Origin of the sequence: Neorhizobium huautlense, assembly GCF_002968575.1 — a bacterium.
Lineage (GTDB): Bacteria > Pseudomonadota > Alphaproteobacteria > Rhizobiales > Rhizobiaceae > Neorhizobium > Neorhizobium huautlense.
This window is the reverse complement of the sequence record NZ_PVBM01000033.1, coordinates 1-44,432: the sequence shown is the minus strand read 5'-3', so window position 1 is coordinate 44,432 and position 44,432 is coordinate 1. Positions and strand designations below refer to the sequence as shown.

The following is a 44,432-nucleotide window of genomic DNA, read 5'->3' as shown; positions in this document are numbered from 1 at the left end:
TCCGCCGGGTTCGGAGCATCCGGCGCGCGATCGCTCGCATAATTATTGCTGACCTCGTGATCGTCCCAGATGGTGAGCCAAGGGAAAGCGGCATGCGCTGCCTGCAATTGCGGGTCCGACTTGTATAGCGCGTAGCGATCACGGAATTCGTAGAGAAGTGAAGGTACGCCGGTTCCATGCTGGCGGACAAGCTCGTTACCGTAGCTGCGTTCGTAGATGTAGTCGCCGAGGTGCACGACGAGATCGAGGTCGCTCCTGGCCATCTCACCGTAGGCGCTGTAGAAACCCTGCTCATATTGCTGGCAGGAAGCGAAAGCGAAACGGAAAGCGTCTCCGCCTTCCGGCGCAGTTCGGGTGCGCCCGACCGGACTTGTCGCATTGCCGGAGCGGAAGCGGTAGAAATACCAACGGCCGGGCTCCAGGCCCTTTACTTCCACATGCACCGAATGCGCGAATTCCGGTACGGCGCGGAAAAGACCGGACTGGACCGTTTTCGAGAACGTCTCGTCCTCGGCGACCATCCACTCAATGTCCATAGGTTCCGCCACCCGCTTCGAAGCAGGGGCAAAAGGATCGGCGGAAGTGATCGCAGACGTATCTTTCAGAATCAGTCGCGTCCAGATGACGACACTGTTCGCCCGCGGCGAGCCGGAGGCGACGCCCAGAGAAAACGGATCAGCCTTAAAACTTGCCGCACGTGCCCGCCCGAGCGGTCGCCAGATGGCCGCAGCCGCAAGTCCGCATGCCAGGAGGCTTCGCCGATCAATGCGTGGCATCGAACAGTCCTTCTCGCACCCTGACGGCCAGGTCCGGTCGATCGGTGGTGATCTGGCGGATCGGCTGCTTCAGCCAAAACGACAGATCATCCGGCTCGTTCGGCACCCAGACGCCCAACTTTTCGGCCGGTATCAAGGCTGACAGCAGGTCCCATTCCTCGGAGAGCAGCGCCTTCTCGACGGCAAGCACGTCGGACACCTGCAGCATGAACTCGACCGACCGTCTCAGGCCTCGAACCTCGACGGACTTATGATTGAGCGAAGAAAGCCGGCGGATATGCGGTGCCACCTCACCGACTTTCTTCAGGACATCACCGTTGAAGCTCGTCAGGAACGCGCGGTGTGCTAGGTCGAAGCGGTCCAGCTCCGCAGTCACCTTGGCTTCAAGACCGTCGTAAGGCTTGCCGCCGGAATCGGCCTTCAGTTCGACGTGCAGTTCGAGGCCGGTGGGCGCGTAGGTTTCCAGCACCTCCTCAAGGGTCGGTATGCATTCATCGGTACCTTTGAGGATGACCGAGCGATATTCGCCGTCGGCAAGATCAGCCACACGGCCGGACCGGTCCGTCGTGCGGTCGAGCGTCGCGTCATGGATGACCAGAAGTTCGCCGGCAGCGCTGAGATGCACATCGAACTCCACGGATTCGACCTCAAGCCCGATGAGATTGCGGAAGCCCGAGAGACTGTTCTCTGCCCAGAGATTGCGGGCGCCGCGATGGCCGACGATGATCGGAGTGGTCATTGGAAATACCTCATTTGCTGGAATCCACCAGGCCCCTGGTGAACCACCGCTGCATCAGGAGAATGACGAGCGCAGGGGGCGCCATGACGAAGAAGGAGGCCGCCATTGCCAAGTGCCAGGCGGGCTGGGCATCAGCCACCGGGATCAGGTCCTTCAGTCCGATCATCGCAGTGTACATCTCCTTTTCGGTGGTGAAGAGCAGGGGCCACAAATACTGGTTCCAGCCATAGAGAAAGAGGATGATCGACAGCGCCGCGATATTGGAGCTGGACAGCGGCAGCAGCACGTCGCGGAAGAACTTCAACGGACCTGCGCCATCGAGCTTGGCCGCCTCGCAAAGCTCGTCCGGCACGGTCAGGAAGAACTGGCGAAACAAAAAGGTCGCGGAGGCCGACGCGATCAGGGGTAGTATGAGGCCGCCATAGCTGTTGATCATGTTCCACTGCAGGGCGGCATCGAGTTGATAGCCGGTGGTACTTGCGAGGAACCCGGTCAAGCCGATCGCTCCGAAGAAGGACCGAAGCGGCCCTCCGGCATCCGCCACAGCCTCATAGGTCGGGATGATACGCACTTCGACCGGCAGCATCAGCGAGATGAAGATCAGCCAGAAAGCCGTCATACGGAAGGGAAAGCGGAAATAGGTGACCGCAAAACCGGCAATGACCGAAACAGCAAGCTTGCCAACGACGATGCCAACCGTGACGATAATCGAATTGAGGTAGAGTCGCCCGAAATCGCCCTCCATCCACGCAGTAACCGTGTTTTCGACGAAATGATCGCCCGGTACCAGCGGGAACGGGACCTGCTGCACCTCACCGACTGTGAGCGAGCCGGCAACAAAGGCGAAGTAGAGCGGCAGGCAGACGGCCGCGGCGCCGATCAGAAGCACCACATGGCAGAACAGGGAAAGCCAGATATGCCGTTCGACCATGGTCACACCTGATAGTTGACTTTGCGCTCGACGGCGCGGAACTGCAAGACCGTGAAGAGGACGGCGATCGCCATCAGCACCACAGATTGGGCGGCGGAAGAGCCGAGATCGAGCTGGCGGAATCCGTCCTGGTAGACCTTGTAGACGAGCGTGTTGGTGCTGCCGGCCGGGCCGCCATGGGTGATGACGTCGATGATACCGAAGGTCTCGAAGAGGCCGTAAACGAAATTCATCACGATCAGGAAGAAGATCGTCGGTGCGGCCATCGGCAGCGTGATTGTCAGGAAACGCCGAACAGGCCCTGCGCCGTCAATCGCGCCGGCCTCGATGACGGAGGCGGGCACCGCGAGAAAGGCCGCGACGAGGAAGATGTAGTCGTAACAGACATGCTTCCAAATTGCCGCCACCGAAACCAGAAGAAGCGCATCGGACGGGCGGCGGTTCGGATCCCAGGCATATCCGAGCTCGTCCAAGATCTGCGCCAGCGGCCCGACGGTCGGGTTGAAGAGAAACGCCCAGAGCACCCCGGAAATCGCCGGTGCGATGGCATAGGGCAAGAGGATGACGCCTTTGTAGATCGCCCGGCCGCGCATCACCTGATCGGTGGCAAAGGCGAAAAGGCAGGCGACAAAGAGCGTCACGAAACATTGGACCGTCGTGAACCACAAGGTCAGCACCGCGCTGTCGCGGTATTCCGGGCTCGAAAACAGCGTGGTGAAATTATCAAGGCCGACGAAGATCATCGTCGCCCCGAAGGGATCCACCTGCACGAAAGCGAGTGACAACGCCTTCCAGGTGGGGATGAAGAAGAAAAAGAGCAGGATGAGAAGCTGCGGGGCCAGAAGGCCCGCTGCCAACCACGGGCGCCGGAAATGCGAGGCCTTCAACCCGGTTTCCGACGAACTGAGCAGCGAGCCCAGCTTGAGCCGCAGCGGGAAACGAAGGCGCGTCGCCGCGCCCTCGCTCAACCTCATGGCACTACTTGCCGGCATGGAGCTTCTCGTACTGGCGCAGGATTTCGTTGCCGCGCTTGACGGAGCTGTCGAGCGCTTCCTGCGGTGCCTTCTTGCCGGTCCATACGGCCTGCATTTCCTCAAGCAGGATCGCGGTCGACTGATTGTGGTTGCCGAAGCGGAAGCCACGGGAATTGTCGGTCGGTTCGCCGCGGGAGAGCTGCTCGATAGCAACCTCACGGGTCGGATGATCCTTGAAATAACCTTCCAGCTTCATCTTCGCATAGGCGGCGTTGGTGACCGGCACATAACCGGTCGCCTTGCTCCACCATTCCTGCACGTCGGGTTGAGCGACATAGTTGAAGAAAGCGGCAACGCCTGCCTGAACCTCTTCCGGCTTGCCCTTGATCGCCCAAAGCGCGGCGCCGCCGATCGTGCTGTTCTTCGGCTGGACGCCTTCCTCATGCGGCATGACCGCGGCGCTCCACTTGAACTTGGCATCTGCCTCGACGGCCGAATGGCTGGCCGTGGAATTGATGATCGATGCGCAGGTGCCCGAGGTATAGAGGCTGATCGGCGCCACGCCCTGACCGGCGATCTTCAGCACGCCGTCATCGATCCACTTCTTCAGCCGCGCGACCTGCCCGACGACGGAAGTCCTGTTGTAGACGAATTCGGTGTCGAGGCCGCCGTAGCCATTGGCCTTGGTTCCGAACGGCTGATCGTTGATGGCCGAATAATTCTCGATCAGGCTCCACTGGAAATCGCCCGGCAATGCCATGGGGCAGTCGGTGACCTTCTTTTCCTTCAGCGCATAGAGCTGCTTTTCAAGCCCCTGCCAAGTATCGGCGGGCGCGTCGAAGCCAGCAGCCTTGAAGGCATCGGCATTGTACCAGAGGATCGGCGTCGAGGAATTGAAAGGCAGCGCCGCCGGCTTGCCGTTGACGATGTAAAAACCTGCCACCGGCTTTACGAAATCGCTCCAGTCGATCTTATAGCCCTGCTTGGCCATCAATTCGTCCGCCGGGATAATGGCGCCAGATTTCAGCATGGTCATGAAACCGCGCTCCGCCGACTGAAGGATAGCCGGCTGCTGATTGACGCGGTAGGCGGCAACCATGGCCGCCATCGTCTCCTCGTAGTTGCCCTTGAACGTGCCGACGACCTCATACTTGTCCTGCGACTTGTTGAAGTCGGAGATCAGTTGCTGCACCGTTTCGCCAAGCTTGCCGGAGATGGCATACCACCATTCGATCTTCACGCGTTCCGCCGCGGAAGCACCGGCCGCGCCCATCAGCAACGCACCGGCGGCAAGCAGGCTGGCAACCGATTTCATATATGTCGAAGCCATGTCTCGGATCCTTCTATCGGGTCTTTTTTCATGACCCGCCTTGTTTCGGTTCTGGCCATCACCATCCGTCTGGGTTAGCCATGACATGCAGGTTTATGTTACATATGTTACATCGTTGTGACGTTTGTGCAAGCGGGTGGTGGGATATGGAACATCGTGAGTTGATGGTGCGGGCTGCATGGCTCTACCACGTAGAGGGACTTACCCAGCAGCAGATCGCCGAGCGGATGAACATCACCCGGCGGCGGGTAAACGAAATCCTGTCGGAAGCCCTGGAAACCGGCGTTGTAAGAATCAGTTTCGATTCCGCGCTCTCCGAAAGCGTCGAATTGGAGGTGAAGCTGCGCAAGCGTTTTGCGCTCAGGGACGCGGTCGTGGTTCCGACCCCGAATGAGACGGCTCTCCTGCATTCGGTGCTCGGACGGGGCGCCGCGGGCTTCCTCGGCCGACTGATCCAGACGCAGAAGCCGGCGTCCATCGGCATCGGCTGGGGCTCGACGCTCCGCGAGACGATCCAGCACATGCCGTCGCTCAACGAGCCGCAGATCAAGGTGCGCTCGATGATGGGCGGTCTTACCCACGGCTCCGAAATCAACACATTCGAGATCGTTCGCGGCTTCGCCCAGGCGATCAGCGCCCAATGCCGCTATTTCGCCGCGCCGATTTATGCGGAAAGCCCCGAATCCCGCGAGGCCATCATATCTCAGACGGTCTTTCAGAGGACTTTCAGGCAGATCTGCGACGTGGACGTGGCCTATTTGAGCGTCGGCGACGTATCGCAGCAATCGCTGCAGGTGCGCTATGGCCTGCCCGAAGGGATGAGCGAGGAAATTCTCCAGAAGGCCGGCGCGGTGGGCGATCTGATGGGCCGGTATCTCAACGCCTCGGGGCAGGAAATCGACCACCTGCTGAATCGGCAGGTGCTCTCACCGGAACTGGATGACTTCCGTCGCATCGGCTGCCGCATTGTCGCTTCCGGCGGCGCACATAAGCACAAGATTCTTCACGCGGTAGCGCAAAGCGGCCTTGCCAACATACTGATCACCGATGCCGACAGCGCCCGGGCGATCCTTGCCTAGATATTGCGCCGACATCGTCAATGCGCTGATCAGGCTTTCTGTACCCCGTAGACATCGTCGCTCGCAGCAAAGGAATGCGCAAGCTCGGTGAGGATGTCGTTGACCGCGAGCGCGGGCTCAGACAGCGGGAACTGGTCTGAAACGCAGAGCGATATCTTCACGTTCATCGACGGCTTAACGATCCTGAGTACGGCGACCTGTTCGTCGGAGTCGCGCACCGCATTCGCCGCAGACCACGGTAGAATCGTCGAGCCTATGCCGGCACTAATAGCGCGAGCCATCGTGGAGAGAGATTCGATTTCGGCAATCAGTTTAGGCGCGAGGCCCACCCGTCTAAACGTCGTATCGACGACCTTGCGGACCGTATGTATCGCGGTCGGAAGCATGAGGTCGAGCTCTGCGAGCTGCTCCACCGTGATTTCGTCCTTGCCGTCTATACGCTCGACATGGCTAGAGGGGGCCACTGCGAACAGGTTCTCGTTAAGCAACGGCTCGAAGGTCACACCGCGGATCGGGCCCGCATCGTAGATGAAGGCGACGTCGAGCTTTCCCGTCATGATCATCTCGCTGATGACGCCACCGAAATTCTCGTTGATGTGCAGGAGGATGTTCGGATAGCGGGCACGAACGGTCTGCAACAGGGGCAACGCCAGCACCGACGCCGTGCTGAAGGGTGCGAGGCCGACGGACACGCGTCCGGCGACCACATTACCCGAGGCGCTGATATCCGCCTGGGCCTGGTCTATCTGGCGTAGGATCATCTGGGCGTGACGGTAAAGCGCGCGCCCGGCCTCCGTCGGCACGACGCCCTGTTTCGAGCGGATCAGCAGCTTCTTCCCGAACTGGCTTTCCAGCGAGATGATCTGCTGGCTCAGTGCCGGCTGCGCAATATGCAGGATGGCGGAAGCCCGCGTCAGGCTGCCGATATCGACGATCTTTACGAATGCCTGTAGCCGGCGTGTATCCAACGGGCAGCTTCCTCCAAAACCTGCTTGCAGTGTAGCAATCAACGCTGTCGCCGCCTATGCCAAGCTTCTGTTTTGGCGGAACTATAACAAATGCCGATCACCCCATATGCAAGTGATCTTTTGCAGCGTCGGGAGACAGGGTTAGCGTGATCGTCAGCAACAGATGCGAAGGACGAACCACGGATGGCATTCTCGGATTATAACACCGCACTGGTAACCGGCGCGTCGACCGGTATGGGCGCCGTTATCGTGGAGCGCCTGCGGCGCGAGGGGCTGGAAGTCCATGCGCTGGCGCGCAATGCGCAGCGGCTGAATGCGCTGGCGGCGAAGTGCGGCTGCATTCCGCATGTGGTCGATGTTTCGGACACCAAGGCTCTGACATCGGCGGTCGGGGGCCTGAAGATTGACATCCTCGTCAACAATGCAGGTGTTTCGCGCACCGGCAACATCTTGACGGCAGATGAGTTCGCGATCGATGAACAGATCGAGGTCAACATCCAGGCGGTGCTGCACCTCGTGCGCCTGCTGATGCCGGGCATGGTCGAACGTGACCTCGGGCATATCGTCAACATCAGTTCGATCGCCGCGGTCTACAATTTTGGCGGCAACACCATCTATCACGCGACCAAGGCGGCCGTGCACCAATTGTCGCGGCAGCTTCGAGTCGATGCCTACGGCAAGCGCGTCAGGGTCACCGAGATCTGCCCCGGCCGGGTGGAAACGGAAATTTTCGGGCGTCTGCTCGGCGACATGGAGGAGGCGCAGCGTCAGTTCTACGACGGCTACGAATCCCTCAAGCCGGAAGACATTTCCGATGCCATCGCCTTTGCGATCGATGCTCCGCGGCATGTGAACATCGGCCATATCGAGATCCTGCCGACCTTCCAGGTCCCAGGTGGTCTAAACTTTGAAAGGCGGTCCGGCGACTGAACACCAGCCGGGAGGCAAACGACTTACAAAAAGGGGAAAGGAACATAAAAATGTCCGTCAGCAAACGTCAGTTCATTCGCTCGGTCGCAGCCGCGGCCCTGCTCCTATCGTCGGCCCTTCCATCCATGGCGGAGATGCAGATCAATCTCTCCGATGTGCTGCCGGAAGGCAATTTCATGGTGAAGAACGCGATCCGCTTCGCCGATGTTGTCAAGGAAGCCACCAAGGGTGAGATCGTCATTTCGGTGAAGCCGGGCGGTTCGCTCGGCTTCAAAGGGCCGGACCAGCTCACGGCCGTGCGGGATGGGCTCGTCGAGATGGCGGACATCAACATCTCCCAGCAGGTCGGCGTCAATCCGCTGTTCGGCGCTGAGGGAATTCCTTTTCTCGTCAGCTCAATGGAGGAGTTGAAGAAATATCACGCGATCATTCGCCCGGTTTTCGAGAAGATCGCCGAACAGAACAACCAGAAGATCCTCTACATGGTGCCGTCGCCGGCTCAGTACGTCTATCTGAAGGTCGCGGTCGACAATATCGAGGGGTTCAAGGGCATTCCGGTCCGCGGCGCCGACAAGAACACGGTCGATATCGTCAATGCACTCGGCATGGCCGGCGTGGCGATGCCCTGGGGTGAACTCATCCCGGCCCTGGCGTCCGGCCGCGTTGCGGGCGTCGCCACCTCCGCCACCTCGGGAGTCGACGGCAAGTTCTGGGAGTTCCTGGACTACATCTACCCGACGAACCACACCTGGGGTTCGAACATGGTGACGATCAACCTCGACATTTGGAACAAGATTCCGGACGACCAGCAGGCGGCGATCGAGAAGGCTGCCCGTGATCTGGAGCCGGAATTCTGGGGCATCTCCCGCCAGGGCGACCTTGACAGCATCAAGATCATGTCCGACCAGGGCATGAAGCTCGCCGATATTTCCCCGGAGATGCGCGCAACCATGGTCGAACGGGCCGAGGCTCTGCAGAAGGCATTCATCGAGCGAGTTCCGGATGCGGCTCCTCTCGTCGAGCAGTACAAGGCCTCGGTCAAGGCGAACTGAGATGGCACAGACGCCAGCTCCCGCAAGCGGGACGGGGCGCGAAAATGGACTGGTGGTCGCGCTTCAACGCGCGGCCGATCACCTCTCCGTTGCCGGCGCCCTGCTCGCGGCCGCATGCATCGTCGCCTTGACCTTCCTTGTCTTGGCTGAGATTGCAGTTGCCTTGCTGTCGAAGATCATTCCCACCATGCCAAATAGCATTCACGTGGGTTGGGAATACAGCGCCTATCTGATGGGCGCCTCCTTCCTACTGGGTGCCGGCATGACCCTTCGGGCCGGCCTGCAGATCAGGGTCGAGATGCTGATGCGTGCAGGCCATGGCCGATATGCCCGAGTGCTGGAAGGCATTTCCAGTGCGCTGGGCTCCGCCGTTTCAGCCTTCATGGCCTATACGCTGGTAGAATTCACGCTCAGGACCTACCGCTTCGGCGAGGTGTCGCAGGACAGCCTGACACCGCTTTGGATACCGCAGGCGGTTCTGGCGCTGGGCGCCATCATTCTTGCCGCGCAAATGGTCGCGCGGACGCTGACATGCCTGGCCGGCCATGCCGTCGACCGTCCGGATCTCGGTGCTGCCACCGCCATCGAAGGATAGGCCCCATGCCGCAGCCTTTCCAGGCGCGGCCAGATGGAGAATTTTGACATGACTGCTGTTATGGGAAGCCTGTTCGGATTTCTGTTCGGATTCCTGGCCATCGGCGGATGGATCGGTATCGCGCTCCTGGCGACGGCGCTCGGCCTCGGCTTTCTCTTCATGACGGCGCCGATGGGTCGGCTGTTGCCGCAATATGCATTCAACATCTTGACGACGCCAGATCTCGTCGCGCTCCCGCTCTTCGTCCTGATGGGCGAGTTCCTGTTCCGTACAAAGCTCTCCAAGGCATTGTTTGCCGGGCTCGCGCCCTGGGCCGGACTGCTGCCGGGCCGGCTCCTGCATGTGAATATCATCGGATGCTCGATTTTCGCCGCCATTTCGGGTTCGTCTGCGGCGACCACGCAGGTGGTCGGCCGCATGACGCTGACCGAATTGCTGCGTCGCGGCTACTCGCCGGATATCGCCATCGGCAGTCTGGCCGGGGCCGGCACGCTCGGATTTCTCATTCCACCCTCGACGGTTATGATCATTTACGGCGTGCTGGCGGAAGAATCTGTCCTGCGGCTGTTCACGGCGGGGTTCATTCCCGGTATCCTGCTGGCGGGGACGTTCGGTGCCTGGATCATGATCCACACGACCCTTCGCAAGGACATGGTGCCGGAAAGCGAGCGAGCCCTGCGTCATATGCCGCTTTCACAGCGAATCGGCGCGTTGAAGGAGCTGTGGCCGGCCCTGTTCCTGATCCTGTGTGTGCTAGGGTCAATGTATGGCGGGTTAGCCACGCCGACGGAGGCGGCGGCCCTCGGCGTGCTCGGTGCCTTCGCTCTCTCCTGGGCACAGGATGCGCTGTCTGCAAAAGTCCTGCGCGATATCGCGCTCGGCGCGGTGCAGACCTGTTCCGTGATGGGCATGATCATTCTCGGTGCGACGGTGCTCGGCAATGTCAGCGCCACGCTGGGCATCCCCGATGTGGTCGCGGCGACCGTCTCGGCCTGGGAATTGTCGCCCATCACCCTGATCATCGCGCTCATGGTGCTTTACCTGATCCTCGGCACGGCGCTCGAAGGCTTCTCGATGATCGCCACGACCCTGCCGGTCGTCCTGCCGATTGTCGAGCAGGCCGGTTTCGATAAGGTCTGGTTCGGCATCTTCATTGTGTTGGTGGTCGAGATGGCACAGATCACGCCTCCGGTGGCCTTCAATTTCGCGGTGATCCAGAACATAACCGGACGCGGAACGGGCTACATCGCCCGCGTGACCATGCCCTATCTGCTGATCATGATGGGTTTCGTGGTGTTCCTGGCGCTATTTCCCGAAGTTGTAACCTTCCTCCCGGACCTGATCCTGAATTAAAGTTGTCCACGCATTCGGCAAGCGGAAGGGGCAAGTCCATGACCCGCCCCTTATTCATTCCACAAGGTGGAAACGGTGAAGGTTCACTCGTCTGTGGTCAGGCCCTTGGCGGCGAGCACCCCGGCGAGATTGCTCACCTCGATCACGGTATTGCCGGCCTTGTAGGCGGCGATGTAGCCAGCTTCCGCTTCTTCGCGCTGCTGCGACTTGACTGCGACGGCGGCGGCATCTTCGCGACGGATGACGACGACGCCATCGGCATCGCCGCGCACCACATCGCCCGGACGAATCAACTCGTCACCGACGACGATATCGGCATTGATCTGGCCAAGCGTCTCCTTGACGGTTCCCTTGACGCAGACGCTGAGCGAAAACACCGGCAGGCCGAGCTTGATCAGGTCGGCAGTGTCGCGGACGCCCGTGTCGGTCACAACCGCCTCGATGCCTTTTGCCAGGCAGGCATTGGCAAGCACGTCGCCGAAGGACCCGGCCTCCTCATATTCCCCGGCCGACACCACGATCACGTCGCCGGCCTTGGCGTAGTGGATAGCGACCTGGAGCATGATGTTGTCACGTGGCGCGCATTTCACCGTGAAGGCGGTGCCACAGAAGGACATCGCGCGGTCGACAGGCTTTATGCGGGAGCTCAGTGCGCCGAGACGTCCCTGTGCCTCGTGGATGGTGGCGACGCTGTGCCGCGACAGGGCGGCGACGCTTTCCGGCGACGCGCGTTCGATTTTTGTCCGGACGTGGACCATGGCTTTCCTCCTTGTGAAAAGGGACCGGTCATCCGGTCCCCAAGATTGGTTCGATGTTCCGGCGGTCTCAGGACAGGGCTGCGCAGGCCTTGGCGATCAAGGCGCAGGCCTTTTCGATCTGCGCCTCCGACGTGGCGATCGACAGCCGGAAATAGGGTGAAAGGCCATAGGCGGCGCCCTGGATGGCCGCGACCCCGCAGTCGAGCAGGTAGAGCACGAAGTCGAGGTCGTTGGTGATCTTTCGCCCGTCGGGGGCGGTCTTGCCAATCAGGCCGGCGCAGTTGACGAAGAGATAGAATGCACCTTCCGGAGCCGTGCAGGAAATACCGTCGATCGCATTCAGGCGTTCGACCGCGATGTCCCGGCGGCGGCGATAGGCCGCGACGCTGTCGATAATGAAAGCCTGGTCGCCGTCGAGTGCGGCCGCGGCCGCTGCCTGGCTGATGGAGGACGGGCAGGACGAAATCTGCGACTGGAGCTTGTTGACCGCCGCTACCAGCGGGGCGGGGCCGGCTCCATAGCCGATGCGCCAGCCGGTCATGGCGTAGCTTTTCGATACGCCGTTCACTAGGAAGATGCGGTCAACAAGGCTGGGGGCGGCCTCGACCAGGCTGACGGCCTTGCCTTCGCCGAACCAGATCTCGTCATAGATTTCGTCGGTCAAAACCCAGACATGGGGATGGCGCTGAAGCACCGCGGCCAGCGCCTCAAGTTCCGCGCGGGAATAAGTGGCGCCGGTCGGATTGGAAGGCGCGTTGAGAATCAGCCACCGGGTTCTCGGAGTGATCGCTGCCTCGAGGGCTTCCGGTTTCAGCTTGAAGCCGTCCGCCTCGGGGCAGGTGACGATGACGGGCTTGCCTTCATTGGCCAGCACCATATCGGGATAGGAGACCCAGTAGGGCGCGGGAATGATGACCTCGGCCTGGTTGTCTACTGATGCCATCAGCGCCAGGAAGATGATCTGCTTGCCGCCGCCGCCGGCCGTGATTGCGTCGAGCGGATAGGCGTGGCCCGTATGGCGCTGCAGCCGGCCGGCGATCGCTCGGCGCAGAGCCAGCGTGCCGTTGACCGGCGTATACTTGGTGTCGCCGGCGCGGATGGCGACAATGCCCGCTTCCTTGATGGCGTCGGGGGTATCGAAATCCGGCTCGCCGACGGTCATGTCGACGATATCACGGCCTTCGGCTTTCAATTCCCTCGCTCGGGCTGCGGCTGCGGTGCTCGGAGAAGGCTTGATGCGCTCGACACGCGCTGCGGGCTGGAAGTCGGACATGGATCACCTGCTTGCCGGTTTTGCGGCTTCTGGCTGTGAAAAGAGCAGGGGAATCATAAGATGGGCGGGAAGGCAGGGCTAAGACGGAATCGGTCTGGCGTAATAGTCCCGGCCAATGGACAAGCGGCCGGACCCATCATTAAAAACCGGTCTGACCCCATCATCGAACCGTTATGATAGCGTTTTTGCCAGTCTTGCCTCGTCTCGCAGTGCCATCGAGCGCTGTCCGGCAGGCCCGGCAGAAGCGCAGGTTCCGATGGATATCGAAAGACTCAAGACCGTGATGCAGTGGATGGCGGCCTCGCCGCTCGCCGAGCTGGAATTCACCGACGGAGACCAACATATCCGGCTGGTCAAGGCTGGCTCCGGCATCGTTCAGCCGTCTCCCGCGCCGCAGGCCTCAGGCGACATGGTCCCAGCGGCTGCAGCGCCACCACGGGTCTCCCCGTCCAAGCAGACAGTCGACGCGCCGATCTTCGGGATCGTCCATCTCTCGCCGTCGCCCGACGAACCCGATTTCGTCGAACCCGGGCGTCCCGTGCAGGCTGGCGACACGCTGTGCCTGATAGAGGCGATGAAGGTCTTCACTACCGTGGAAGCGCCGCGCGACGGCGTTATCGCCGAAATCCTGGTCAAGGCCGGCGGCGAGGTAACAATGGGGCAGCCGATTTTCGTGATCGAGGCCAGCGCATCATGACACGTCCGCATGCCCTGCCTTTCTCCAGCGTCCTGATCGCCAATCGCGGCGAGATCGCGTTGCGCATCCAGCGCGCCTGCCGAACCCTTGGCCTGCGCTCTGTCTGCGCCTATTCAGAGTCCGACCGACACGCGCCCTATCTGCAGAGCGCAGATGCCGCCATCTGCATCGGCCCGGCACCCGCAGCCAAAAGCTATCTCAATATCGAGGCGATCCTCACGGCCGCGGAGTTGACGGGCGCGGAAGCGATCCACCCCGGCTACGGCTTCCTCTCTGAAAATGTCGATTTCGCCCAAGCGGTGCATGCGTCCGGGCGCGTCTTCATCGGACCGCCGGCCGAGGCGATCCGCGTCATGGGAAACAAGGTCGCCGCGAAGAGGGCGATGCTCGCCGCTGGCGTGCCCTGCGTGCCGGGCTCCGGCGGTGCCCTGGGGGAGGATGAGGCCGAGACCGCGCGAATCGCTGCCGATATCGGTTACCCCGTCATCCTGAAGGCGGCGGGCGGCGGCGGCGGGCGCGGCATGCGGATCGTTCGTTCGCAGGCGGAACTATTCAAGGCGGTGCAGGTCACGCGGGAAGAAGCACAGCGCTTCTTCGCCAATCCGGATATCTATATCGAGAAGTTCCTGGAACATCCGCGCCATGTCGAAATCCAGGTACTGTGTGACAGCCATGGCGAGGCCGTTTGGCTCAGCGACCGCGACTGCTCGCTGCAGCGCCGGCACCAGAAGGTGATTGAAGAAGCGCCGGCGCCTGATATTGACCGTTCCGCAATTGCCGCGATCGGGGAGCGCTGTGCTGAAGCGTGCCGGCGTATCGGCTATATCGGCGCTGGCACCTTCGAGTTCCTTTTCGAGGACGGGGCCTTCTATTTCATCGAGATGAACACCCGCGTCCAGGTCGAGCATCCGGTCACGGAAATGGTCACGGGCATCGACATCGTCGCGGCCCAGTTGCGCATTGCAGGCGGCGAGCCGCTGGGCCTCCGGCAGCGGGATATCGGCATCTCGGGCCATGCACTAGAATGCCGGATCAATGCGGAGGATCCTTTCACCTTCGCGCCGCGGCCGGGCCTTATTGAAGATCTGGTGCTGCCCGGCGGGCCTGGTGTGCGGGTCGATACCCATGTGACGCGCGGCTACGTCATCCCGTCGAGTTACGATTCCATGATCGCCAAGCTGATCGTGCATGGCGCGACGCGGGCAGAGGCCCTGGCGCGCATGCGGCTTGCCCTGTCGGAGCTTGTCATCGCCGGACCCGCCTGCAACGCGCCGCTGCATGCGGAACTGCTGTGCGATCCGGGCTTTGTCGCGGGGGGCGTCGACATTCACCATCTGGAAAAGCTGCTGGAGAAGAGGGGCATCGCATGAGCGCTTCCGCCGCCAGCCTGGAAGAGCCGCGTATCACACCGCTTGGGTCCAGCGCCATCCTATTCGAAGCGCCGGGCGCATTCGATATCCAGCATCAGAGGCGCATCTGGGCGCTGGCGGATGCCGCCGCAACCTGGGACATGGTCGTCGAGGCGGTGCCCGGCATGACCAACCTGATGCTGATCCTAGCCCGGCCGCCCCGAGATATCGGCGTCTTCGAAACGCTGCTCCGTGACGCCTGGGATATCGGCGACGAAAAGCATGTGGAGCCGACCGTGCTGGAATTGTCCATCGTCTACGGCGGCGAGGGGGGTCCCCATCTGCACGACGTGGCGGAAGGCGCGGGCTTGTCCGTCGCCGAGGTCGTACGCATCCACACCGAGCCAGATTACACCGTCTATGCCGTCGGCAGCCATGCCGGCTATTGCTATCTTGGCGGTCTCGATGCGCGTCTGTTCATGCCCCGTCGCAAGGTGCCGCTGGTTAGCATTCCCGGCGGCTCCCTCTCGCTTGCCGGCATGCAGACCGGCGTTTCGGCCTCCGCCGGACCGAGCGGCTGGCACACGATCGGCCGTGCCGAGATCAGCTTTTTCGACCCGAAACGGCTGCCGCCGGCCTTGATGAAGCCAGGCGATGTCGTCCGGTTCAAGGCGGAGCGCGTCATCGCATGATCGAGATCCTTTCCACGCCTTCGCTAGTCACTATCCAGGATCTCGGCCGCAGCGGCTTCTATCGCTATGGCGTCTGCCGGTCCGGGGCGATGGACAGGCTGGCGCTCGCCATTGGCAACCTGTTGCTGGGTAATGACCGTGGCGCCGCCGGGCTTGAGATCCCGATCCTGCCGCTGCGCCTGCGCTTCAATTCCGACCTGAATTTTTCACTGACGGGGGCGGATTGCGGCGCCATGCTCGGCGACCGGCCATTGCCGCCCTTTTGGGCCACCCGCGCAAAGGCGGAGGATGTGCTCACGCTCAATGCGCCTCGTTCCGGATGCCGCGTCTATCTCTGTGTTGCCGGTGGCATAGACGTACCGGAAGTGCTTGACTCGCGCAGCACGCAGTTGCGCGAGACCTTCGGGGGCATCGAGGGCCGGGCGCTGGCAAAGGGTGATCGCATAGCCGCCGTGGGTAATGACGTCAGGCTTCCTCATGCAGGGGTCGGGACGGTGCCGCCCGCTGTGGCGCTTGCGGCGGCAGGCGATAGCACAACTGCGGTGCGCGTCATCCCGGCGGCCGAGTACGCGGACTACGACGACGCCTCCCGTGCCGCCTTCTGGTCGGCAGACTGGAAGGTGACCGTGCAGAGCAACCGTGCCGGCTACCGGCTGGAAGGTCCCGAGCTAGCGCTGACGCGGCCGCGCGAACTCAGGTCGCATGGGGTAGTGCCCGGCGTCGTCCAGGTGCCGGCCGGCGGACAGCCGATCATCCAGCTGGCCGATGCCGCCACCATGGGTGGTTATCCGAAGATCGGGGTGGTCATCGATGCGGACCTTTGGCGGATTGCCCAGGCCCGGCCGGGTGATGCGCTGCGTTTCGTGGAATGCGACACGGCAGGCGCAGCCGATGCGCATGACGAGACGGAGACATATCTTGCCCAACTGGCAGCTGACGTAGGTCGCCAGCGCCGCCTGGCAACAGCATGGGGTGTCGCATGAGCCTGACGGTGGCCGACCTCGATGACCTCCTTGCCCGCATGATCGCTGCCGGCTTGTCGCATTTGTCCTATTCCGATGGCCGGGCGAGTATTTCGATGCGGCTCGACCCCGCCTCCGCCGTGCCCTTGAGCGCGGTCCCGGCGCCGGCTGTTGCTGAGCCAGAGACGATCTCGACCGCGTCCATGGGGCGCCTTGTCTTCACCCATCCCGGCCGGCCGGAAGATGTCGCGGCCGAAGGTCTCACCATGGGGGCAGGACAGGCCGTCGCTTATGTCGTCTCCGGCCAGGCCATCACCGCTGTCGTCGCGGAAAAACCGGGCTCGCTCGGCAGGAGGCTGCGGGAAGAAGGCGAAATCGTCGGTTACGGCACGCCTGTTTTCGAATTCGTAGCGCATGGCTGACAACAGGGGAGGTGCGGGAATGCGGATCGATATCAATGCGGACCTCGGCGAGGGTTTCGGGCCCTACACGATTGCCGACGACGCGGCGCTGATGCCGCTCATCACGTCGGCCAATGTCGCCTGCGGTTACCACGCCGGCGATCCCGTCATCATGGACCGCACAGTGCGGCTGGCGCTTGAGCATGGCGTCGACCTGGGCGCCCATGTCAGCTATCCCGACCGCATGGGTTTTGGGCGCCGTCCCATGGTCATGGATGCCCGGGAACTGGAAATGCACATCCTCTACCAGCTCGGAGCGTTGCATGCGATCGCCGGGGCCGCCGGACACCGCATCACCCATCTCAATCCCCATGGAGCGTTGGGCAACAAGGCATCGGCCGATCCCGCTATTGCCGAAATTCTGGTCAGGGCGACCTTTTCTTTCGATCCGGATATCCACTTTCTCGTCCTGCCCGGCTCGGCGCTGGAAAAGGAAGCGATGGGCATGGGTATGAAATGCCATCGCCTGTTTCTCGCCGACCGGGCCTATACCGCCGACCGCCAGCTGGCACCGCGCTCCCTGCCGGGAGCCGTCATCAAGGACGAGAGCGCCGTCATGGCGCGCATTCTGCGCCTTCTTCGCGAGGGCACGGTCGAGGCGGTCGACGGTCAGGTCATCGACATGCATGCGCGCTCCATCCTGTTGCATTCGGATACGCCGGGGGCCGTCGCACTGGCGCGAGAAATCCGCCGGTCGCTCGCGGCCGAAGGTGCCGAATTCACCGCGCTGTCCAAACTGCGCGAAGGCTGATTTCCGGCTGCTGCCGGCGACAAGACAAATTGGGAGAAAACACCGTGAGCAGGATCGAAATTCTTCAGGTCGGCCCCTATCCCGCCTGGGACGAGGAGCGCCTGAACGCCACCTTCACCATGCACCGCTATTTCGAAGCGAGTGACAAGGTCGCATTTCTGGCCCAGCATGGGTCGAATATTCGCGCCATTGCGACCCGCGGCGAACTCGGTGCCAACAGGGTCATGATCGAGGCGCTGCCGAAGCTTGAAGTCATCTGCGTCTATGGCGTCGGCTTCGATGCCGTCGATCTGGCTGCAGCCCGGGAACGCGGCATTCGCGTCACCAACACGCCCGATGTCCTGACCAAGGACGTGGCAGACCTGGGGGTCGCAATGATGCTGGCACAGGCGCGCGGCATGATCGGCGGCGAGGGCTGGGTCAGGAGCGGTGACTGGGCGAGGAAAGGCCTTTATCCGCTGCAGTCGCGCGTGCATTGCAAGCGCGCCGGCATTCTCGGCCTTGGCCGGATCGGCTTCGAGGTCGCCAAGCGCCTTTCAGGCTTCGACATGGAAATCGCCTATAGCGATGTAGGCCCGAAGGACTATGCGAAGGACTGGACCTTCGTCGCCGATCCCGTCGCACTCGCCGGCCGCTCGGATTTCCTGTTCGTGACCTTGGCCGCATCAGCCGACACGCGCCACATCGTCGGCAGCAAGGTCATCGAGGCGCTCGGTCCCGAGGGCATGCTGATCAACATCTCGCGCTCTTCCAATATCGACGAAAAGGCGCTGCTCGATGCGCTGGAAAATCGGACGCTCGGCTCTGCCGCCCTCGATGTCTTCGAGGGGGAACCCAATCTCGACCCGCGGTTCCTGGCGCTCGACAACGTGCTGCTGCAGCCGCACATGGCCTCCGGCACAGTGGAAACCCGCAAGGCCATGGGCGCGCTGGTCTTCGACAACCTGTCGGCCCATTTCGACGGTCGGCCATTGCCGACGCCGGTTCTGTGAGGAAAGCCATGAAATCGATCGTCATTCATTCCGCCAAGGACCTGCGTATCGAGGATAACGCCGTTGAAGCGCCGGGGCCGGGCGAGGTGGAAATCCGCCTCGCCGTCGGCGGTATCTGCGGATCGGACCTGCATTACTACAACCATGGCGGCTTCGGCACGGTGCGGCTGAAGGAACCGATGATCCTGGGGCATGAGGTATCTGGCCATGTCGCCGTGCTTGGCGAAGGCGTATCCGGCCTCGCGGTTGGCGATCTCGTCGCCGTATCGCCTTCGCGGCCCTGCGGAGCCTGTGACTACTGCCTGAAGGGCCTGCCGAACCATTGCTTCAACATGCGTTTCTACGGGTCGGCCATGCCCTTTCCGCATATCCAGGGCGCCTTTCGTGAGCGGCTCGTCGCCAAGGCCAGCCAGTGCGTGAAGGCTGAGGGTCTTTCGGCGGGGGAGGCTGCGATGGCCGAACCGCTGTCGGTGACGCTGCATGCCACCCGTCGCGCTGGAGAGATGCTCGGCAAGCGCGTGCTGATCACCGGCTGCGGTCCGATCGGCACGCTATCCATCCTCGCCGCAAGGCGGGCGGGTGCATCAGAAATCGTTGCGGCCGATCTGTCCGACCGAGCGCTGGGCTTTGCTCGCGCGGTCGGCGCGGATCGGACGATCGATCTTTCGGAAGATCGCGACGGACTTGTTCCCTTCAGCCAGAACAAGGGTACATTCGACGTCCTGTACGAATGCTCTGGCGCACAAGCGGCCCTGGCCGCCGGCATTCAGGCGCTCAGGTCGCGCGGCACGATCGTGCAGCTCGGCCTCGGAGGCGATATGAGCCTGCCGATGATGGTGATCACGGCAAAGGAACTGGACCTGCGGGGCTCCTTCCGTTTCCATGAGGAATTCGCCACGGCGGTGGCGCTGATGCAAGGCGGCCTGATCGATGTGAAGCCGCTGATCACCCACATGCTGCCGCTCTCCGATGCCCTCAAGGCATTCGAGATCGCCTCGGACAAGGGGCAGTCCATGAAGACGCAGATCGCATTTTCCTGAGAGCAATAGTAGGAAGAGACCGACGCGGTCTTCAGGCCGCCACTGCAAACAAAGAGACCAGCAGACCATGAGCATCCAACTCTTCGATCTCACCGGCAAGCGCGCCCTCGTCACCGGCTCCTCCCAGGGCATCGGGCTCGCGCTCGCACGCGGCCTCGCTGCCGCCGGCGCCGAGGTTGTCCTCAACGGCCGCGACGAGGCCAAGCTGGCCCTAGCCGCAAGGGAGATTGGGGCAAAACACACCCTTGCTTTCGATGCGACCGATCACGAGGCCGTGCGCCGTGCGGTCGATGCCTGCGAGGCGGAGGTCGGTGCGATCGACATCCTGGTCAACAATGCCGGCATGCAGCACCGCACGCCGCTGGAGGACTTTCCGGCCGACGCTTTCGAGCGACTGCTGAAGACCAATATCTCCACCGTCTTTAATGTGGGCCAGGCGGTCGCCCGCCACATGATCGGGCGCGGTGCCGGCAAGATCATCAACATCGCCAGCGTGCAGACCGCTCTCGCCCGTCCCGGCATAGCCCCCTATACCGCCACAAAGGGCGCCGTGGGCAACCTGACCAAAGGCATGGCGACCGACTGGGCGAAATACGGGCTGCAATGCAATGCCATTGCGCCAGGCTATTTCGACACGCCGCTGAATGCCGCGCTGGTTGCCGATCCGGCCTTTTCCGCCTGGCTGGAGAAACGCACACCGGCGGGCCGCTGGGGCAAGGTGGAGGAACTGGTGGGCGCCTGCATCTTCCTTGCCTCCAACGCCTCCTCCTTCGTCAACGGACACGTGCTCTATGTCGACGGTGGTATCACAGCCTCGCTCTGATGTACCTCGGCGCATCCTGCTGATGGGCGTCGCCGGCTGCGGCAAGTCGGCGGTCGGCGCGGCGTTGGCCGCGCGCCTCGGTGCTATCTATCTCGATGGCGACGACCTGCACCCGTAGGCCAATATCGAGAAGGTGAGCCGCGGCGAGCCGTTGACCGACGAGGACCGCTGGCCCTGGCTCGGCGAGATCGGCTCGCGGCTGGCCGAGGCGGAAAGCACCTTGATCGTCGGCTGTCCGTCGCTCAAGCGGAGCTATCGCGACCGTATCCGGGCGAGGAAGGGTGCGCTGGTCGTCTTCGTGCACCTTTCTGGCACAAAGGACCTGATCGCCACCCGCATGGCGGCCCGCACCGGCCATTTCATGCCGACGGACCTGATCGAAAGCCAGTTCGCCACGCTGGAGCCGCCCGGCGTGGAGGAAGACGCCATCACCGTTGATGTAGCCAAGCCTTTGGAGGCAATTGTCGACCAAATTGTTGTGTTCTTTGACGCTCGGTAGCTGGTCTCGGGTTCATGGAGTTTTGGATGTGGCGACGAGCGTTAGCGCAAGGAGGATATCCCGCGGTTGCTTGTCTTTGCCCAGCGTCGGAAAAGAACGCTGGCATTGACGCCGCCAAAACCGAAACCGTTGGATATGGCATATTCAGCGTCCAGGGATCGCGCTTCGTTTGCGACAAAATCGATCCCGTCCGCTTCCGGATCCGGCGTGTTCAGGTTCAGTGACGGCGGCGCGATCTGGTTTTTGAGCGCCAAAATCGTGAAGATGGCTTCCAGCCCGCCGGCCGCGCCGAGCAGGTGCCCCGTCGCAGACTTGGTTCCGCTGACAGCCACCGACTTTCTTTGGCCAAATACACTTTTGATAGCCTTGATTTCTCCGAGATCGCCAACCGGTGTAGAGGTCGCATGCGCGTTCAGATGACCAATCGCAGAAGGGGCAATGCCCGCTTGCGCGATGGCAATTTCCATTGCCCTGCGCGCGCCGCTTCCGTCTTCGGGACCGGAGGTGATGTGATGAGCATCGGCTGTCGTGCCGTACCCGACGAGTTCTGCAATCGGGGTCGCACCGCGAGCGAGAGCATGACTAAGGGCTTCTATAACGAGTATGCCCGCGCCCTCACCCATGACGAAGCCGTCGCGCAACGTATCGAAGGGACGTGATGCCTTGGCCGGCGTCTCGTTAAAGCCCGTTGATAGTGACCTTGCCGCCGCGAAACCGCCAAGGCTGACAATGTTCATACAGGCCTCAGTGCCACCACAAACCGCAATGTCGGCTTCATTGGACCTGATCAGTCTTGCGGCATCGCCGATCGCCTGAACCCCAGCGGCACATGCCGTCACGGGCGCTCCAAGCGGACCTTTGAAACCATGGCGGATCGAGACTTGTCCCGCTGCGAGATTGACGAGGAAAGACGGAATTGTGAATGGTGAAAGGCGGCGGACACCGCGGTGGTCGACGGTGCGTACCGCGTCGGTGATTGCTGGAAAGCCGCCGATACCGGACGCGATAATGGTCGCGGTTCTTAGCCGATCTTCATTCGATGCCGGCTTCCAATGTGCCTGCGCCAACGCCTCTTCAGCCGCTGCCAGTGCAAAGATGATGAAGCGGTCGACCTTCCGTTGATCCTTCGAGGGCAGGGTCCTGTCAGGATCAAATCCTCCTTCGGGGTCGTCAGCCAGAGAAGGGACCAAGCCTCCAATTTTCGACGGCAGATCCCCGACCACGTCGTCATCCAGTCGTCGAATGCCGCTTTGGCCTGCAAGAAGTCGCGACCAGGAGATATCGACGTTTGCTCCCAGGGGGCTGATGGCTCCCATTCCTGTTACAACGATACGGCGCATCTGTTTTCCACCTGTGTTTAATCCTAGAAATAGGCATGCCTCCGGCGTCCTACCGAATAACCGGTCGTTAACGTGGGACACGCGGTTCTCGCTATTTTTCAGATACTTGGGCGACTGAGGCTAGGCTAAATGCACCTACCGCCGCCCAGTACCAAGAAGCTGTCCGTTAGGCGCTGACATCGCGGCCAGCTATGCGCCGGACTTCACTTGCGGCTGAATCAAGAACACCGGATGACAATTCTTTATCCTCGATGATCCTGGACAACATTACTGCACCGACCATCATGGACAATATTGCCATGGCCTTGTCGGCGACCGCCGTTCCGTCGCTCTCGCCGATCATTTCTTCGAGCACCTCGAAATGTGCTCGGATGCCATCCTCAAACGGGCGCCGAACTTCGGCAGTTTGACGGGCAGCGTCGGAACCGAGAGCGACAAGCGGGCATCCTTCTGCCTTCTCGCCGCTATGATCTTTCGAGAGGTAGAACCTGATGACTGCCTCTAGTGGGTCTGACGTATCTGCTGCGGCAGCAGACCACCGGCGGGTCGCACTCTCAAGCGCGCGCCGCGAAGCCAGTGCAGCAAGATCGTCCTTCGATGCGAACTGCTTGTAGAATCCACCCTGGGTGAGGCCTGCACCCTTCATCAGGTCTTTCAGGCCGATCCCATCGAACCCGTGCTCTCGAAATAATCGGCTGGCGACAGTGATCACCCGTTCCCTGTTTTCTTCTGCCTGTGCGCGGCTCACTCTCATATGGACCTCATTTTAGATTTCATTTGACATCTATATTATTTTAAGAGTTAGGTTGCAATCTAATATTTTTGGAATGGCCGTCAAGAAGGGGCGATGAAATGAAACGGAAACTTGTTGTCACTGCAGCAGCAGTGCTGGCGCTGGCCGCAGGCGGAGCCGCGGCACTGCTGCTTCCGACGCAGGCACCCGAGGCAAAGGGTGCCGATCCCCGGACATTGGCGCCACTTGTCAACCTTGCGACGGCCCGACTGCCTGCCAATTCGAGCAGCAGCTTTACCGGAACCGTTGGTGCCCGGGTCCAGAGCAACCTCGGCTTTCGTGTCCCCGGCAAGATCGTTGAACGTTTTGTCGACGTCGGGGAGCAGGTAAGCGCTGGACAGCCATTGATGAGGCTTGACGAGACCGATCTTCGCCTTGCTCTGACCGCCAAGCGGAACGCTGTCATTGCAGCACAGGCGACATTTGTACAAGCGAAAGCCGATGAGAAACGCTTCGCCGTGCTGGTGAAGACCTCTGCCGCTTCGACGCAGCAATATGAACGATCGAAGGCCCTGTTGGATACGGCGACGGCACAGTTGGCTGCCGCACAGGCGGACGCAAATGTAGCAGAAAACGAAGCGAAATATGCAGTTCTCGTTGCCGATGCAGACGGAACGATTGTCGAGACGCTTGGTGAACCCGGCCAGGTTGTGACGGCCGGGCAACCGGTAGTGCGGCTCGCGAAATCCGGTCCTCGCGAAGCCATCGTCTGGCTTCCTGAAACCATGCGTCCTGAAATCGGTGCGCAAGCTTCTGCGTCCATCTATGGCAGAAGCAACACGGAAAATGCCACCTTACGCCAAATCTCCGATTCTGCCGATCAACAGACCCGCACCTATGAAACGCGATGGGTGCTTGAAGGGGCTGCGGCCAATGCTCCACTGGGGGCGACCGTCACTATAGAAATCGAGAACAGAGATGCACAGAACCACGCCGAACTGCCGATCGGTGCCCTTCTGGACGACGGTACGCGCACAGGCGTGTGGATCATTGATCAGCAAACATCTGCCGTGACGTTTCGTGATGTGAAGGTCGAACGGCTGAGCGAAGAGAATGTGGTCGTTACGAACGTTAAGCCCGGAGAGGCAGTTGTTGCCCTCGGCGCGCATCTTCTGAAGGATGGAGCGTCGGTTCGCACCAGCCTTGAGACAGAAAAGGCAGCAAACTGATGAACTTCAATCTGTCCGCTCTGGCCGTTCGTGAACGTGCCGTCACGCTCTTCTTCATCGTTCTCTTGTCGCTCGCCGGTGCGTATGCCTTCGTCAAGTTAGGCCGCGCGGAAGACCCCTCCTTTACCATCAAGACATTGACGGTCACGACTGTCTGGCCGGGCGCAACCGCACGCGAGATGCAGGATCTCGTTGCCGAGCCGCTGGAGAAACGCATTCAGGAATTGGCATGGTACGACCGTGTCGAGACAACGACGCGTCCCGGCTTTGCCTATCTTACCGTTACGCTCAAGGACAATACGCCACCAAGCGCCGTCGCCGAAGAATTTTATCAGGCGCGCAAGAAGCTCGGCGATGAAGCCAGAAACCTGCCGCAGGGTGTTCTGGGGCCATTCGTGAACGACGAATATTCTGACGTCAGCTTCGGCCTTTACGCTCTCAAGGCGCAGGGCATGCCAATGCGCGATCTCGTCCGGGAAGCGGAAAAGATCAGGCAGGACATGCTTCATGTGCCAGGCGTAAAGAAAATCAACATTCTGGGTGAGCAGCAAGAGCAGATATTCGCCGAGTTTTCATACGAGAAACTTGCGACACTTGGCATCTCTCCGCAGGATGTTGCCGCAGCGCTTCAACGGCGTAACACGGTAACGCCGGCAGGTTCTATCGACACGCAGGGTCCCCAAGTTTTCATCCGTTTCGACGGCGCGTATGACAGCATACAGTCTATCGCCGATACGCCTATTGTCGCCTCGGGGCGCGCGCTAAAACTTTCGGACATTGCAGAGGTTCGTCGCGGCTATCAGGAGCCGTCAACTTACCTCATTCGCCACAATGGCGAACCGACCATCATGCTCGGTGTTGTCATGCAGCAAGGCTGGAACGGTCTCGAGCTCGGCAAAGCCCTGGAACAACGCTCCAGCCAAATCACGCAATCGCTGCCACTTGGCATTACGCTGACGAAGGTGAGTGATCAGGCTGTCAATATTGATGCGGCCGTTGGCGAGTTCATGATGAAATTTGCTATGGCTCTGGGCGTCGTGCTGTTCGTCAGCCTTATTGCACTTGGCTGGCGGGTGGGCATTGTCGTTGCACTCGCCGTGCCGCTGACGCTTGCCGTCGTCTTCATTATCATGCTGGAGAGTGGACGCTTCTTCGACCGCATCACGCTTGGCGCGTTGATCCTGGCGCTCGGTCTTCTGGTGGATGACGCGATCATCGCCATCGAAGTCATGGTTGTGAAGATGGAAGAGGGCATGGACCGAATCGGGGCGGCTGCCTATGCCTGGAGCCACACTGCGGCGCCTATGCTATCGGGCACGCTTGTGACCATTATCGGCCTGATGCCGGTCGGTTTTGCCGCCTCCGCAGCGGGTGAATATGCCGGCAATATCTTCTGGATCGTCGGTTTTGCTCTGATCGTATCCTGGTTCGTCGCGGTGATCTTCACCCCCTATCTCGGCATTAAGCTGCTCCCCTATATCAAGCCTGTGGCAGGCGGCCATCATGCGATTTACGATACGCCGAACTACAGGCGGCTGCGCGGCGCGATCGAATTCACCGTCAAGCACAAATTCCTGACCTGCGCTGTCGTTGGCGTCGTTATGGCACTTTCCGTTGTCGGAATGGGTGCGCTGAAGCAGCAGTTCTTCCCGACCTCTGACCGCCCTGAGGTTCTTGTCGAAGTCCGCATGCCTGAAGGCACGAGCATCGAAACGACGACAGCCACGGTCAAGAAGCTTGAAGACTGGCTGAAGCAGCAGCCCGAAACGAAGATCGCGACCAGCTACATCGGTCAAGGTGCGCCCCGATTCTTCTTTGCAATGGCGCCTGAGCTGCCCGATCCGGCCTTTGCAAAGATCGTTGTTCTGACGCCCGACGCCCATGAGCGCGAGGTGCTGAAACTGCGTCTGCGGGAAGCCGTTGCGCAAGGGCTGGCGCCCGAAGCATTCGTTCGTGTGACGCAACTCGTCTTCGGCCCCTACACGCCGTTTCCTGTGGAATTCCGGATCAAGGGGCCGGACGCCGAAGAGCTGTACAAAATCTCCGAGCAGGCCCTTGCTCTCATGACTTCGGTACCTGACGTCAGAAACGCCAACCGCGACTGGGGTAACCGCACACCTGTTGTCAGGTTCGTTCCTGACCAGGATCGCCTGAACCTTATTGGCATGTCCAGTGCCGAGGCTGCCCAGCAAATACAGCTCCTGCTGAGTGGTGTGCCGGTTACGCAAGTCCGTGAGAACATCCGAAATGTTCCTGTCGTGGCCAGAAGCGCGGGTGAAATCCGCCTCGACCCAGCAAGGCTCGCCGACTTTTCGCTTGTCACGAGAGAGGGTCGGACAATCCCGCTCGACCAGATCGGCCACACGGAGGTGCGCTTCGAAGAGCCGATCCTCAAGCGCCGTGACCGAACGCCTGTGGTAACCGTGAGGTCCGACATCAACGAGGCGACCCAACCGCCAGAAGTCGCCCAGCAGGTTATGAAAGCGTTCGAACCTCTCATTGCGTCACTTCCGGCGAGCTATAGCATCGAGATGGGCGGCAATATCGAGGAGTCACTTAAGGCCAATACGGCCTTGGTAAAGGTGTTCCCGCTCATGATAGCTGCAACCCTGATCGTCATTATCCTTCAGGTACGCAGCCTATCGACGATGACGATGGTGATGCTGACAGCCCCGCTCGGTCTCGCAGGCGTGGTGCCGACGCTCATCCTCTTCAATCAGCCCTTCGGCTTCAACGCGATCCTGGGTCTCATCGGTCTGGCGGGCATCCTCATGCGCAACACGCTGATCCTGACCGAGCAGATCAAGGAGAACAAGGCGGCAGGTCTGGATGACTATCATGCGGTGATCGAAGCAACGGTTCAAAGAACAAGGCCCGTCATCCTCACGGCGCTTGCCGCAGTCCTCGCCTTCATTCCCCTGACGCATTCGGTTTTCTGGGGTTCGATGGCCTACACGCTGATCGGCGGAACGGCAGTCGGGACGTTTATCATCCTGCTCTTCCTGCCTGCACTCTATGCAGCATGGTTTCGCATCAAGCCGCCAAAAGCGGAAGGATCTTCGACGACCGGCGCGGACGTCCCCAGACTTCAGCACGCATTGGCCGCCGAATAGACAAGGTATCTCCCGCAGGAACCCCTGCGGGAGATATATCCCTAGAGGCAGGCACGGCGTTGGGGGGCAAGCCCCCACTCGGGTCTCGTCGCAGTCATGATGAGAAGGAAACCGCAATGAACCCTGTAGTATCAGTATTCAGGCATCCTCCTGATGGTGGCAGGGGGTACCACCGCGACACACGCGTCAGATGGGCGCTTGAGGAGGTCGGTCAGCCGTATAGTTTGAGGTATGTTACCTTCTCTGAAATGCGTCGCCCCGACTATATGCAACTGCAACCGTTCGGTCAGATGCCGGTTTATCAAGAGGGGGATTTGACCCTCTTCGAATCGGGCGCCATTGTACTTCACATAGCACAGCGTTTTGCCGGCCTGCTTCCAGGGGGGCCAGAAGCCCGCTCCCGGTCCATCATGTGGATGTTTGCCGCCGTTAACACAATCGAGCCATGCGTCGCTTCAGGCAGTGTCGGGTATCTTGAGCAGAGGCTTCAACAACTCGCCCTGGTCCTTGGCGAGAAGACATGGCTTGAAGGCGAAGACTTCAGCGTTGGCGATCTGATGATGGTTAGCGTTCTGCGACCACTGAAGGATTCGGACATTCTGAAGCAGAGCAGGCGTCTGCAGAATTACGTGGCCTGCGGCGAGGAAAGAGAAGCGTTCCAACGCGCTCTGAATGCGCCCCCATCAGTGAGGAGAACATCAGGGAGATCAGACGAAAATCTGTCGGTGGAAAATTTCGCTCTTTAACGGGAATCCGCATGATTCGGGTTCTTTTTCTCGCGGCGATTGGCAATTCAGGAAGCAGCAAAGGAAGAAACTCCTTTTTCCTCTTCGCCGCACCATCGATCCGTTTGAGGTAAGTAACCTGAGTTTGAGTTATTTAGAGGTCTGATCAGGATGACGCAAATTCGTATCGGTCAACTGCGTTCGCTGATCACTGAGTGTCACTAACGAACCGATGATGCGGCGTGGTTGCCTGTGCTGCGACACCATCGAAAGCAGGTCCCGCCTGGAAACAAACCAAGACTTACGGCTGCCAACAACCAAAAGCGTGGGAGAGATCAGCCCAGCGAGCGGGAAGCCGACCGGCGCTAAACTGATTTTGGAGATCAGGCTGAGCCGCCGCAGATAGCTTGCCGCGCCTTGTAACTCGCAGCTATATCGGTTGCGGGATTGCCAGCCCTTCCACCAAGGTGGCGATGGCTGCGTCTAGCGGCGCCGATCCGACCTTTTCCGGCACCAGAATTCCATCGATCGCCAGCAAGGTGATGCCGTGAATAAGCGCCCATGCGGCGGTCGCCTGCCCCCTGACTGGCCGCTTGCGAATGGTCCCGGCGTCCTGACCGCGACTGAGCATGTCCAACACTATGTCGAATACCGCAAGCGCTCTTTGATCGAGATGCATTCCCACGGAGCGTCCCTCCTCCGCGCTGAACATCAGGCGATACAGGGCCGGGTTATCGGTGCCAAAGGCGACATATGCCAGGGATATTGGCATGATTTCTTCGAACAGAGATTGGGGGGCTTCGGGTTTCGCTCCCGCTAGTGCCTCGCGTAGTCGATCGAATCCAATCATGGCGAGTTCGACGAGCAGAGCAGCTTTGTCCGGAAAGTGTTTGTAGGGCGCGGCGTGGCTGACGCCAGCCCGACGGGCGACCTCTCGCAGCGTAAACTGCCAGTTCTTTTCATCGCGAAGGATGTCTAGTCCCGTTTCAATGATCGTGCGGCGGAGATCACCGTGGTGATAGGGGCGGTTTTGAACGTCCGTCATGGCCTTAAGTTTCTCGTGACTACATTGTTGACAGTGGTAACATTGCGACCTATATAGATCTCAATGTTTCCTTTGTCTACATCGGGGTGTGCCATGAACGCCATAGAAAAAATTACAGACGCCGAGCGTATGGGCCGCATCCTCGCTGCCCAGCGAACCGCATTTTTGCGCGACGGTGCAACATCGCTTGCCGAGCGGCGTGCCTCTCTCGCCAAACTCAAGAGTGCCCTGATCAGCCGGCGGCAAATGTTCGAGGCGGCGATCTCGTCCGACTTCGGTCACCGGGCCCGACAGGAGACAGCCATCATGGAGATCTACGGGGTCGTCGGCGGCATTGACTATCTCCACAAGAACCTGCGCCGCTTCATGAAGCCTGAGCGACGTCATGTTGCCCTTCACATGCAGTTTGGGCGCGCCCGGATCGACTATCAGCCGCTTGGAGTGGTTGGTGTCATCTCGCCATGGAACTATCCCGTTCAGCTGTCTCTGATGCCGTTGATTACCGCGGTTGCTGCGGGAAACCGCGTCATGCTCAAGCCGTCGAATGTGACGCCTGCCACCAATGCCCTCATCGCTTCGATGCTCGGAGAAATCTTTACTGAGGAACAGGTGGCGCTCGTCGAGGGCGACGGTCCGGCCTTTTCTTCACTTGCCTTTGATCACCTCGTTTTCACCGGCAGTACCGCCGTAGGGCGCGCGGTGATGAAGGCGGCGAGCGACAATCTCGTACCCGTAACCCTGGAGCTTGGCGGGAAGTCCCCGGCAATCGTCGCCAAGGGCGGTGTTCAGGATCGTTTTGTGTCAGACATCGTTTGGGGGAAGCTCCTCAGTGGCGGGCAGACCTGCATCGCACCTGACTATGCGATGGTCCATGAGTCCGAAGTCGATACGTTTGTCGCGAGTTTCGACAGGCTGGTAAAGGCGGCCTATCCCGGCGGTCCGACCAGCGAGGACTATACCTCGATTGTCAACGACCGGCAGTATGGGACTCTTATCGACTTGATCGAGGATGCCCGAGCCCATGGCGCGCAGATTATCGAGGTCGGCCACCAGCCGGGCGACGCCGCCCGCCGTCCGCATACGCTCGCGCCGACGGTTGTGCTGGGCGTCACCGACGAAATGAAGATCGCCCACCAGGAGATATTCGGTCCGATCCTGCCGGTTTTTCCCTATCGTAAAATCGGTGAAGCGATCGACTATGTAAACGCCCGTCCCCGACCGCTCGCACTTTATTACTTCGGTGGAGACTCTGCGGAACGGCGAGAGGTGCTCGACCGCACCACATCGGGCAACGTCACGATCAACGGCACGATTATGCACGTGGCGCAGGATGACCTGCCATTCGGCGGTGTCGGCGAAAGCGGCATCGGCGCCTATCACGGCATCGAGGGCTTCAGGCGACTGAGCCATGCCAAGGGCATCTATGAGCAGGGGCGGTGGAACATCGTGAAACTGCTCCAGCCCCCATACGGAATACTGGCCGAACGGATCCTCAAGGTCCTACTCCGATGAAAGTTCGAACTCAAGGGGCGTGCTCGGGGAGCTTCGCTTTCGCCGACACGCCACGTCACGAAGCGATCTAAAGGATAATTCAATGCAAAACGTTACTCACGCTCAAACCTCAAAGACATTCGCAGGGAAATCGCATTCCGGCGCCGCAAGGCGCGCGCTGATCACCGGTGCATCCAGTGGCATGGGCCTCGAATATGCCGACCTTCTGGCAGCACAGAAGATCAATCTGGTGCTCGCAGCCCGGCGAAGGGAGCCGATGGAAAAGCTCGCTGCTGAGCTTCGCCAGAAATACGGAGTAGAGGTCGTTGTTGAACCAATCGATCTCGCAGTCCCTGGCGCTGCCGCTCAGTTGAAAAACAGTCTGGACGACAAGTCGCTGCAGATCGATATCCTGGTGAACAACGCGGGCTATGGGCTGCATGGGGACTTTCTGGACACCACCTTGGAGCGCACGACCGATATGATACAGCTCAATATCACGGCGGTAACAGAACTCAGCTTTATCTTTGGGCAGGACATGGCAGCCCGCGGAGATGGACAGATTCTCCTCATTGCAAGCATTCTATCCTTCCAACCTGTTCCTGGGTTTGCCGCTTATGCCGCTACCAAGGCTTACGTTCTTTCCTTCGGAGAAGCACTTCACCACGAGCTGCGCCCTCGCGGCGTCACTGTTACCTGTCTTTGCCCCGGCCACACAGAAACTGGATTTGATGCAGCCGCCAGCGCGCCGGTGTCACCAGTGCTACGTTTTCTGACGATGAAGGCGCGTCCGACCGCTGAAACCGGTCTGCGGGCGCTGGCGAAAGGAAAAGCATCCGTCCTCCCAGGGTTCATGAACAACATCATTGTGTTTTCAAATCGCCTGACACCTCGCTCGATGCAGCGATCCGTCATGAAAAGCGTCACGGGGGGATGATGTATTGAGGTGAGGCGGCGGGGTATCCGTCGCCTACCGCCTCGCTACTTTTCAACGCGGGTTCCCGGCCGCCGTGTCTGGCTCTAAGGCTAAAGGTTACTTTATTCCATCCTCCCTAGGTATTTAGCTCTGCTTAATACCCCTTTAACTTTAGTAACTATCTGAAGGTTCAGCCTCTCACTAGATTTCACTTTTGGGAGGACTACTGGATGCTAGATAAAAAATACGGTCTGTTGCCGTTGCTCCCCTACGTCGATACTCGTGTCGTGGGGATGGGTGACGATGGACAGCAATAAGACGGCGCTGATCTCGGTTCGAAATTTGATGAAGGGTTTCGGGGCCACGAAGGTGCTCCGCGGCGTCAACTTTACCGTACTCCCGGGCGAGATTCACGCCCTTCTGGGTGGTAATGGTGCTGGCAAGAGCACGATGATCCGGATCATCACGGGTGCCGTGCGCAAGGACGATGGCGACGTTGTGCTGGCATCACCGAGGGGCGGCATTCCGAAAATCGCGGTGGTGCACCAGGAGCTCGCCCTTCTTCCCGACCTGACCGTCGCCGAGAATATCGCGCTTGTCCACGCCGCATCGGCGGCAACACTGGTGCGCAACCGGTCGCAAGCTGCCCGGGCGCATGAAGCCCTTTGTCTGATCGACCCCCATCTCGCCCATCACGCCCTGCATCGCAAGGCGTCGGAACTCTCGATGCACGAGGGGCAGATCGTGGAAATCGCGCGGGCTCTCTCCACGGGCGCCGAAGTCCTACTTCTGGACGAGCCGACCGCCAATCTTACGGCAGGCGAAACCGAGCGACTATTCGTTGTCCTGCGGCGGCTGGCGACTGAGAAGAATATTGGCATCGTCTTCGTGTCGCATCGCATGAAGGAGATCCGGCAGCTCTGCGATGTCTGCACGATCATTCGCGACGGCATGACCGTCATCGATGCTCTGCCGTTGACCCACTTGAGTGACAACGAGATCATTCATCAGATGGGGCAACCGACAGAGCGCAGCGTCGAGCGCGACAAGCGGGTGCTCGACCAAGCGGGAGGCGGTGTCGTCTTGCGCGGACCCGAGACCTCCGTCCCCGTCCTGAAGGGCCAGATCCTTGGTCTTGCCGGTGCACCTGCCGGGCCGTCGCGCTTGATTGCAGTGCTGAACGGAACAGCCGCCAATGCAGATTGGGAGGTCGACGCTAAGGATTGGCCGAAGCGACCCACATCGCCGCGTCAGGCGGTGCAACTGGGAATCGGCCACGTGTCCGGTGATCGACGTCTCAAGGGCGTGCTTTCCCAACTGCCGATCGTCGACAACGTGCTGGCATCCCGACGGGTGCGCGAAGGTCGCCATCTGGTCCGCGGCTCCGAGCGTGACGAGTGCCTCGGTCTCGTCAAGGCGCTGAAGCTCAAGGCAGGCTCGATCTGGGATCTGCCGTCGACGCTCTCCGGGGGCAACCAGCAGAAGCTGCTCGTCGCGCGCTGGCTCGGTATGCCTCTGAAGATGGTGGTCTTCGAAGAGCCGACCCGGGGCGTCGACATCGGCACCAAACGCGAAATCTACGAGCTCATCCGCAACATGGCCGGGCAGGGCACCATCGTCGTGTGGTGGTCGACCGAAAATGTCGAGCTGCTCGAGCTCTGCGACGAAATCCTCGCCTTCGACACGGAAGGCCGCGCCAAAGGACTGCTCCCACAGGATCAGTTCAACGAAGACGCACTGGCTGACCTGACGGGAATGGCCGCATGACGACGAAAGCAACATCCATGACCTCGAATGACAAAACGGCGCCGCCGCCGAAGTCGCCTTCACTCCTGTCCGTCTACCGGTCGGAACTCGCCATCGCCATTGCCTGTGTCGTTCTGCTTGTCGGCGTCGGCTTCTTCGTGCCGGCTGCCCTGTCTTCCGGCAATTTTGCCAATATCCTCCAGGCCTCGGCTCCCCTTGTCATCATGTCGCTTGGCGTGTTGATCGTCATCATCACCGGCGGCATCGATCTGTCTGTGGGCTCCATCTTCTCGCTGACGGGCATGGTGACGGCTCTCGCCATGGCGAACGGGTTCAGTGATATCAGCGCAAGTCTTGCCGGGCTGGGTGTCGGGATTGTGTTCGGATCGATAAACGGGGCACTGATCACGCTGGTGGGGCTTGCGCCCTTCGTCGTCACCCTGATCACCTATGCGGTTGCGGCATCACTGGCCTTCATCGTGACCAACGGCCGCTCGCTCGGCGTGAACTCGCCAGACTACTGGCTGTTCAACAGCGGTGAATTCATACCGGGCCTGCCGAACTTCATCCTGTTCTGTCTGATTTTCACCGTGGCGCTGGAATTCGTGCTGCGCAAGGTGACGGCCGGACGCTGGTTCTATTCGGTCGGTAGCTCACCCATGGCCGCCTATCTGCTCGGTATTCCGGTCAAGCGCACGCGCTTCGCGGCCTATGTAATTTCGGGCACGATGGCGTCCTTCGCCGGCCTCTTGACCGTCAGCTACATTCTCAATGCGGAGGCGACGGCGGGAGCGTCCCTCATGCTTCAGGCGATCGCCGCCGTCGTCATCGGCGGGGCTAGCCTCTCTGGCGGATCAGGGTCCGCCATCGGTGCCGTGCTCGGCGCCCTGATGATCACGATCATTCAGAACGGGGTCAATCTCATCGGCATCAACAGTTTCTGGCAGGGATCCGTGACGGGGCTCGCAATCCTCGTCGCCGTGCTCATTGACAGGTTCAGTCATCGATAGTCACTCAAGGAGGAGGAGAAAGATGAAAACGATCGTTAAAGCAATTGCCATGGCCGCAGCCGTGCTTGTCGCACAGGGGGCTCACGCACAAGACAAGAAGTTTACGGTGGCCTATATCGCACCGTCGCTAGACATCGACTACTGGCAGTGGGTTGCACATGGCGTGCAGCAGAAGGCCAAGGAGCTGGGCATGGACTATGTCGAGTACACCTCGGAAAACTCACCGGCCAAGCAGATGGACAACGCCCGCGTTGCCGTCACCCGTGGTGTCAACGCCATCGTCATCGGTCCGGTCAGCTCGACCTCAACCCCGCCGCTTCTGAACTATCTTGCGCAGCAGAAAGTCCCGATCGCTTTCGCTGGCATTGGCCCGCAGCCCGGCGAGACCAAGTTCACCTCTTCGGTCACGGCCAATAACTACGAAACCGGTCTTGCCCAGGGCAAGTACACTTGCGAACTCGCCAAGGAGCGCGGTGGCTCGGAAGTCGGCATGCTCTCCCTGCCGCAGGACCGTGAAAACGCGCAGAAGTATCTGAAGGGCGCTCAGGAAGCCTTCAACGCCAATGGCTGTCAGCTCGTGCAGATGCTGGAAACCAAGGGCTTGACGATCAACGAGGCCGTCACACAGGCGAACGACTTGTTGACCGCCCATCCCAAGGTCAAGGCAATCTATGGCATGTATGACCAGGCGGGCACGGGCGCTGCCAAGGCCCTCGCAACCCGCGGCCTGAAGGGCAAGATCGGCGTCACCGTTGCAGATGGCAGCCCGACGACCATCCAACTGCTGAAGGACGGCGCCATCCAGGGCATTTTCTTCCAGGAAGCTGTCGGTCAGGGCATGGATGCGACGGAGCAAGTGTACAAGGCTCTGAAGGGTGAAAAGACAACGCAGAACATGGCGCTCGTGATGCCGCTGGTGAAGGCTGCCGACATCGACTCCGAGGACGCGAAAAAGGTGATTGCGCGCGTTTTCCCGCAGTGATCCATACGACCGGAGGTATCAAAGATGCCTCCGGTCCCTCCGGTTTCCGGCTCACCTCTCTCTCTGATCGGCATCGCGATGAACGACATTCCCTTGATCGATCCCCATCACCATCTGTGGGACATCACCAACAACTACTATCCCTGGCTGAACGATGGCGCTAAGCCGTCAGCCTTCGGGGATTACTCGGCCATCATTCACGACTATCTGATCGAGGACTTCCTCGAGGATGCGAAGAACCAGAACCTGGTCAAATCTGTGCATCTCGACGTCGGTTACGATCCCAAAGATCCGGTGGGCGAAACGCGATGGCTACAGGACATCGCCGATCGCTGCGGCTTCCCCCACGGGATCGTCGGCTATGCGGATTTTCGCAAAGCTGATGTGGCCGACCTTCTGGATGAACACATGCAGTTCAAGAACTTTCGCGGTATCCGGCAGTCGATGAATTTTCACACCGACCCCGCCAAGACTTATCTGGATCGAGCTGAGGTCAGCCGCGCCCCGGAATGGCGCCGCGGTTTCAAGGAACTGGTGAAGCGTAACCTCTCCTACGATCTGCAACTCTACTACTGGCAGATGGAAGAGTTCTTCGAACTGGCGCGCGATTTCCCCGATACGCAGATCATCCTCAACCATACCGGCATGCAGGTGGATGGTCCGTCTCATTTTGACGGCTGGCGCAAGAGCATGCAAAAGCTTGCTGAGGCTCCCAACGTCGCCTGCAAGATCTCCGGCCTCGGGATGGGTGACTTCACCTGGACGACGGAATCAATTCGTCCTTACGTCGAGTCGGCGATCGAGATCTTCGGAGTGGATCGCTGCATGTTTGCGTCGAACTTCCCCGTCGACAAGCTGTTCTCCTCGTATGACGCCATTTTCAATGCCTTCAACGAGATTACGGCAAGCTATCCGCTGGAGGATCGCATGAAGCTTTTCCACGACAATGCGGAAAAGTTCTACCGGATCTGAACCTTGCATCAGCAGGTGCATGTAACCTCCCAAGGTCAACTCGACAGGCGGCAACTCTTTGGGGAGCCGCCTTTCTTTTTCAGCGGTTCGCACGGTGGAACGCCGTTCAGCCTTCAGATAAGCTTCGCGGATGCGTGATCTCAATCTCAAAGCGACCGAGTATTTTGAAGCCGTTGCCCGCTTGAGCAGCGTGACCAAGGCGGCCGAAGAACTTGGCATTTCTCCCTCGGCGGTGAGCCAACAGCTTTCGCTCCTTGAGGCGCAACTTGGCGTGAAGCTCTTCCGCCGTGAGAAAGGTCGTCTGGTGCTGACGCTGGACGGCGACCGCCTGTTCCAGACAACCACCCAAGCCTTCAGCGCCATACGCAACGCCCGCTCTGCCGTTTCATTTCAACGGGACCGACGCAATTTCGTCATCCGCGTCAGCCCGAGCTTCGGTGTGCGCTGGCTGGGGCCTCGGGTCGGCGCCTTCGCTGCAGAAAACGAGGACTGGAATCTCCGTATCGATGCGACGCCGGACTTTACTGCATTCGAAACGGAAAGTGTCGATATCGACCTGAGATATGGGTTGGGTACCTGGAGCGGCGTGGCCGTGACGCCGCTGATGCACGATCTGGTTCTGCCTCTCTGCAGCCCTGATTATCTGGAACGTTTGCGCCAGATCGATCCTGATCCCGCTCGTCAGCTTGCGGGCGCGCGCCTGATCGACAGCGTCAAAACACTCTATCGCTGGGATCTCTGGCTTGCGGCCAACAGGATCGATATTCCGAAGGTCAACTATCCGCTCCGTTTCGACCGATCCTCCATGTCGATCGAGATGGCTAAGCAGGGAGGTGGGGTCGCTCTCGACAGTGTAAGCCTCTGCCTCGGCGAATTGCAGAGGGGAGAACTGGTCCCGTTTTCGACGGCCTATGAGGTGATCGATTTTCCGGCCTACTGGCTGGTGTGTCCGTCCCGACATCTAAGCCGACGCATCGTCCAGCGTTTCCAGACCTGGATGACGAACGCTTGCAAGCTGCATGACGACGCTGCGCGGGCCCACCTCAAAGATCTGGGGTGCCGTTTCCGGATTGGTTCGGCGACCGACCTGATCGAGGTGAAACCTTGGGGGCTATAAGGCTTTCGTCTTAGCATTAAGGTGGCCTACAGAGGTCTTTCACTTTACTTAAAATCAATCCTCCGGCGACGGTGCTATCTCTGGCTGTAGAGAATGCCGGGAGGAAAACATGAATTTGGCTGGCCGCGCTGTCGCGCGTTCCAATGTTTCATTGGAGCTGCGTGCATGGAATATTCGTCGCAAAGCACTGCTCATGGGGCAGGTTCAGGGGCAGGGCTATATCGGACAGGCGCTCGGGATCGCCGACGTCCTTGCCGCATCCTATTTCCACGCTCTGGACTATCGTCCCGAAGACCCCGAGTGGGAGGGGCGAGACCGATTCCTCCTGTCGATCGGGCATTATGCCATCGCTCTTTATGCCGTTCTGATGGAAGCCGGCATCCTGCCTGAGGATGAACTGCAGACCTATGGGATGGATGACAGTCGCATGCCGATGTCCGGCATGGCATCCTACACACCTGGCATGGAAATTACCGGCGGTTCGCTCGGCCACGGTCTCGGCATTGCCGTCGGCATGGCAATGGGTCTGAAGCGGAAGGCCAATCGCGCCTTCGTCTACAACCTGATGTCGGATGGCGAGCTGGGCGAAGGTTCCACCTGGGAGGCGGCGATGTCCGGCGCCCACCACAAGCTCGACAACCTGATCTGCCTCGTCGACTTCAACGACCAGCAGGCTGACGGTAAGTCGACCGAGATGCTGTGCTCCGAACCGTTGACCGAGAAATGGGAAGCCTTTGGCTGGCACGCCCAGAGGGTCAATGGCAACGATCTCGCCGCAGTCGTCGAGGCCTTCGACAAGGCACGCGCGGTCAAGGAGCCCCAGCCGCGCGTCATCATCTTCGATACCACCATGTGCAAAGGGGTCCCCTTCCTCGAAAGCCGCGAAATCACTCACTTCGTCCGCGTCGAAGCGGACGAATGGGACAAGGCGCTCGCAGTTCTGGAAGAAGGAAAACCGGCATGACCCTCGCATCAATGGCCCGCAAATACGAAGCCCGCAAAGCGCCTGAAGGGGAGCGTCAGGCGACCTCCGCGATGATCGCCTCTCTGGCTGCCGAAGGGTATGACACCGTCGCTGCCCCGTTCGGCAACGCTCTCGTCGATGCCGCGCGCAAGGATGAGCGCATCGTCGGCCTGACCGCCGATCTCGGGAAATATACCGACCTCCATATTTTCCAGCAGGCGATGCCTGACCGCTTTTACCAAATGGGCATGGCCGAGCAGGTGCTGATGTCGGCTGCCGCAGGTCTCGCCCGTGAAGGCTTCATTCCCTTTGCCACGACCTATGCCGTTTTTGCCTCGCGTCGCGCCTACGACTTCATCGCCATGGCGATCGCCGAGGAAAACCTTCCTGTAAAGATCGTCTGCGCCCTTCCGGGTTTGACGACGGGCTATGGACCGAGCCACCAGGCAACCGAGGATCTTGCGATCTTCCGCGGCCTGCCGAACATGACGCTGATCGATCCCTGTGACGCTGACGATATCCTCGGCATGATCCCGCAGATGATCGCGCATGATGGGCCCATCTACTCCCGCCTGTTGCGCGGCAAGGTGCCGTCGGTCATCAAGAAGCACAAGCCGGACTATCGGTTCCAGCTCGGCAAGGCGCAGATGATCCGCGAGGGCAAGGACGTCCTCGTGATTTCCACGGGCCTTATGACCATGCGCGCGCTCGATGCGGCCGTGAAGCTCGCTGATGACAAGGTGGACGTGGCGATTCTGCATTGCCCGACCATCAAGCCGCTCGACCTCGAAACCATCGCTGCCGAAGCCGCCAAGGGCGGACGACTGGTCGTCACCGCAGAGAACCACACGCTCATGGGCGGTCTGGGCGAGGCCGTCGCCGCCGGTCTTCTATCGCGCGGCATTGCTCCACGGTTCCGCATGATCGGCCTTCCGGACGCGTTCCTGGAGGCGGGCGCGTTGCCGACGCTGCACGAGATGTACGGCATCTCGGTCGGCAAGGTCATCGAGCAGATCAAGGGCTGGCTCTAACCAGCAAGTTCATTTCTTCAAACAGCAGACAGGGAGGAGAAGGGCCCATGAGCCTTCTGAAGGGAAAATTTGCCGTCGTGACGGGGGCTGCCTCGGCACGTGGTCTTGGAAAGGCCACTGCGAAACTGTTCGCCGAACATGAAGCTACAGTCGCCATTCTCGATCTAGATGCGGAGGCCGCACACAATGCCGCTGCCGATCTCGGCCCGGATCATGTTGGCCTGGCGTGCAACGTGACTGACAAGGCCGCCTGCGATGCGGCCATTGCCGAACTCCTGAAGCGCTGGGGCCGTGTCGACATTCTCGTGAACAATGCCGGCATCACGCAACCGTTGAAGGTCATGGAGATCGGTCCTGCCAACTACGACGCCGTTCTCGACGTCAATCTGCGTGGTACGCTCTACATGAGCCAGGCGGTCATTCCTGGCATGCGGGAGCAAAAGTCCGGCTCGATCGTCAACCTCAGCTCGGTTTCGGCCCAGCGTGGCGGCGGCATCTTCGGCGGCCCGCATTATTCCGCAGCCAAGGCCGGCATACTCGGGCTGACCAAGGCCATGGCCCGCGAGCTGGCGCCCGCCAATGTGCGTGTCAACGCGATTTGCCCGGGCTTCATTGCAACCGACATCACGGCTGGCAAGCTGACGCCCGACATGCTGGAGAAAATCGTGGAAGGCATTCCGATGGGACGTCCAGGTGAAGCTTCCGATGTCGCCGGCTGCGCGCTGTTCCTGGCGTCCGAGCTTTCGTCCTATTGCACGGGCACTGAGGTCGACGTGAACGGAGGATCACTGATCCATTGAATTGATCCAGGTCAACAGGATGGCCGTCTTTCAAGAGGAGGGAGACGGCCTAGGCGAAGCCTCGCTTCGCCCTTAAACATCACACCAAGGAGGAGGATATGCATATGAACATCAACAGACGGACATTCCTGACCGGTGCCAGCGTGGCTCTTGCGGCCCCCGCCATCGTCTCCGGCATTCGTCCGGCCCGTGCGGCGACCACTCTCACGCTCGGCCATGGCGCTGCGCCGGGCAATCCCCGCACCGTGGCTGCGGCAAAGTTTGCCGAACTCGTTGGACAGAAGACCGAGGGCCGCGTGACCATCAATGTCGCCGGCGCCGAGACGCTCGGCAGCGACTCCGCCATGCTGACCAGCCTGCGCACCGGGGCGCTCGACTTCACCGCAAACAGCCAGGGGGCGACCTCGGCGATCGTGCCGGAACTCGCCGCTCTCGGCCTGCCTTTCCTGTTTGCCGACACTGCGGCGGCCATGCGCGTGCTCGCCGGTCCCGTCGGCGAGGATCTCAACAAGCGCTTCGAGGCCGTCGGTGTCGTTCCGCTCGATTGGTGGGACAACGGCATCCGCCACCTGACCAATTCCAAACGCAAGGTCGCCACGCCGGACGACCTCAAGGGCATGAAAATTCGCACGCCCGCCGATCCGATGACCATCGACATCTTCCATGCACTCGGGGCGAGCACGGAACAGATTGCTTTTGGCGAACTCTACATCGCCCTTCAACAGGGTGTCGTCGACGGGCAGGAGAACCCGCTTGCCAATATCGAAAGCTCCAAGCTGTTCGAGGTCAACCGTTTCATCAGCCTCACCGCGCACAAGTGGGAATCGACGCCATTCCTGATGTCCAAAATCGCCGAGGCGCGGCTCGGTGCCGATCTGGAGGCCGTTCGCGCCGCCGCGAAGGAGGCCGGGGACCTGCAGCGCAAGCTGTCGCTCGAGAAGTCGGCGCAGGTGCTGGAGGCCTTCAAGAAGAATTCGGCGGTTGAAGTGACTGAAGTCGATCGCGAGGCCTTCGTCAAGGCGACAGCAACCGTTGCGGAAAACTGGAAACAGAAGCCGTTCGGGGACTTCGTCAAGCAGATCGAAGCTGCCGCACGCGGCTGATGACAAAGCCAAGCCGGAGGCTTCCCATGTCTACTCTTTTGAGGTCCCTCGACATTCTGGCGCTTCTGACCGTGAAGTTCGCACGCTTCATGGTCATTGCCAGCGGCATCGCGCTGACCGTCGTCACAACGGCGAACGTCCTGGCCCGATACGCGCTCAGCAGCGGCGGCTTTTCCTTCGCACAGGAACTACCGATGCTGATCTTTCCCTGGTTCATCCTGTCAGGGATCGTGCTGGCCGCGCATATGGGCGGCCACATGGCCGTCGAGTGGCTCTACGACAAGCTGACCGGGACCGCCCGGCTTGGCGCCTTCGCCCTGGCAGGCGCGATCAGCGTCCTGTCGTTTGTGGTTCTCGCCTATCAGGCGGTCCTGGTGGCCGAAATTGCCAGCGTCGAAAGCAGCCCCGTGCTCGGTATCCCGAACAGCGTCGGCTACTACGCGCTGGCAATTGGTGCCCTGCTCGTCGCCCTGGTGACGCTCGCTGCCACGGCCCGTGTCTTCCGGCGCGGTTGGGAGCACCGGATTGAACTCAAGTTAGAGGATGTGCCGCTATGACGCTCATCATGATCGCCGCCTTCTGCATCCTCATGGTTCTGGCAGTCCCTGTCGGGTACGCCCTGATAATCTCCGCCGGCATCGCGGTGCTGTTCAACGGTTATTTACCGCTCTCGATCGTGGCCCAGCAGATCTACGATCAGACCCAGTCCTTTCCCATGCTGGCGCTGCCGTTCTTTATGCTGGCGGGCACGCTGATGCTCGGCGGAGAACTCGGTCGGCAATTGCTCGAACTCGCCTCCAAGGCGATGCAGCGCTGGCGGGGCGGTCCCCTCTCGACCACCGTCGTTTCGTCCGTGGTGTTCGGTGGCGTCTCTGGATCGGCCGTCGCCAATGCCAGCGCCCTGGGGTCGGTGCTGATCCCCTGGCAGAAGAAGCACGGCTATCCGCCGGCGCTCTGTGCCGCCAACAATGCGACCTCCTCGGTCATCGACGTGCTGATCCCGCCGTCGATCCCAATGATCCTCTACGCCCTGGTCAGCGGGGTCAGCGTCGGGGACCTGTTCATCGCCGGCATCTTGCCCGGACTGATTATGGCGGCGAGCTTCGTCCTCGTCTGCTGGTTCGTCTCGGTGCGCCGGAACTATCCCACGGAGAAGTCCCGCCTCGGCGGGCGGGAGCTGGCGACTCTCGCGACTAAGAGCTTCCCGGCCATTCTTCTGCCGATCCTGATCATCCTGCTCTTACGCTTCGGTTTCGCAACGCCGACAGAAGTCGCAGTGCTCTCTGTGGTTTACTCACTGCTTCTCAGTCTACTGTTCTACCGAGATCTCACATGGAAGCGCTTCTGCGAGAACGTCGTGGAAGCCGGTGTCGGGACTGGTGTGGTCATGCTCGTGATCATGGGGAGTGCGGCGGTCGGCTGGGTGCTGACGTTCGATCAGGCGCCGCAGCACATGGCCGACTGGGTTGCTAGCAATATCTCGAGCCCCATCGCCATCATCCTGATGATGAACATCATCATGCTGATCGTTGGCATGCCGCTCGACATGCCACCGGCGATTCTGTTGCTCGGCCCTATCTTCGGGCCGCTGGCTGATGCCATCGGCCTCGACCGTGTGCAACTTGGGCTGATGATGGTTATCAATCTTGGTATAGGTCTCTACACGCCTCCGATCGGAACCACGCTGTTCATCTCGTCGTCGATCGCCAAGTCTCCGCTTGGCGAAACAACGCGGGAACTCGTGCCGTTCTTCACGATGGCGATACTTCTGTTGCTGGCTGTGAGTTTTATTCCGGCGTTGACCGTCTACTGACAGAGTATCTGGGGCGTTGTCTACAGTCGACGCCTCAGACGCTCCTCCTGTGCTTGTCCCGCCAGGCACTGGAAGCATCGTGCGCCGAGGCATCCGTGCAGCCTCGGCCCAAGGTTCGTGAAACCCCGCAGCGCACGTCGAGCATTTCTCTAACGAGCACTTCGTTCATGCGTCGGCGCGCTTCGCACCGCCAGCCGGCGAGTTGCTCGATTGGATCCGGGCAAATTCTGCCACGGCCGTCAATGGCGCGGCGCCGTGCGACGACGACGGTGATGCTGACGACTCCGCTGAAGTCCAGGAAGGGAAGATCGACGAGGAAGCGGACCAATACTATGTGCAGGATACAGACTGTTCTAACCACGAAGAGCACGATGCCGACTTCGATCAGAGGGATGCAGCGTGAGCGCCGTCTCCCCGTCGAACGTGGCAGCACCAGCACCCACCCCTTATTTTTCGGGGGTGGAGTTTGCAAGCAGTGCGGACGGTTTATCCGTCGACAGACCATCCTCCTTCATCGGCCGCCGGCGACCGGGGGATGGGCGATGATCAATGTCCGCGTTTCGAAACCGCTGGCAAAAGCAATCGTCGACCGGCGAGAGATCCAGCGGCATCTGGAATGTCTCACCCGGCAAATTACAGCGCGCGGGGGAAGGCAGACGACGACGGTGAAAGCCCTGAGCCGAGCGCGTCGCCGATCGGGTCGTCGTACTTGCCATCAGGAGCTCGTCGACCGCCTCACCTTCGAGCGTTGGGTCGAACTCGACATGATCCGCCGCAGGCTGGCGATGCAAGAGAGTGTCATCGGTGAACTGCAGCATCGCGACGAGCGACCTTTGCATTGTCCGGCGACATAGGCAGGCCCGGAAACGTAGCCACTGGTGCTGAACTTGCCCGGCTTCGATGTCGTCGGCGTGGCGGGTTTGGCCGCGTCTGTTCCTTCCCCGCTAGAGCCAGATGTCGGGCGAAGTGAGAAATTGACCCCCGCATTGCCTCAAGCAAAATGTTACCGATAGTGTTGATGCTCCCGATGGGATGGTGAAGGTTCGCTGTCCCAGTTCGGGGGATGGATGGCACGGCGGATCAGCATGGCGACTCGGACGGAACTGATTGAAGCAATCATTGAGCGCTATCAATCGAGCGGTCGGGCGGATAAGCATAGAATCCTAGATGAGTTCGTCGCGGTTACCGGCTACCACCGCAAGCATGCGATCAGAGTGCTCCGCCATCGTGGGTCCGAGCCGCCTTCCGCTAGGCAGCACGCTGTCCAGTATGGTTCCG

General features: G+C 60.5%; 43 protein-coding genes and 2 pseudogenes. 33 read left to right on the top strand and 12 right to left on the bottom strand.

The window, feature by feature from the left end:
- The 5 genes from C5L12_RS24705 to C5L12_RS24685 all read right to left on the bottom strand — a co-directional run.
- Window positions 1-776 (bottom strand): alkaline phosphatase D family protein (locus C5L12_RS24705; RefSeq protein WP_205839378.1); only part of this gene is annotated, 776 nt, incomplete at its 3' end.
- Window positions 763-1,515 carry a glycerophosphodiester phosphodiesterase family protein gene (locus C5L12_RS24700; protein ID WP_105374712.1) on the bottom strand — a complete coding sequence of 251 codons (753 nt, stop codon included), beginning with the start codon at window positions 1,513-1,515 and terminating at the stop codon, window positions 763-765. The genes C5L12_RS24705 and C5L12_RS24700, both read right to left, overlap by 14 nt.
- 10 nt (window positions 1,516-1,525) lie before the next feature.
- The gene (locus C5L12_RS24695; protein WP_105374711.1) at window positions 1,526-2,446 is read right to left on the bottom strand and encodes an ABC transporter permease subunit; all 921 of its coding nucleotides are present in this window, start codon (window positions 2,444-2,446) and stop codon (window positions 1,526-1,528) included.
- Window positions 2,447-2,448: 2 nt separating this feature from the next.
- Window positions 2,449-3,438 (bottom strand): ABC transporter permease, encoded by a 990-nt coding sequence (locus tag C5L12_RS24690; RefSeq protein ID WP_105374710.1) that lies wholly within the window; start codon window positions 3,436-3,438, stop codon window positions 2,449-2,451.
- The gene (locus C5L12_RS24685) at window positions 3,425-4,750 is read right to left on the bottom strand and encodes an extracellular solute-binding protein (protein WP_425350826.1); all 1,326 of its coding nucleotides are present in this window, start codon (window positions 4,748-4,750) and stop codon (window positions 3,425-3,427) included. The genes C5L12_RS24690 and C5L12_RS24685 overlap by 14 nt, the downstream gene beginning before the upstream one ends.
- Window positions 4,751-4,896: 146 nt before the next feature.
- Between C5L12_RS24685 and C5L12_RS24680 the strand changes: the two genes are divergently transcribed.
- Window positions 4,897-5,829, top strand: a complete 933-nt coding sequence (locus tag C5L12_RS24680) for a sugar-binding transcriptional regulator (RefSeq protein WP_105374709.1) — start codon at window positions 4,897-4,899, stop codon at window positions 5,827-5,829.
- A gap of 29 nt (window positions 5,830-5,858) precedes the next feature.
- Here C5L12_RS24680 and nac read toward each other — a convergent pair whose 3' ends face one another.
- Window positions 5,859-6,797 (bottom strand): nitrogen assimilation transcriptional regulator NAC, encoded by a 939-nt coding sequence (gene nac / locus C5L12_RS24675; protein ID WP_105374708.1) that lies wholly within the window; start codon window positions 6,795-6,797, stop codon window positions 5,859-5,861.
- 183 nt (window positions 6,798-6,980) lie between these two features.
- On the opposite strand from nac, the gene C5L12_RS24670 reads away from it, so the two are divergent.
- Genes C5L12_RS24670 through C5L12_RS24655 form a run of 4 tightly spaced genes read left to right on the top strand, consistent with a single transcriptional unit; the run spans window position 6,981 to window position 10,727 of the window.
- A complete protein-coding gene (locus tag C5L12_RS24670) occupies window positions 6,981-7,727 on the top strand; it encodes an SDR family oxidoreductase (RefSeq protein WP_105374707.1) in 747 nt (248 codons plus the stop codon).
- 50 nt (window positions 7,728-7,777) lie between these two features.
- On the top strand, window positions 7,778-8,779 hold the full coding sequence (locus C5L12_RS24665) for a TRAP transporter substrate-binding protein (protein WP_105374706.1): 1,002 nt from the start codon (window positions 7,778-7,780) through the stop codon (window positions 8,777-8,779).
- A 1-nt stretch (window position 8,780) separates the two neighbouring features.
- Window positions 8,781-9,374: a TRAP transporter small permease subunit gene (locus tag C5L12_RS24660; RefSeq protein ID WP_105374705.1), complete on the top strand. Its 594-nt coding sequence runs from the start codon at window positions 8,781-8,783 to the stop codon at window positions 9,372-9,374.
- A 48-nt stretch (window positions 9,375-9,422) separates the two neighbouring features.
- The gene (locus C5L12_RS24655; protein ID WP_105374704.1) at window positions 9,423-10,727 is read left to right on the top strand and encodes a TRAP transporter large permease; all 1,305 of its coding nucleotides are present in this window, start codon (window positions 9,423-9,425) and stop codon (window positions 10,725-10,727) included.
- 83 nt (window positions 10,728-10,810) lie between these two features.
- Here C5L12_RS24655 and C5L12_RS24650 read toward each other — a convergent pair whose 3' ends face one another.
- Together C5L12_RS24650 and C5L12_RS24645 are read right to left on the bottom strand one after the other, a co-directional pair.
- Entirely contained in the window at window positions 10,811-11,485 is a 675-nt protein-coding gene (locus C5L12_RS24650; RefSeq protein ID WP_105374703.1) for a 4-carboxy-4-hydroxy-2-oxoadipate aldolase/oxaloacetate decarboxylase, read from the bottom strand.
- 67 nt (window positions 11,486-11,552) lie between these two features.
- Entirely contained in the window at window positions 11,553-12,758 is a 1,206-nt protein-coding gene (locus tag C5L12_RS24645) for an aspartate transaminase (RefSeq protein ID WP_105374702.1), read from the bottom strand.
- A gap of 256 nt (window positions 12,759-13,014) precedes the next feature.
- Here C5L12_RS24645 and C5L12_RS24640 point away from each other — a divergent pair, with 256 nt between their 5' ends.
- The 10 genes and pseudogenes from C5L12_RS24640 (at window position 13,015) to C5L12_RS24595 (ending at window position 21,024) form a co-directional block, all read left to right on the top strand.
- Complete coding sequence (locus C5L12_RS24640) at window positions 13,015-13,455, top strand: acetyl-CoA carboxylase biotin carboxyl carrier protein (RefSeq protein WP_157949112.1); 441 nt, start codon at window positions 13,015-13,017, stop codon at window positions 13,453-13,455.
- Window positions 13,452-14,825: an acetyl-CoA carboxylase biotin carboxylase subunit gene (accC, locus tag C5L12_RS24635; protein ID WP_105374700.1), complete on the top strand. Its 1,374-nt coding sequence runs from the start codon at window positions 13,452-13,454 to the stop codon at window positions 14,823-14,825. Before C5L12_RS24640 ends, accC begins: the two co-directional genes overlap by 4 nt.
- On the top strand, window positions 14,822-15,496 hold the full coding sequence (gene pxpB, locus C5L12_RS24630; protein ID WP_105374699.1) for a 5-oxoprolinase subunit PxpB: 675 nt from the start codon (window positions 14,822-14,824) through the stop codon (window positions 15,494-15,496). Before accC ends, pxpB begins: the two co-directional genes overlap by 4 nt.
- Entirely contained in the window at window positions 15,493-16,479 is a 987-nt protein-coding gene (locus C5L12_RS24625; RefSeq protein WP_105374698.1) for a 5-oxoprolinase subunit C family protein, read from the top strand. The genes pxpB and C5L12_RS24625 overlap by 4 nt, the downstream gene beginning before the upstream one ends.
- Window positions 16,476-16,880 carry a hypothetical protein gene (locus tag C5L12_RS24620; protein ID WP_105374697.1) on the top strand — a complete coding sequence of 135 codons (405 nt, stop codon included), beginning with the start codon at window positions 16,476-16,478 and terminating at the stop codon, window positions 16,878-16,880. The genes C5L12_RS24625 and C5L12_RS24620 overlap by 4 nt, the downstream gene beginning before the upstream one ends.
- 19 nt (window positions 16,881-16,899) lie before the next feature.
- Entirely contained in the window at window positions 16,900-17,670 is a 771-nt protein-coding gene (locus C5L12_RS24615; protein WP_105374696.1) for a LamB/YcsF family protein, read from the top strand.
- 44 nt (window positions 17,671-17,714) lie between these two features.
- Window positions 17,715-18,662 carry a 2-hydroxyacid dehydrogenase gene (locus C5L12_RS24610; protein ID WP_105374695.1) on the top strand — a complete coding sequence of 316 codons (948 nt, stop codon included), beginning with the start codon at window positions 17,715-17,717 and terminating at the stop codon, window positions 18,660-18,662.
- A gap of 8 nt (window positions 18,663-18,670) precedes the next feature.
- Window positions 18,671-19,702, top strand: a complete 1,032-nt coding sequence (locus C5L12_RS24605) for an L-idonate 5-dehydrogenase (protein WP_105374694.1) — start codon at window positions 18,671-18,673, stop codon at window positions 19,700-19,702.
- A gap of 67 nt (window positions 19,703-19,769) precedes the next feature.
- Complete coding sequence (locus tag C5L12_RS24600) at window positions 19,770-20,525, top strand: SDR family oxidoreductase (RefSeq protein WP_105374693.1); 756 nt, start codon at window positions 19,770-19,772, stop codon at window positions 20,523-20,525.
- Between the two features lie 22 nt (window positions 20,526-20,547).
- A pseudogene (locus C5L12_RS24595) lies at window positions 20,548-21,024 on the top strand (gluconokinase).
- Between the two features lie 41 nt (window positions 21,025-21,065).
- Here C5L12_RS24595 and fabF read toward each other — a convergent pair.
- A complete protein-coding gene (fabF, locus tag C5L12_RS24590) occupies window positions 21,066-22,364 on the bottom strand; it encodes a beta-ketoacyl-ACP synthase II (RefSeq protein ID WP_105374692.1) in 1,299 nt (432 codons plus the stop codon).
- Window positions 22,365-22,530: 166 nt separating this feature from the next.
- Window positions 22,531-23,118 carry a TetR/AcrR family transcriptional regulator gene (locus C5L12_RS24585; protein ID WP_105374691.1) on the bottom strand — a complete coding sequence of 196 codons (588 nt, stop codon included), beginning with the start codon at window positions 23,116-23,118 and terminating at the stop codon, window positions 22,531-22,533.
- Window positions 23,119-23,216: 98 nt separating this feature from the next.
- Between C5L12_RS24585 and C5L12_RS24580 the strand changes: the two genes are divergently transcribed.
- The 3 genes from C5L12_RS24580 to C5L12_RS24570 all read left to right on the top strand — a co-directional run bounded on the left by C5L12_RS24580 (window position 23,217) and on the right by C5L12_RS24570 (window position 28,185).
- Window positions 23,217-24,326 (top strand): efflux RND transporter periplasmic adaptor subunit, encoded by a 1,110-nt coding sequence (locus C5L12_RS24580; RefSeq protein WP_105374690.1) that lies wholly within the window; start codon window positions 23,217-23,219, stop codon window positions 24,324-24,326.
- Window positions 24,326-27,439 carry an efflux RND transporter permease subunit gene (locus C5L12_RS24575; protein ID WP_105374689.1) on the top strand — a complete coding sequence of 1,038 codons (3,114 nt, stop codon included), beginning with the start codon at window positions 24,326-24,328 and terminating at the stop codon, window positions 27,437-27,439. The genes C5L12_RS24580 and C5L12_RS24575 overlap by 1 nt, the downstream gene beginning before the upstream one ends.
- Window positions 27,440-27,555: 116 nt before the next feature.
- On the top strand, window positions 27,556-28,185 hold the full coding sequence (locus tag C5L12_RS24570) for a glutathione S-transferase family protein (protein WP_105374688.1): 630 nt from the start codon (window positions 27,556-27,558) through the stop codon (window positions 28,183-28,185).
- Between the two features lie 409 nt (window positions 28,186-28,594).
- Here the strand turns inward: C5L12_RS24570 and C5L12_RS24565 are convergent, their stop codons facing one another.
- Window positions 28,595-29,209 (bottom strand): TetR/AcrR family transcriptional regulator, encoded by a 615-nt coding sequence (locus tag C5L12_RS24565; protein ID WP_105374687.1) that lies wholly within the window; start codon window positions 29,207-29,209, stop codon window positions 28,595-28,597.
- Window positions 29,210-29,302: 93 nt separating this feature from the next.
- Here C5L12_RS24565 and C5L12_RS24560 point away from each other — a divergent pair, with 93 nt between their 5' ends.
- The 13 genes from C5L12_RS24560 (at window position 29,303) to C5L12_RS24500 (ending at window position 43,154) form a co-directional block, all read left to right on the top strand.
- Entirely contained in the window at window positions 29,303-30,721 is a 1,419-nt protein-coding gene (locus tag C5L12_RS24560) for a coniferyl aldehyde dehydrogenase (RefSeq protein WP_105374686.1), read from the top strand.
- Between the two features lie 82 nt (window positions 30,722-30,803).
- Window positions 30,804-31,637: an SDR family NAD(P)-dependent oxidoreductase gene (locus C5L12_RS24555; RefSeq protein ID WP_105374685.1), complete on the top strand. Its 834-nt coding sequence runs from the start codon at window positions 30,804-30,806 to the stop codon at window positions 31,635-31,637.
- 282 nt (window positions 31,638-31,919) lie between these two features.
- Window positions 31,920-33,383: an ATP-binding cassette domain-containing protein gene (locus tag C5L12_RS24550; RefSeq protein ID WP_105374684.1), complete on the top strand. Its 1,464-nt coding sequence runs from the start codon at window positions 31,920-31,922 to the stop codon at window positions 33,381-33,383.
- Window positions 33,384-33,400: 17 nt separating this feature from the next.
- Window positions 33,401-34,372 carry an ABC transporter permease gene (locus C5L12_RS24545; protein WP_105374714.1) on the top strand — a complete coding sequence of 324 codons (972 nt, stop codon included), beginning with the start codon at window positions 33,401-33,403 and terminating at the stop codon, window positions 34,370-34,372.
- A gap of 22 nt (window positions 34,373-34,394) precedes the next feature.
- On the top strand, window positions 34,395-35,354 hold the full coding sequence (locus C5L12_RS24540) for a substrate-binding domain-containing protein (protein WP_105374683.1): 960 nt from the start codon (window positions 34,395-34,397) through the stop codon (window positions 35,352-35,354).
- 78 nt (window positions 35,355-35,432) lie between these two features.
- Window positions 35,433-36,326 carry an amidohydrolase family protein gene (locus C5L12_RS24535; protein WP_105374713.1) on the top strand — a complete coding sequence of 298 codons (894 nt, stop codon included), beginning with the start codon at window positions 35,433-35,435 and terminating at the stop codon, window positions 36,324-36,326.
- Between the two features lie 130 nt (window positions 36,327-36,456).
- Window positions 36,457-37,443, top strand: coding sequence for a LysR substrate-binding domain-containing protein (locus C5L12_RS24530; protein WP_105374682.1), 987 nt, complete (start codon window positions 36,457-36,459; stop codon window positions 37,441-37,443).
- Between the two features lie 109 nt (window positions 37,444-37,552).
- Window positions 37,553-38,407 carry a transketolase gene (locus C5L12_RS24525; protein WP_105374681.1) on the top strand — a complete coding sequence of 285 codons (855 nt, stop codon included), beginning with the start codon at window positions 37,553-37,555 and terminating at the stop codon, window positions 38,405-38,407.
- Window positions 38,404-39,438, top strand: a complete 1,035-nt coding sequence (locus C5L12_RS24520) for a transketolase family protein (protein WP_105374680.1) — start codon at window positions 38,404-38,406, stop codon at window positions 39,436-39,438. Before C5L12_RS24525 ends, C5L12_RS24520 begins: the two co-directional genes overlap by 4 nt.
- Before the next feature lie 47 nt (window positions 39,439-39,485).
- Window positions 39,486-40,238 (top strand): SDR family NAD(P)-dependent oxidoreductase, encoded by a 753-nt coding sequence (locus C5L12_RS24515; RefSeq protein ID WP_105374679.1) that lies wholly within the window; start codon window positions 39,486-39,488, stop codon window positions 40,236-40,238.
- 98 nt (window positions 40,239-40,336) lie between these two features.
- Complete coding sequence (locus C5L12_RS24510) at window positions 40,337-41,341, top strand: TRAP transporter substrate-binding protein (protein WP_105374678.1); 1,005 nt, start codon at window positions 40,337-40,339, stop codon at window positions 41,339-41,341.
- Between the two features lie 26 nt (window positions 41,342-41,367).
- Window positions 41,368-41,898, top strand: a complete 531-nt coding sequence (locus tag C5L12_RS24505; RefSeq protein WP_105374677.1) for a TRAP transporter small permease — start codon at window positions 41,368-41,370, stop codon at window positions 41,896-41,898.
- A complete protein-coding gene (locus tag C5L12_RS24500; protein WP_105374676.1) occupies window positions 41,895-43,154 on the top strand; it encodes a TRAP transporter large permease subunit in 1,260 nt (419 codons plus the stop codon). The genes C5L12_RS24505 and C5L12_RS24500 overlap by 4 nt, the downstream gene beginning before the upstream one ends.
- 34 nt (window positions 43,155-43,188) lie before the next feature.
- Here C5L12_RS24500 and C5L12_RS29255 read toward each other — a convergent pair whose 3' ends face one another.
- Window positions 43,189-43,587 carry a hypothetical protein gene (locus tag C5L12_RS29255; protein ID WP_157949111.1) on the bottom strand — a complete coding sequence of 133 codons (399 nt, stop codon included), beginning with the start codon at window positions 43,585-43,587 and terminating at the stop codon, window positions 43,189-43,191.
- Between the two features lie 109 nt (window positions 43,588-43,696).
- Between C5L12_RS29255 and C5L12_RS24490 the strand changes: the two genes are divergently transcribed.
- Together C5L12_RS24490 and C5L12_RS28835 are read left to right on the top strand one after the other, a co-directional pair.
- Entirely contained in the window at window positions 43,697-44,008 is a 312-nt protein-coding gene (locus tag C5L12_RS24490) for a hypothetical protein (RefSeq protein ID WP_105374675.1), read from the top strand.
- A 231-nt stretch (window positions 44,009-44,239) separates the two neighbouring features.
- Window positions 44,240-44,432 (top strand): annotated as a pseudogene (locus tag C5L12_RS28835) (transposase); the annotation flags it as partial.

What these genes read in the sequence shown, in the direction of transcription:
- C5L12_RS24700 (WP_105374712.1), bottom strand. Translation starts at nt 1,515, where the DNA reads ATGACCACTCCGATCATCGTCGGCCATCGCGGCGCCCGCAATCTCTGG.
- C5L12_RS24695 (WP_105374711.1), bottom strand. Translation starts at nt 2,446, where the DNA reads ATGGTCGAACGGCATATCTGGCTTTCCCTGTTCTGCCATGTGGTGCTT.
- C5L12_RS24690 (WP_105374710.1), bottom strand. Translation starts at nt 3,438, where the DNA reads ATGCCGGCAAGTAGTGCCATGAGGTTGAGCGAGGGCGCGGCGACGCGC.
- C5L12_RS24685 (WP_425350826.1), bottom strand. Translation starts at nt 4,750, where the DNA reads ATGGCTTCGACATATATGAAATCGGTTGCCAGCCTGCTTGCCGCCGGT.
- C5L12_RS24680 (WP_105374709.1), top strand. Translation starts at nt 4,897, where the DNA reads ATGGAACATCGTGAGTTGATGGTGCGGGCTGCATGGCTCTACCACGTA.
- C5L12_RS24670 (WP_105374707.1), top strand. Translation starts at nt 6,981, where the DNA reads ATGGCATTCTCGGATTATAACACCGCACTGGTAACCGGCGCGTCGACC.
- C5L12_RS24665 (WP_105374706.1), top strand. Translation starts at nt 7,778, where the DNA reads ATGTCCGTCAGCAAACGTCAGTTCATTCGCTCGGTCGCAGCCGCGGCC.
- C5L12_RS24660 (WP_105374705.1), top strand. Translation starts at nt 8,781, where the DNA reads ATGGCACAGACGCCAGCTCCCGCAAGCGGGACGGGGCGCGAAAATGGA.
- C5L12_RS24655 (WP_105374704.1), top strand. Translation starts at nt 9,423, where the DNA reads ATGACTGCTGTTATGGGAAGCCTGTTCGGATTTCTGTTCGGATTCCTG.
- C5L12_RS24650 (WP_105374703.1), bottom strand. Translation starts at nt 11,485, where the DNA reads ATGGTCCACGTCCGGACAAAAATCGAACGCGCGTCGCCGGAAAGCGTC.
- C5L12_RS24645 (WP_105374702.1), bottom strand. Translation starts at nt 12,758, where the DNA reads ATGTCCGACTTCCAGCCCGCAGCGCGTGTCGAGCGCATCAAGCCTTCT.
- C5L12_RS24640 (WP_157949112.1), top strand. Translation starts at nt 13,015, where the DNA reads ATGGATATCGAAAGACTCAAGACCGTGATGCAGTGGATGGCGGCCTCG.
- accC (WP_105374700.1), top strand. Translation starts at nt 13,452, where the DNA reads ATGACACGTCCGCATGCCCTGCCTTTCTCCAGCGTCCTGATCGCCAAT.
- pxpB (WP_105374699.1), top strand. Translation starts at nt 14,822, where the DNA reads ATGAGCGCTTCCGCCGCCAGCCTGGAAGAGCCGCGTATCACACCGCTT.
- C5L12_RS24625 (WP_105374698.1), top strand. Translation starts at nt 15,493, where the DNA reads ATGATCGAGATCCTTTCCACGCCTTCGCTAGTCACTATCCAGGATCTC.
- C5L12_RS24620 (WP_105374697.1), top strand. Translation starts at nt 16,476, where the DNA reads ATGAGCCTGACGGTGGCCGACCTCGATGACCTCCTTGCCCGCATGATC.
- C5L12_RS24615 (WP_105374696.1), top strand. Translation starts at nt 16,900, where the DNA reads ATGCGGATCGATATCAATGCGGACCTCGGCGAGGGTTTCGGGCCCTAC.
- C5L12_RS24605 (WP_105374694.1), top strand. Translation starts at nt 18,671, where the DNA reads ATGAAATCGATCGTCATTCATTCCGCCAAGGACCTGCGTATCGAGGAT.
- C5L12_RS24600 (WP_105374693.1), top strand. Translation starts at nt 19,770, where the DNA reads ATGAGCATCCAACTCTTCGATCTCACCGGCAAGCGCGCCCTCGTCACC.
- fabF (WP_105374692.1), bottom strand. Translation starts at nt 22,364, where the DNA reads ATGCGCCGTATCGTTGTAACAGGAATGGGAGCCATCAGCCCCCTGGGA.
- C5L12_RS24585 (WP_105374691.1), bottom strand. Translation starts at nt 23,118, where the DNA reads ATGAGAGTGAGCCGCGCACAGGCAGAAGAAAACAGGGAACGGGTGATC.
- C5L12_RS24580 (WP_105374690.1), top strand. Translation starts at nt 23,217, where the DNA reads ATGAAACGGAAACTTGTTGTCACTGCAGCAGCAGTGCTGGCGCTGGCC.
- C5L12_RS24575 (WP_105374689.1), top strand. Translation starts at nt 24,326, where the DNA reads ATGAACTTCAATCTGTCCGCTCTGGCCGTTCGTGAACGTGCCGTCACG.
- C5L12_RS24570 (WP_105374688.1), top strand. Translation starts at nt 27,556, where the DNA reads ATGAACCCTGTAGTATCAGTATTCAGGCATCCTCCTGATGGTGGCAGG.
- C5L12_RS24565 (WP_105374687.1), bottom strand. Translation starts at nt 29,209, where the DNA reads ATGACGGACGTTCAAAACCGCCCCTATCACCACGGTGATCTCCGCCGC.
- C5L12_RS24560 (WP_105374686.1), top strand. Translation starts at nt 29,303, where the DNA reads ATGAACGCCATAGAAAAAATTACAGACGCCGAGCGTATGGGCCGCATC.
- C5L12_RS24555 (WP_105374685.1), top strand. Translation starts at nt 30,804, where the DNA reads ATGCAAAACGTTACTCACGCTCAAACCTCAAAGACATTCGCAGGGAAA.
- C5L12_RS24550 (WP_105374684.1), top strand. Translation starts at nt 31,920, where the DNA reads ATGGACAGCAATAAGACGGCGCTGATCTCGGTTCGAAATTTGATGAAG.
- C5L12_RS24545 (WP_105374714.1), top strand. Translation starts at nt 33,401, where the DNA reads ATGACCTCGAATGACAAAACGGCGCCGCCGCCGAAGTCGCCTTCACTC.
- C5L12_RS24540 (WP_105374683.1), top strand. Translation starts at nt 34,395, where the DNA reads ATGAAAACGATCGTTAAAGCAATTGCCATGGCCGCAGCCGTGCTTGTC.
- C5L12_RS24535 (WP_105374713.1), top strand. Translation starts at nt 35,433, where the DNA reads ATGAACGACATTCCCTTGATCGATCCCCATCACCATCTGTGGGACATC.
- C5L12_RS24530 (WP_105374682.1), top strand. Translation starts at nt 36,457, where the DNA reads ATGCGTGATCTCAATCTCAAAGCGACCGAGTATTTTGAAGCCGTTGCC.
- C5L12_RS24525 (WP_105374681.1), top strand. Translation starts at nt 37,553, where the DNA reads ATGAATTTGGCTGGCCGCGCTGTCGCGCGTTCCAATGTTTCATTGGAG.
- C5L12_RS24520 (WP_105374680.1), top strand. Translation starts at nt 38,404, where the DNA reads ATGACCCTCGCATCAATGGCCCGCAAATACGAAGCCCGCAAAGCGCCT.
- C5L12_RS24515 (WP_105374679.1), top strand. Translation starts at nt 39,486, where the DNA reads ATGAGCCTTCTGAAGGGAAAATTTGCCGTCGTGACGGGGGCTGCCTCG.
- C5L12_RS24510 (WP_105374678.1), top strand. Translation starts at nt 40,337, where the DNA reads ATGCATATGAACATCAACAGACGGACATTCCTGACCGGTGCCAGCGTG.
- C5L12_RS24505 (WP_105374677.1), top strand. Translation starts at nt 41,368, where the DNA reads ATGTCTACTCTTTTGAGGTCCCTCGACATTCTGGCGCTTCTGACCGTG.
- C5L12_RS24500 (WP_105374676.1), top strand. Translation starts at nt 41,895, where the DNA reads ATGACGCTCATCATGATCGCCGCCTTCTGCATCCTCATGGTTCTGGCA.
- C5L12_RS24490 (WP_105374675.1), top strand. Translation starts at nt 43,697, where the DNA reads ATGATCAATGTCCGCGTTTCGAAACCGCTGGCAAAAGCAATCGTCGAC.